Raw genomic sequence first — 57,671 nt, forward strand, 5'->3', positions numbered from 1 at the left:
TGCCCGAAGTCGTTACTCTAACCGTTCGCGGAGGAGGGCGCCGAAGGCAGTGCTAGTGACTGGGGTGAAGTCGTAACAAGGTAGCCGTACCGGAAGGTGTGGCTGGATCACCTCCTTTTAGGGAGACCTAACCTACTGAAGTTTGAAAGCAATCAGCAAATAGAACGCAGTAAGGTCATCTCGAAGGTCGTGCGAGGGGGAGAAACGGAAGTCACTTTCAAATTTAGGTTCGTGGAAATGGGCTATTAGCTCAGGTGGTTAGAGCGCACCCCTGATAAGGGTGAGGTCCCTGGTTCAAGTCCAGGATGGCCCACTTATCAACCGTTGGTAATCATCAATTGTTGATGTCAATGGGGGTATAGCTCAGTTGGTAGAGCGCCTGCTTTGCAAGCAGGATGTCAGCGGTTCGAGTCCGCTTACCTCCACCAAGACCCCGAAAAATAATGAAACGAATTTAGCATCAACACCATAGCTTGGAAAGCAAGTATTAGATGTTGTTGAATGCTGAAAGAGATTTCAGCAAAGCACCTTGAAAACTGTACAAAATAATATTAGATAGTCGAAATTGCTAGGTAGGAAAGTACGAAAAGTACAAACAATCCAAAATAGCCAGTCTGACCTTAAAAAGGTCAAGCTACAAAGGGCTAACGGTGGATACCTAGGCACACAGAGGCGAAGAAGGACGTGGTTACCGACGATACACTCCGGGGAGCTGGAAGCGAGCATTGAGCCGGAGATTTCCGAATGGGGCAACCCTTAATACAGCCATCTGAATATATAGGATGGTATGAGCCAACTCAGCGAATTGAAACATCTTAGTAGCTGAAGGAAGAGAAAGAAAAATCGATTCCCTTAGTAGCGGCGAGCGAAGCGGGAAGAGCCTAAACCAACTGCTTAGGTGGTTGGGGTTGTGGGACAGTAATGTGGACTATAGAGATTAGATGAAGTAGTTGAAAGCTACACCAGAGAAGGTGAAAGTCCTGTAATCGAAAATCAAAGTAGCCTAACTGTATCCCGAGTAGGCCGGAGCACGTGAAATTCCGGTTGAATCAGCGAGGACCACCTCGTAAGGCTAAATACTACTGTGTGACCGATAGTGTAAAAGTACCGCGAGGGAAAGGTGAAAAGAACCCCGGGAGGGGAGTGAAATAGAACATGAAACCGTTAGCCTACAAGCAATGGGAGGACGATTCAACGTCTGACCGTGTGCCTGTTGAAGAATGAGCCGGCGACTTACAGGCTGTGGCAGGTTAAGGTGAAAAGCCGAAGCCAAAGTGAAAACGAGTCTGAATAGGGCGTTAGTCACAGTTTGTAGACCCGAACCCGGGTGATCTAACCATGGCCAGGATGAAGCTTGGGTAATACCAAGTGGAGGTCCGAACCGACTTCTGTTGAAAAAGGAGCGGATGAGCTGTGGTTAGGGGTGAAATGCCAATCGAACCCGGAGCTAGCTGGTTCTCCCCGAAATGTGTTTAGGCGCAGCGGTTGATAAAGCTTATACAGGGGTAAAGCACTGTTTCGCTGCGGGCTGCGAGAGCGGTACCAAAGTGAGACAAACTAAGAATACTGTATAAAAAGCAACCAGTAAGACGGTGGGGGATAAGCTTCATCGTCGAGAGGGAAACAGCCCAGACCGCCAGCTAAGGTCCCAAAATACTTGCTAAGTGATAAAGGAGGTGGGAGTGCATAGACAACCAGGAGGTTTGCCTAGAAGCAGCAATCCTTGAAAGAGTGCGTAATAGCTCACTGGTCAAGCGCTCCTGCGCCGAAAATGAACGGGGCTAAGCAAGTTACCGAAGCTGCGGGATAATATCTATCGATACTATCGGTAGGGGAGCGTTCTATATGGTGTGAAGCATTAGCGGCAAGCAGGTGTGGACTGTATAGAAGTGAGAATGTCGGCTTAAGTAGCGAAAATATGTGTGAGAATCACATACCCCGAAACCCCAAGGGTTCCTCCGGAAGGCTCGTCCGCGGAGGGTTAGTCGGGACCTAAGGCGAGGCCGAAAGGCGTAGTCGATGGACATGAGGTTAATATTCCTCAACTCTTATGTGGGAGCACAACTATGACGCATGAAAGATAGCTACACCCTGAATGGATTGGGAGGAAACCACGGTTTCCGCGTAGTTAAGGATAGTGCCTAGAAAAGCTAGTTGTGTGTTGAAAGCATAGGACCCGTACCCGAAACCGACACAGGTGGGGTGGTAGAGTATACCGAGGGGCGCGAGGTAACTCTCTCTAAGGAACTCGGCAAAATTGCTCCGTAACTTTGGGATAAGGAGTGCCAGCGAGAGCTGGTCGCAGTGAAGAGGCCCAGGCGACTGTTTACCAAAAACACAGGTCTCTGCCAACTCGTAAGAGGATGTATAGGGGCTGACGCCTGCCCAGTGCCGGAAGGTTAAGGAAGTTGGTTAGCTTCGGCGAAGCTGACGACTGAAGCCCCGGTGAACGGCGGCCGTAACTATAACGGTCCTAAGGTAGCGAAATTCCTTGTCGGGTAAGTTCCGACCCGCACGAAAGGCGTAACGATCTGGGCACTGTCTCGGAGAGAGGCTCGGCGAAATAGGATTGTCTGTGAAGATACGGACTACCTGCACCTGGACAGAAAGACCCTATGAAGCTTTACTGTAGCTTGGTATTGGGTTCGGGCTTTGTTTGCGCAGGATAGGTGGGAGACGTTGAGATTACCCTTGTGGGGGTAATGGAGTCAATGGTGAGATACCACTCTAACAAGGCTAGAATTCTAACTTTAAACCGTGAATCCGGTGAAAGGACAGTATCAGGTGGGCAGTTTGACTGGGGCGGTCGCCTCCTAAATGATAACGGAGGCGCACAAAGGTTTCCTCAGGCTGGTTGGAAATCAGCCATTGAGTGCAAAAGCATAAGGAAGCTTGACTGCGAGACTTACAAGTCAAGCAGGGACGAAAGTCGGTTTTAGTGATCCGACGGCGCTGCGTGGAAGGGCCGTCGCTCAACGGATAAAAGTTACTCTAGGGATAACAGGCTGATCTCCCCCAAGAGTTCACATCGACGGGGAGGTTTGGCACCTCGATGTCGGCTCATCGCAACCTGGGGCTGAAGTAGGTCCCAAGGGTTGGGCTGTTCGCCCATTAAAGCGGTACGTGAGCTGGGTTCAGAACGTCGTGAGACAGTTCGGTCCATATCCGGTGCAGGCGCAAGAGCATTGAGAGGATTCTTCCTTAGTACGAGAGGACCGGGAAGGACGCACCGCTGGTGTACCTGTTATCGTGCCAACGGTAAACGCAGGGTAGCCAAGTGCGGAGCGGATAACCGCTGAAAGCATCTAAGTGGGAAGCCCACCTCAAGATGAGTGCTCTCATGGAGTTAATCCAGTAAGGTCACGGGAAGAACACCCGTTAATAGGCATTAGGTGGAAGCGTGGCAACATGTGAAGCCGAGATGTCCTAACAGACCGAGGGCTTGTCCTTGATGGTTAGACGAAAGATTTCGATAAACTAATAGAGATTTTGTACAGTCTTGAGGGTGTGAATACACACCACTGCTTGGTGTTTCTAGCATAGTGGAACCACACTGATTCCATCCCGAACTCAGATGTGAAACGCTATAGCGGCGACGATACCTGTGGGGTAGCCTGCCGGGAAAATAGTCCAATGCCAAGCTTCTCTCTTATTTAAAACTGAATACCTTATTCTTCTTCTTTATTTTTGAATAACTCTTCTGTCTTCCGCAGGAGAGTTATTCGTTTATGTAGGCCAACAAATCCCCCTTTGTGAGAGGGACGATGCCTTAGTCCAGTTTAAAGTAGTGAGCTTAAAATCATTCCTATGAGTAAAATAAAGCCAATTATGACGTTTTCTTCAAAAAGCTTGTTATAAATTTTGCGAGAGAGATTCGGTTTACGAACTTTCAGGTATTGTTTGAGCCAAAGACCAACGGCGATCGCCCAACTAATTACATAGACGAACAAGTTGATATCTAAAGCTTTTCCAAGAAAAATTAGACAAAGAGCTGTAAGAATAAAAAAAATCCCGATCGCTTCCGGGGCAAATTTACCAAAAAAAATAGCACTGGAATTAATGCCAATTTTTAAATCATCCTCCTGATCAGAAAGGGCATAAATAGTATCAAAACCTAAAGTCCAAAAAATAGTCGCGCCCCACAAAAGCCAAGTTGCTTGTGTTAAATTTTGGGTGACAGCACTCCAACTAATCAGAACCGCAAAGCCCCAAGCGATCGCCAAAATAAGCTGAGGAATTGGGAAAAATCGCTTAGCTAAAGGGTAAACAATAATGACTGGGACAGCAGCCACACAAAGCCAAAAACTGAGGGGATTTGTCCAGGGATTGAAATAAAACGCGAGACCAGCAGAAGAAAAGAAGAAGGCGATCGCCGTCACAATCCCCACTTTGACTGTCAGTGCTTTAGAGGCAAGGGGACGTATTTTGGTTCGCTCTACTTGGGGATCAATATCACGATCCCAGAGGTCATTGACTACGCAACCGGCTGCGCTGGTCGTAATCGCCCCAAGGATAACGACTAAAACCAGTTTCCAATCGGGGCGTGCCTCCGCCGCAAGGAACACGGCCCAGAGAGCAGGAATGATTAAGATTAAACGTCCCGCTGGTTTGTCCCAACGGAGTAAATAGACAATTTTTTTCCAGGTGGGGTCAGAAACCATAGGATTTTAGGGAAGAGATGTCAGAAACAGTGAGTAAATTGGAGGTAATCCTTAATAATAGAGAAGTCAGCAAAGATGACAGACATTAACCATGGCTACTTCCGTCTATCAGCTTAAAACGAATTCCACCCAATTTGCGAACGTCAAGCAAGGGGAAGACTGCACCCTCGCGGCAATCGACATTGGCACAAACTCCATCCATATGGTGATTGTGAAAATCCAGCCGAGTCTACCTGCTTTTACTATCGTGGCACGGGAAAAAGATACAGTGCGCTTGGGTCACCGCGATCGCCTCACGGGGAATTTAACAGAAGTTGCCATGGAGCGTTCCCTTGCTGCCCTCCGTCGTTGCCAGGATCTGGCCATCAGTTTTCAAGTCGATTCTCTAGTGGCCGTGGCGACAAGTGCCGTCCGTGAAGCGCCCAACGGCCCAGAGTTTCTCCAACGCATTAAGACAGAATTAGGTTTAGAAGTCGATCTCATTTCTGGCCAAGAAGAAGCACGCCGCATTTATCTCGGCGTTTTGTCTGCGGTTGATTTTAATCAACAACCCCATGTGTTGATTGATATTGGCGGTGGTTCGACAGAAATTAGCCTCGTTGAAAGCCATGAAGCTCGTTTTTTGAGTAGTACCAAAGTGGGAGCGGTACGTCTGACCCAGGATTTTGTTAGTACTGACCCGATCAATGACCGTGAATTTACGGCCCTACAGGCTTATATTCGCGGCATGTTAGAACGGCCCATTGAAGAATTACAAGAGCATCTTTGCCCGGAAGAACAGGTGCAAATGATTGGTACTTCGGGTACTGTTGAAACCTTGGCAGCAATGCATGCAATGGCTGATCTAGGGACAATCCCGAATCCACTCCATGGGTATTCTCTTTCTCGACAGGATATCGGGAAATTGATCCAAGAGATGCGCATTTTAGACTGTCATGGGCGGTCTGATTTGCCGGGGATGTCTGATCGACGGGCCGAAATTATCCTCGCTGGCGCGATGATTCTCCATGAAGCGATGGAGCTGTTGGGATTAAAAAAAATCACCCTCTGTGAGCGGGCCTTACGGGAAGGGGTAATTGTGGATTGGATGCTCTCCCATGGTTTGATTGAAAGTCGCCTGCAATATCAGAGCTCCATTCGGGAACGGAGTGTGATGGCGATCGCCAAAAAATATCGAGTTGATCTAATCGCCAGCGAAAGAACAGCCGTATTTTCCCTGAGCTTATTTGACCAACTCCAGGGTTATCTGCACCAGTGGGATACTGAAGCACGGGAGTTATTATGGTCAGCGGCAATCTTGCATAATTGTGGCCTCTATGTCAGCCATGCGGCCCACCACAAACATTCTTATTATTTGATTCGTAATGCTGAACTGCTTGGTTTTAATGAAACTCAGCTAGAGATCGTTGCCAATTTAGCCCGCTATCACCGCAAGAGTAAACCCAAAAAGAAACATGAAAATTACCAAAATTTAATCCAGAAAGAACACCGACAAATGGTTAGTGAACTGAGCGCCATGATGCGCCTTGCCGTTGCTCTCGATCGGCGCCAAGTGGGGGCGATCGCCAATATTGCCTGCAACTTTAATCCTAAGCAGCGAGAATTAACCCTAAAGCTGACCCCAACCCATGCAGATGACCCCTGTGAATTGGAATTGTGGAGCTTAGGCTACAACAAAGATATCTTCGAAGAAGAATTTGCTGTGACTGTAACCGCTCAGCTATGCCCCTAAACTCTTAAAATAGTAAAGCCCAGTTAATCTTTTCTTAAATCGCTAGATTCTGAGCTGTGGCGATCGCCCCTGTGACTAGCTCAGATCCCCCCTTACTGCTAACCTTTTAGAGAAGATTTCGTTTATTTGACTACACCGTAAGAGAACAATTGTGGTTCTGAGTACTCCCAAAGCCGATTTAACCTCTGTCCCCTTTCCAACCCACCATGCCGCAAAATGGCCGGGTTTAATTAACGCATATCGTCAGTATCTCCCTGTCACCGATAGCACCCCCGTAGTCACCCTCTATGAAGGAAATACGCCCCTAATCCCAATCCCCAGTATTGCCGCAGAAATTGGTAAAGGGGTGCAGGTTTATGCAAAATACGACGGGCTGAACCCCACCGGGAGCTTCAAGGACCGGGGGATGACCCTGGCAATCACCAAGGCCAAAGAAGCGGGCGCGGAGGCAGTGATTTGTGCCAGTACCGGAAACACATCAGCGGCGGCGGCAGCCTATGCCAGACGGGCTGGATTGCGAGCATTTGTGCTCATTCCCGATGGCTATGTAGCCCTGGGTAAACTGGCCCAAGCGCTTTTATACGGTGCGGAAGTAATCGCCATTGAAGGGAATTTTGACAACGCCCTGAGCATTGTGCGGCAAATGTCAGAAAATTATCCGGTAACCCTTGTAAACTCCGTGAATCCCTATCGCCTCCAGGGTCAAAAAACAGCAGCCTTCGAGGTGGTAGATGCCCTCGGTGAAGCCCCCGATTGGCTCTGTATCCCCGTGGGGAATGCTGGGAATATCTCCGCCTATTGGATGGGTTTTTGTGAGTATCACGAGTTGAATAAATGCAGTAAGTTACCCCGAATGATGGGTTTCCAGGCAGCAGGTTCTGCACCATTTATTCAAGGTGGACCTGTACATAACCCTGAAACTCTCGCCACTGCGATTCGGATCGGTAACCCCGTGAACTGGGATAAGGCCCATGGGGTCCAGGCGGCCAGCCAAGGGGCGTTTAATGCTGTCACAGACCAAGAAATCATTGAAGCCTACCGTAAGCTTGGTGCTAACGAAGGAATTTTCTGTGAGCCGGCCAGTGCTGCTTCGGTAGCGGGTCTTTTGAAGGTGAAAGATCAAGTGCCAGCCGGGGCAAAAATCGTCTGTGTTTTAACCGGGAATGGTTTAAAAGATCCCGATGCAGCGATCGCCCACAGTGTATCTAAGGGGCAAACGGGCATTCCTGCCAATATGGAAGCAGTGGCTAAGGCCATGGGATTTTAGGTAGAACGCCATTAAATATCACTAACTTAAACCAAGAAGCGCCTAAATCTCCTGGGATTTAGGTTCTTTTGTTTAAATGTTCAAAATTTATCTACTATGCTCGTTTTAACCGCCGCTCAACTTGGACAACTCATTACCCAAGCCCAGAACAGTTATCCCGAAGAATGCTGCGGTCTATTACTTGGGCATGGTAAGACAGTAGAGCAGATCTGGCCTACGGCAAACAGTTGGACCCTGGAATTCAGCCAAGCGATGCCGGAACTCCTGCCCTCAGAGCCTCAGTCCCAGTCGCGCCGTGATCATTTTGCGATCGCCCCTCGGGAAATCCTCCAGGCCCAAAAATTTGCCCGCACCGCAGGATTAGCGATTATTGGCATTTACCATTCGCACCCTGACCATCCCGCAGTCCCCTCTGAATATGACCGGGCGATCGCCTGGGATATTTACTCCTACCTCATTCTTTCTGTAGAAAATCGTCGAGTGACCGCTTACCACAGTTGGACGCTTGATGGCGCTCGGCAATTCCAAGAAGAAACGCTGCAAATTCAGCCAAGTCAATCTCGAACTCTCTAAAATTGAAATTATTCTGCCCCATAAGGTTTATATGATGCGGTATCAACGCTGGTGGCGCTTACCAATGCTCACCTTTTTTTTTATTGGCGTCCGGCTTGGGATCAATCGAATTAATCCATCCCCCAGTCCACCGCCACCACCCCAAGAATTTATCAGTCAGCAGGAAGCCGACTCTACCCTGCCAATCCGTAACAATCCCAGCACCGAAACCATTGAGCGGCAAATCCACGAAAAAATTAACACCTACCGAAATAGCTTGGGTCTTAAACCCCTGACCCTCGACTATCGCATCACCAATGAGTCTCGCCTATACAGTGCAAAAATGGCCTCAGGGGAAGCAACGTTTTCCCACGATGGTTTTGAAAATAGAGCTGCTAGTTTAGAAAAACAAGCTTTAAAATATGCCAGTGTTGCAGAAAATCTAGCACTCATTCAAGGTTATGACGATCTTGCCACCGTCGCGGTTGAAGGCTGGATTGATAGCCCCGGCCACCACAAAAATATCATTGGTGACTTTGATTTGACGGGCATCGGCGTAGTTCAAAACCAAGAGGGAGCTTATTACTTCACACAACTTTTCTTAAAGCGCCTTTGAATTTGGGCTGCCATCTACTGTTGATGGTTAGACAATGTTGCCACTGGCTTCCCTAGGTTGTGTTTCTAGGGAATCAGGACTATCTGGGGTTTGAATCTCCGCTGTGGTTTGGACTGCGTTGAGCTCAAACCAAAAAGTCGTACCGATACCCACTTCGCTAATGAGATGAATTCGGCTGTGGTGTTTATCGATAATATTTTTGACAATGGACAGACCAAGCCCCGTTCCTTCTAAGGTGTGCACACGGTTTTCTACCCGGAAGAAACGGTCAAAAATGGCCTCTTGGTCTTCTGGATCGATGCCGATGCCTGTATCGGATATTTCAATGCGCACATGCTCGGGGTCATGGGGAACTTGGTACGCTCTGACGCTCACTTGGCCGCCAGCACGGGTGAATTTGAGTGCGTTCCCCACCAGATTTGTGAGGACTTGCAATAAGAGATCGTAGTGTCCCAGCACCATAGGTAGATTGACGTCGAGCTCATGGGTCAGGGTAATTTCTTTATCGCGGGCGTTGAGCTGGTGGGTGCGTAGGGTTTGTTCGATGGGCTGACTGATGTCTACTTCATCGAGGCGATACACTCGAGAAGATTCGAGGCGTGATAAATCTAGTACATCATTGACTAAGCGGGTCAGGCGATCGGTTTCGTTGTTGGCTGTTTCGAGGAAATCTTGCCGCTGCTGTTCGGTGAGATCGTCTCCATATTCATGGAGTGTCTCAATAAAAGATTTGATATTAAATAGGGGAGTCCGTAATTCGTGAGAAACGTTACTGATGAATTGACTTTTGGCCTTATTTAATTCTGCTTCTTTCGTAATATCTTGGACGGTGATTGCGATGCCTCGAATGTTGGTTTTATTTTTGTCTAAAACTTCGGTGAGAAGAATCCGGACCGTTGTGGCTTCGGCGCTGTTATCGACCATGTCTTCGAGGCTAATTTTAAATTCGTTGCCCCGCATGGTTTCTTCTGCGTCTCTTTTGACGGCATGGTGTTCTACCAGAAAATCGGAGTCTAGGTTTTCGCCGATCGCCATCTGGTGGAGAGGACGGGTAATTTGAGTTGTGACGGAGGCGGGTAGATGATGGAGAACGCTTTCACTGATAATTGGTTTCTCGTCCCAGTGGAAAATTTTGCGGGCGGTGGGATTGGCCAAGATAATTTTTAGGTCGGTGTCCAGGAGAATCGCGCCATCGGCGATCGTGGTGACGAGGGTTTCAAGTTTGGCTTTTTCGGAGGTGAGTTCTTCGATATTTTGTTCTTCGTAGCTAGCGAGACGCTCGGCCATTTCGTTGAAGTTGACGATGAGCTCGCCGAGTTCACCGCCGAAGGGGAGGTCGATGCGTTGCTCAAAATTTCCGGCGGCAATGTTCTTGACACCGTCCAGAAGCTCTTTGATCGGCCGCGTGATGGTAAGGGCGTTGAAGACGCCACCGAGGATCACCATTACCCAGATAAAGACAAATACGGCTAGGGTAACGTCTCGCGTTAGGTTAGAGGAGGCAACCACGGTGGCGTTGGGGTTAATGCCCACAACTAAGATGCCGAGATACTCGTCGCTTTGGTAGAGGGGGACGAAAACATCGGTAATTTCACCGTTTGGGGTGAGATGTTGTTTGGCGATCGGCAAAAAGCTTTGGGCGTTGTATTCGTCGGGGGGGGTAATGCGTCGCTCGATGGTGAGACTGTTTTTTACTTCGGCTTCTGAGTAGGGGATGCCATAGACTATTTTGCCGTCTGGGTCGGCATAGATGAGATAACGAACGTTTTCGGTGCTGTTATAAAAACGGTTGGTAAAGAGTGCAAGGTCGGAGAGGTTGTGATCGGCCACCAAGGGGGCAACGTTTGCTGCAAGGAGGAGGCCGAGGTCACTACCAAAGCGAGTATCGTTCGAACGGGCATCTTGCTGGATTGAATTCACTGCCCAAAAGGTAAAACCACTCATCAACAGGGATACGGCCAGGGTCGCGGCGGCCATGAGCTTGGTCTGTAGCGTAAATTCTGACCACCAGCGGGAAAGGATATTACGAAGTTTGGTGATGAGGGTTAGCAAGGTGTTTTCGGGGGTGAACGAACCGGATCAAGTTTGCTTTATTAAATACAATGTAACGTTTTGTTGCAAGCTATGCCTTTTTGAGGCGATGGCCAATGTCGCGACGGTAGTACATTCCTGGGAATTGTACTTGGGGAACGGCCTGGTAAACGTTGGCGATCGCCCGATCAAAATTTTCGCCGCGGCAGACAATCCCAAGGACACGGCCACCATCGGTTAACAAAGTATCTCCCTCTAATTTAGTCCCTGCATGAAAAACCGTCGCCCCCAGAGCTTCGGCTTCTTGGAGCCCCGTGATTACTTTGCCTTTTTCGTAGGTGCCGGGATATCCAGCAGAGGCTGCCACGACACAGACTGCACTCCCTGCATACCACTTGAGCGGTGGCAGGGTAGCGAGGGTTTGGTTGATGCAGGCGAGCATCAGTTCATCTAGGGGCGTTTCCAGGAGGGGCAGAATTGCTTGGGTTTCTGGATCCCCAAAGCGACAGTTAAATTCCAGCACTTTTACCACACCACTAGGACTCACCATCAGACCCGCATAGAGAATGCCCCGATAGTCAATGCCTCGCTTTTGCAGGGTTTTGAGGGTGGCTTCGAGCACATCGGTTTGTACCTGGGCCATAATTTCAGGGGTGGCGATTGGGGTGGGTGCGTAGACCCCCATGCCGCCGGTATTTTCGCCAGTGTCCCCTTCGCCAATTTGTTTATGGTCTTGGGAAGGCAGGAGGGGGCGGATCGTTTTGCCGTCGGTTAATGCCAGCACGGATACTTCTTGACCGACGAGGAATTCTTCTACCACCAGGGTTTTGTAGCCTTCTGCCCAGAGGCGATCGACAGCATTTAAGGCCTCTTCTAAGGTTTCAGCGACAATCACTCCTTTCCCGGCAGCGAGGCTATCGGCCTTGACAACGATGGGGGCTCCCTGGCTTTCGATATAGTCTTTCGCTGCTTGGGGGTCGGTGAAGGTGCCAGAGGCGGCGGTGGGAACCCCCGCTTCGATCATCAGTTCCTTGGCCCAGGCTTTGCTGGCTTCGATGATTGCCCCGTCTTTTTGCGGGCCAAATACGGGAATATTTTGTTCATTTAAAAAATCTGCGAGGCCGAGGGAAAGGGGCACTTCGGGGCCGACGGCAACGAAATCAATGTGATGGTCACGGCAGGCTTGGGCAATACCAGCGAAGTCATCCACGGCGATCGGGAGATTTTGACAATTTTCCAAGAGAGCTGTGCCGCCATTACCGGGGGTGCAAACGATTTTTTCGACATTGGGAGATTGGAGTAATTTCCAGGCGATCGCATGTTCCCGGCCACCGTTGCCCACCACAAGTACATTCATTGTTGCTAATTCAACCTTTTTTAATTGATCAATCTTCTATTCTATCGGAAGAGTTTCACTCCTTGGGCATTATGATAAGGTTCAGACCCTCAAAGGAAAACGTTAAGATGAGCTGTCGGGAAATATTGGCTGGGTAAACCTTGTGGGTAGCGATCAAAGTATTTTCAAAGAAATTCTTGAAAAACGCCTTTTGCCAGGCTTGAGTGTCTGTATTTGTGCGATCGCCACAGTCATTATTTGGCGAGAATTTCGTCGTATTAATTGGGGCTTAGTCTGGGAAAGTCTCAATAATTTATCTATGGTTCAATTAGGAATCGCTTGCTTTTTTATACTATGTAGTTATGGGGCGATCTCCAATTATGATCTCTTAGCTTTTCGATATATCAAAAAAAGATTATCTCCCTGGAAAATTGCCTTTGCTGGTTTGATTACCTATGCTATCAGTCCAAATGTAGGATTTGCTTTTCTCTCAGGGAGTATGTTGCGCTATCGACTCTATCGCCAGTGGCACATTTCAAACATAGAAATTGCTCAGATTATTGCTTTTACGAACCTTAATCTCTGGGTTGGTTTATTACCAGTGAGTGGTTTGATTTTTGCTCTTTTTGAGTTTTCTTTACCCACCGCCATCGAGTTGCCTTTTTTCTCTCACTCGTTACAAGGATTTGGGATTTTTTGTTTAGGCATGAGCAGTTTATATGCTTTGGGCACAGTGATGCTGACCAAGCCACTACGATGGCACAATTATCATTTTCAATTCCCTTCCCTCGGGATTTCTCTACAACAGATTTTAATCTTTAGTTTAGATTGGGGTTTTGCGGCCTTAGCGCTCCATGGCTTACTGGATGCGCCGATCGCCTATCCTGCTTTTTTTGGCATTTATGTTCTGGCGATGGTGGCTGGTTTGATCAGCACGATTCCAGGCGGTTTGGGGATTTTCGAGACGGTGATGCTTTTTTTTCTCCAGTCGACCCAAACGGAAGAAGTAATCTTGGCGACTTTGATTGTATTCCGTGTCTTGTACTATCTGCTGCCATTCTCAATCGCCGTGACAGCTTTGTTGTGGTTTGAGTACTGGCAGACCACAAAAACCAATTAATATCAGGCTTGCCGAGATTAAAAATAGTTAATGATTGTGGTGGGTATTTTGCCGGAGCCACTGGGCAAACGTTTCGATGGCAGCAGCTTGGGAGGCTTGGGTCCCTGCGAGGTCTGAAAACGTCTGGATAACGTCTTGTTCTGGGGCAATGAGTTCAAAGCCATTGATCGCTAAAAAAGTATAGACAGCAATTAAAGAAACTTGTTTGTTGCCGTCAAGAAAACAATGGTTTTTGATGAGACCATAGCCATAAACAGCGGCTAATTGACAAAGATCTGGGGACTCTGTGTAATGAAAAAGATTTTTTGCTTTGTTGAGGCTAGAGATAATTAATCCAGGATTCAAGATCCCTGACTGGCCCCCAAAAATAGCGATGATTTCCTTATGTATTTCATAGATATCTGCCCCATTGAGCCAAGTGGGTTCTTTCATTGTGCAAGTTCTGCGAGAGCCTGTTGATATTTTTTGATGCCGCGCTGGGCAATCTTCATTTTTTGTTCTAGGTTGAGGTCAGCGCTAGGGGCTTGTTGATATTTTATGAGGAGTTCTTCTAGGGCGATCGCCAATAGTTCTTCGAGTGATAAGCCAAGGCTTTGGGCCACAGTTGTTGCTTTTTCTGCGAGGCGATCGGGTAATGAAATGTGCTGAGACATGGTAAACCCTGTGATGAATGTCAAAACTGATGATTTTATTCTAGGTGGGCCTCCGTTGAAAAATTGGTGGTTATTCTGAGCTAAACGTTAAACCCGTATACTGTTCAAGCTCCCTAGGAGAAATTTTCCCGAGCCGAAAATCTGCACCAAGGGGGGTGTCCTGGGAAAAAATATAAGCCTCAGTGGTGTTGTTGTAGGTGATGATCCGCCAAAAATAGTCTGGGATTTGATGGGGCTCGTCGGCATTGGGGAGTTGCGTTTTTCGAGGCGATGTTGAGTCACGGGCATCGTAGGCAGTGCCGACAATAGTATGAACCTCGCCATAGCGCCTGACGAGGTCACGTTCATATTCTTCAAGGTCCTTCCACGCACCCCGGTTTAGGTCGGCTTTTTGGGGCGTGATATTGCTGAGATAGTTGGTTTTGTACCAGTTTCCCCCCCGAAAGGAAGCCAAGGGAGCAAGATGACCCCGGTCGTAGTTATGGGCTTGGTAAGCACCTCGATAGTCTTCTGGTTCTAGGGTGACGTCCCTATGGAGGTCTGGATCAGCAGCCCATTCGCGGTCTTGGTTGGAACTCCCCGTAATTGTTTCTCGGTCTAATCGGAAGGCCACCCAGTCGGCAAACTTGGTTTCAGGGTTTGCACTTAGGCAATAGATTGAACGGACAAGTAGGTCATTGGTGGCGGGGGTTCCCTGGGGAATGCCATTGGGGAGATGGGCCGGGCAGGCAGTAGCCGGATTTTGGGTTGCAGTGCTGCTGGGTGATTCTGCAGGATATTCTGTGGGGCGAAAAATCAGGAGGGCTGCACCGACCAATAGGCCGTAGGCCAATCGTCTACCAATGCGGGTTTTAAGGATATATTGAATCCGTTTTGTAATCATATTCATCGGCACTGCCCAAGGCCCCCTTCGTTGTCGGTTGAATACCCATAAACTAGGCGGTAATGCTATTTAAAAATTCATCGTCTAGGTCGTAGCCGAGGAGCTGGGCGATCGCCTTCACCCGTGATTGGGGTTGGATGTCAAATTCAGGGAGTACTTCACTGAGACAAAAGACTTTACCCATCACAAAAATTTCGAGGGCTTCAGGGTTGTATTGAATCCCTTCGGTGCGATGAAACTGATGGGGGACAAGCATTGCTGCATAGCGGCCTAGTTCGCCACTTTTCCAGTCGAGCAGAAAAGGAAACCAGGGAAAAACAGCATCAAGGCGTACAAACCAGAGACGAACTTCAGGAATTTCTGATAGCTCGCGGGGATCATTGCTTTCCCGGGGGAAATCGATGATTAACTGAAACTTTTGCTCATGATCAGCCAGGGCATTGTCCAACAGAATGGACTGTACCAAAATTTTGATGGGCTCTAGATTGAGACTGAGGATATCGCGGTGGGGAATTTTGAGCTCTGCCATGGTTGCATTGGTCAACAGTCTTCCCATTGTAAAGCTTGGAGATGGGTACTGAGATCGCCGAGACTCGTGAATTCGAGCGGGGAATCTCGCCAAGAACTGCCCTCTGCCGGACTTCTCGTTAAAATCCAGCGGGTGGGTTGTGCTTTGAGCTCTAAATGCAACGGGCAAGGACCCTGGACCACTTCAAACCCTAGGCGATTTAAGGCCCGCTCTGTCCAGGTGGCCACCAGTCCTTCTCCCTGAAACTGGATGGGCGATCGCCATTGGTGGTGTAATTGAAATTGGCCACTGGTTTGATCAAAACAGAAAATGTCACTACTAAAGGTACGCCCCAGATAACCCTGGAGAGCCAATTCTTCGGGCGTGCCGACCACAAGCGTTTGGTCGGGGGTAATGAGCCACAGCTGATCGGCGCAGCGCAGGGCTAAATCTAAGTCATGGGTAGACATCAATACTGTACGGCCCCGCTGGTGAGCCAGTGATCGCAGCAATTGCATCACTTCTACGCGCCGGGGTAAGTCTAGGTAGGCAGTGGGTTCATCGAGCAAAATTAGACTGGTTGCCTGGGCTAAGGCCCTAGCAATCATTGCCTTTTGTCGTTCACCGTCACTGATATTATTCAGGGGCTGATCCTGTAGGGCCGTTAAGCCTACGGCGGCGATCGCCTCCCGGACAATTTTTTGGTCCTCCGGCCCCAAGCGTCCCTGCCAATCGGTGTGGGGGTAACGTCCCAAAGCCACCAATTCCAGCACTGATATCCAGGCTAAATCGACCCGGTTTGTCAGTACCAAACTTAAGCGCTTCGCCCGCTGGGGCCCGTTGAGTTTGTCGAGGCGTTCCCCCTGGAGCCACACATTACCCTTCTGAGGCGTTTCTAAACCCGCCAAAATTCGGATTAGGGTCGATTTTCCGGCGCCGTTGGCCCCCACCAGGCAGACAAACTGTCCTTGGGCGATCGCCACATTGAGATTTTCTAAGAGGGGGCGTCGCCGATAACCCAGAGCTAAATTTTCTGTCACCAACAGGGGAAATGATGTCGGCGATCGCTGTCCCCTAAAAGTCAAATCGCTACCCCTCAGCTGAGGGTCGCTTGGGCTTTCACCCGGGAGCAGACCCAATCATGGGGGAGTGCCGAGGGCCAGCCCATCAACCGCGCTTCCGGGCAAATAGTCGTAATTGTTAACTGGCAGTCGAGGAGCTCAAAGCCCTGTTGCTGACATTGGGCAATGCTATGTTTGTTGATGGCCACATCTTCAAATTCAATGGTTTTATTGCACTGCACACAGACGAGGTGGTGGTGGTGGGCCTGGGACTGGTTTAATTCATAATGCTTGTGACCTTCTGCTAGTTCTAGTTCCCGTAAAATGCCCATGCGGGTCATCAACTTGACACTACGATATACCGTCGAAAGGCTAATGTTTTCCTGTTGGCTCAAGAGCTCTTGGTGTAAATCTTCCGCACTGAGATGCTCTCCCTTCGGTAAATTTAGGAATGTACCCAGAATTTTTTCCCGCTGGGGCGTTAGCCGCCAACCCTTAGCATTCAGTTCCGTCTTGAGGGCGCTCACATCGTAGGAAGGTACTAGCATTTTTTTCAACAAGTTCAGCTTATTGACAATCATAAACGCCCCATTCCAGTTTTGCAACAATCTGGGCTTATTGCGAATAAATGCCAATATTTATTTTTTTACTTCTGTCAAGAGGAAGTCTAAATCTAAATATTGTTCGATGTGATTGGCTAGGGTTTCTAAGATCATCTCCCGACATTCATGAAAATCGGCGATTCCGGTCGGCAGAGAGGTCAAACCGCGCTTGTGACGGAGGGTGTTGAGCCAGAAACGACGCCAGGGGCCATTGTTAAACAAGCCCTGTAGATAAATGGCCCAGATGCTCTGGTTTTGGTTGATAATGCCTAGATTGTTGGTTTTGAAAAGTTGTCGATAGCCGCTTTTGAGGTTGTAGTTAAGGAGCTCCCAGGGGAGAGGGCGACCTTTGAGGAGCAGAGTGGGCCAGGGGAAAAGCGAAATGATTTCCTCCTGGGGGAGGAAGACATTTGTTGCTTCTTGAATTTGACCTTCAAAGGGCATCAGGCCGAGGGCCCGTTGTCGTTTGCCGTTGGGTAGCCGGAGGTTTTGGCTACAGAGGGTTGCACCGTTACCAATGCCCAAAATCGTCCCCCCGGCCTGAAGATAGTCTTGGAGTTGTTGGGGATAGCTATATTTCTGGAGTTGCTCCAGGTCGGCGATCGCCTGATTGGTGGGCGGAATAATCACTGCGTCGGGGTAGCCTAAGGGTTCTGTGGGGTCGATAAATTCTAATTGGAGGGAGGGCTCGCTCCGTAGGGGATCAAACTCTAGATAGTCCTGAAAGTGAGGCAGTGTTAAAACTTGCACCCGCAGTTTATTTTGGGGCAGATTCTCATCGGTTTTTTGAAATGTTAAAGCACTGCTGGGGGAAAAGGCTAAATCCCTGAGGGGCGGCAAATAACCCAAAACAGGACGCTGGATCTGCGCTGTGATCCATTGGGTGACCTGGTCAGCAGCGGGGCGATCGCCTTGCCACTGATTCAGCACAATGCCTCGAATCAGTTGGCGATTTTCTGGAGAAAGCCGTTGCCACAGACCCCAGAGTTGATTGAGTTCTCCTTCGTTTTTGCAATCTAGCAATAGGATACCGACTGTGGAGGGCTGTAGATTTTTTAACAATTCGAAGTTTTGGTCACTGTCGGCATCAATGGGGTAGTAGAGGCCGTGGCGATAGGTATCACACAGCAAAATATCGTAATCTTGTTGAAGTTGCCCCAAGCATTCTCGAATTAAGGGGCGCGTAATTTCGTAATAGTTTTGGTAATAATCTGTCCGGCTAACGGTGCCAATGCCTCGGCCCTGGATGAGCAGTTGAAAGCTTGCTTGGGATTGGTCGGCGGGGTGATGAGCTTTAAGCAGTACCGGATTTAGTCCTGTGGTCGGCGGAATTTGAGCGGCCCAGGCCTGCCACGCAGCTGACTGGCTAATTTCTGCGAGGCTATTGATCCGATAGCTCTCCTGGGTGATTTCCGTTTGACTTTGGAAGGGGGCGACTCGCCACCCTGAACGCGCTAGGGAGCGGCCCAAGGCGATGGTCAGCCACGATTTACCAGACCGACGACTAGGGCTAAAAATGGCGATCGCCCGCATGGTATTGCCTCACACTAAACCAAAGATCGAAATGCTCCAGACCTAGATTGTACCCCTAGACCGAGAAACGACTAAGCCAGCGCTGAAGCCAATTTTGCGATCGCCTCCACCAAGAGAGTTGGATCCCTTGGGGATCTTTTTCCCACTGGGCTAATACTTGGCGGCCGAGGGGCGTCAACCGGAAACTATCAGTGAGTCCTTGGCCATCTACCTCTCGCCGCAAAAGGCCCACCTGAATTAGCCACATCATCAGATCTTCCACGGCTACCTCAGAAAGCGATCGCCTACTATAGCCAGCTTTGATGCCCTGTTCCCCCGCGATTTCCCCAAGGGCGACCCGTTGATCCTTCATGGCGGCCAATAGTTGCCACTGGAACGGACTACAGGCAAATGCCACCGCTGCCCGCTGGATCGTCCCTGGGGCATACTGAATCGGTTTGGGTGCAAAGGTTTGGGTCATGGCACGAAAAAAACAAAATATGAATGTCTGAAGTCGTTTCTTCAAGAAAATTGTAGCCCCTAGAACAGCCCGGTGCCGGGGAAAGAAAATGATTCCTATCAGATTTGACTAGGGAAGCGATCGCCATAAATCTCACAAAACCCCAGTATTTTCTTTGCGAGATACATCGTTTTATTGACTTTTGTTTTCTTCCCCAGGAAGGTGAAAATCATTTGCGAAAATGGCACTGACTGGCATTACCTTTGCTGCTCAATGCTATTACTTTTTGGGAGTAGAAATACTTATGAAACTTGCCTATTGGATGTATGCAGGCCCGGCCCACATCGGCACTTTACGCATTGCCAGTTCCTTCAAAAATGTCCATGCGATTATGCACGCTCCCTTAGGTGATGACTATTTCAATGTGATGCGCTCAATGCTAGAGCGGGAACGCAATTTTACCCCTGTTACCACCAGTGTCGTTGATCGCAATGTCCTGGCGCGGGGCTCCCAGGAAAAGGTCGTTGATAACATTGTCCGCAAAGACCAAGAAGAAGCCCCCGATCTGATTGTCCTGACCCCCACCTGCACCTCGAGCATTCTCCAGGAAGATCTGGAAAATTTTGTCAGCCGCGCCCAGCTCGAAGCAAAAGGGGATGTGATCCTTGCCGACGTGAACCACTACCGTTTCAATGAACTCCAGGCAGGCGATCGCACCCTCCAGCAAATCGTCAAATTCTATTTAGATAAAGCCCAAAAACAGGGAGACCTCGCCACCGAAAAAACGGCACAACCATCGGTGAATATTCTCGGCATTTCTACCCTCGGATTCCATAACAACCATGACATCCGCGAATTAAAAACCCTGATGGCAGATCTCGGTATCACCATCAATTTAGTTGTACCAGACAAAGCCTCGGTTCATGATTTGAAAAAATTGCCCCAAGCTTGGTTTAATCTCGTGCCTTACCGAGAGTTGGGCTTGGCTACGGCGCAATATCTTGCACAAACATTTGACCAGCCCTACGTGGATATTACCCCCATGGGTGTGGTGGAAACGGCCCGCTGTATCCGTGCCATCCAAGCGATTGTGAACAGCCGGAGAGTAACAGCAGATTACGACGCTTTTATCGAGGAACAAACCCTCCATGTGTCCCAGGCGGCCTGGTTTAGCCGTTCCATCGACTGTCAAAATTTAACCGGCAAAAGGGCGATTGTCTTTGGAGATAATACCCACGCCGCCGCCATGACCAAAATTCTCGCGCGGGAAATGGGGATCCATGTGGTCCTCGCAGGCACCTACTGCAAATATGATGCGGACTGGTTTCGCCAGGAAGTGAGTGAATATTGTGATGACATCTTAATTAGCGAAGACCATGGGGAAATTGCCGATGCGATCGCCCGTTTGGAACCTGCTGCTATTTTCGGGACGCAAATGGAGCGCCATGTGGGTAAACGGCTAAACATTCCCTGTGGTGTCATTGCAGCACCGATTCATATCCAAAATTTCCCCATCGGTTATCGGCCTTTCTTGGGCTACGAAGGCACCAATCAAATCGCAGATTTGGTCTACAACTCTTTCACCCTAGGCATGGAAGATCATCTGCTCGAAATTTTTGGGGGCCACGATACCAAAGAAGTGATCACCACAACCATGTCCGCAGGGTCCGACCTCAACTGGACCACAGAAGCCCAGGGACAACTCCAGAAAATTCCTGGCTTTGTGCGGGGCAAGGTGAAGCGCAACACCGAAAAATACGCCCGCAACCAGGGGTTCAATGAAATCTCCCTAGAAGTGCTCTATGCGGCGAAGGAGTCTGTCGGCGCTTAAGGTCTGCGAAAATCTGCGCTAAAGTGAAAAGCCGATTTGTGATTGGTGGATCTCGCCCATGGTTAAAGTTGTCTTTTTCGGTACGCCCCAATTTGCGGTGCCCCATTTGGAAGCGCTCCTGGCCCATCCAGACATTGAGGTGCTAGGGGTCGTCACCCAACCGGATAAGCGCCGGGGCCGGGGTAGTCAGCTGATCCCCTCAGCGGTTAAAAAAGTGGCGATCGCCCACAATTTACCCGTATGGCAACCGAAGCGAATTAAGAAAGACCCTGAAACTTTAGCGATGCTCGAAAACCTGCAGGCCGATGTGTTTGCGGTGGTCGCCTATGGCCAGTTGCTGTCGTCGCAAATTCTCCAGATGCCCCGACTCGGTTGCGTCAATGGCCATGGTTCCCTGCTGCCAAAATATCGTGGGGCCGCGCCGATCCAATGGAGTTTAGTCGATGGGGAAACGGTGACAGGAATGACCACCATGCTCATGGATGAGGGGATGGATACTGGGGCCATGCTTTTAAAATCAGAAATTCCTCTGGATCTGTGGATAAATGCCCAAGATTTAGCGGTGCAAATGGCCCGTTCTGGGGCGGCCTTACTCACAGAAACTTTAATCAAATTGGCCCGAGGAAGTATCGTCCCCACTCCCCAAGATCCAGATCAAGCTACCTATGCACCTTTAATTAAAAAAGAAGATTTTTCCTTAGATTGGCAGAAAGGGGCGATCGCCTTACATAATCAAGTGCGCGGTTTTTATCCCAACTGTGTCACCACCTGCCGCGATAAACCATTAAAAGCCCTCGAAACTGTCCCCATTGTGCCGGAATGTTTCGACCAGTATCCGCCAGAATATGAACCCCTCAAGCCATTGATTGGGAGTACAGGCAAAGTTGGAGAAATTGTAGCGATCGCCAAAAAGTTTGGCCCCGTGATCCAGACAGGAGATGGTCTCTTACTTCTAAAACAGGTGCAACCCAGCGGCAAAAAGCCCCAATCCGGCTGGGATGTGGTGAATGGGCTGCGCTTGGATATTGGTGAGTCGTTGCTTTCTTGAGAAACTACCCCATAAAAGAAAGCCCAAGGTACATACCCTGGGCTTTTTGAGTTAAATCAATTTTCTCAGTTTAGGGACGAGAATTTTGGCTCATTCCCTGCATTTGAGCTGTTCTCACGGTGATGTTGCTTGTCTGCTCACCCCGCTGCACTTCTAATCTCAAATTGGCATTGACACCACTGCCTTCAACCTTGGCTTGGAGTTGTTGGGCGTTGGCGATCGCCTCACCATCAATTTTCGTGACTACATCGCCACGCCGTAAACCGGCACTCTCTGCCGGGCTACCAGGAACAACCCCTAGTACCAAAACGCCTTGAATTTCTGGGAGAGTGACCGGAGAATTCGGATCAGCATTGTTTTCACGGGCCAAGTCTGGGGTGAGGCTGACCATGCGAATCCCGATGAAGGGGTGGGGTACCTGTTGACCAGCGGCCAGGGTCGGTTCTAGCTCTTTCGCTTTGTTGATGGGAATTGCAAAACCAATCCCCATGGCATCTCGACGAATGGCTGTATTGATCCCAATTACTTCCCCCGCCGCATTCAGGAGAGGGCCACCGGAGTTACCCGGGTTGATCGCCGCGTCCGTTTGTAAAAAATCCACCCGTTTGTCTGGGATACCCGCCTGGGCCGAGGGACGTTCGAGGGTGCTGATAATCCCTAAGGTCACAGTATTGTTTAGACCGACTGGATTCCCGACGGCGATCGCCCAATCGCCGACTTCTACCCCGCCAGAATCACCGAGGGGGGCAACGGGGATTGATTCATTGCGGGGGTCGATTTTCACAACGGCCAGATCCGTTACCTCATCGGCCCCTTTCACTTCCCCTTCAAAACTGCGGCCATCTTTGAACGTAACCGTTACCCGGTCGGCACCACTGACGACGTGGGCATTGGTGAGGATCACCCCAGAGCGGTCGGTGATAAAACCAGAGCCTTGGCCCGTCACAACTTGACGTTGCTCACTGGGGAATTGCATTCCGAAGCGATCGCCAAAAAACTCCCGGAAGAAAGGATCATTCATAAACGGATCTTGGAAACGCTGCACCACAGTTCTTTCTGTATCGATGCGCACCACCGCTGGCCCAGTCCGAGCTACCGCATCGGCCACAAAGTTTCGACCCGCCGTCATGGGCACAGGCACTGCGGCCACCTCTAGGGGGGGGGTTGTATCCGCTAGGGGTTGATTGAGGGTTTGGCTAGAGCCCTGGATCGCCCCAAAAGTAATCGCACAACCCACACAGAGCGCAACGATGTGGGTCGTAAATCGCTGGATAAATTTTGATCGTCTCATAGCAACTTTTGTATTCAATCTATAATCGGGTTCGGGATGCTCGCGACCGCCGGCTATGGGCCCGGAAAAATGCCACCGCAAGGTTTTAAGACTAATTTTAGCAACTACCATTGCCCCATTGAAGTGAGGATTTTTCGCCACAGATCAATGTCACAGTCAAATTATTGACGTTGGCATTTCCGACTTTGTTCAAGATACCGGACAAAATTTTCAAGGGAATTTCAAAAATAGTCGCACCAGGCCCAAAGAGTCTAAACGATGATAGACATAGAAAATAACACGCTCATTTATTTGTAATCTAGAGAGGCTGAATTTCTGAACTCGTTACCATTTTTGTTATGATGACTGCACCTTATAACTAGAATTTCTTTTTTCTTTTCGTCATAATTTAGCTGATTTTAGACTAGAAAAAAGTTCAACAAAAATAAATCCCATCATTACTTTAAGATCGTCAAAATCATTTGAATTTGTCTTGAATGACAATATTTTTTGCCACTTTTAAAGCACAATCAATTCTTTAGTTTATTTCCTCAAATATGCGCGTTTTACTCACGAATGATGATGGCATCGATGCCCCCGGGATTGCGGCATTAGCAAAGGCGATCGCCCCCCAAGTGACCACCATGGTGACGGTCGCTCCCCAAACTCAAATGTCTGAATGCGGTCATCGCTTTACCATGTACGCCCCGATTTCTGTAGAACAACGGGCAGATAGTGCCTACGCAGTAGCAGGAACCCCTGCAGACTGCACCCGTTTGGGCCTGACTCAATTCGCGCCCGATGTGGATTGGGTGCTGTCTGGGGTCAATGCCGGGGGCAATCTCGGTGTCGATATTTATACCTCTGGAACTGTCGCCGCAGTCCGGGAAGCGACCATTCTTGGTAAGCGGGCGATCGCCTTTTCCCACTTTATCCAACGCCCCCTAGAAATTGACTGGGAGCTGGTGGCACATTGGACAGAAAAACTATTCACAACATTACAGACCCAACCCTTGCCAGCAAAGCATTTTTGGAATGTGAACTTCCCTCACCTCATGGCCGCATCAGACCCTGAAATCGTTTTTTGTGAGCGGAGCACCGACCCGATGCAGGTCATCTATGAAGCGCGCGCCCAGCACTTTCACTATATTGGCTCTTACCCTGACCGTCCCCGAGCTACTGGTACCGATGTGGATGTTTGCTTCTCCGGAAATATTGCCGTGACTCAAATTGCCCTGTAGATTACCTACTTCCCACCGGTGCTACCGAAGCAATTCTTCCTGACCGTGGCCCTTGTTCAAAGGAATAAATGGGTGTTGCCGAGCTGTCCCCCTTTTCCCTAAGCTTAGACAGTAAGCCTCTATGCTGACGCCATATTTTTTAGAAAACTTTTTACCAATTTATCCCTTTTATTAAAGCCCTATGTCCCACTCTACCGACGCCCAAACTTTGGCCCGCTGGATGGCTGGAGAATTTTCTAATGAAGCCCAAGCCCTCGCTAATCCACCCCTCTGGGCTCACATCAAAGTCTGTATGCGCCCCTTACCCAACTCATTTTTTGATGGCTATGGCCTCTACCTTGAGCAAGCTTATAGCTCTGACACCAGCGCCCCCTATCGCCTGCGTTTGTTCCACATCAAACCCGTCGGTGACCACCTAGAACTGATCCACTACAAGCCCCAAGAAGCGGTCAAAAGTAAATATATCGGTGCGGCCCGCAATCCCGGGATGATGCAACAGTTTGCCATGGCAGATTTAGAGCCCATGCCTGGCTGCGACATGATTGTCACTTGGAGCGGCACAAGCTTTAAGGGGACAGTCCAAGAGGGCAAAGGCTGCCGCGTGGTGCGCTATAACAAAGAAAGCTATCTCGACAACAGCTTTGAAATTACTGACAATGCCCTGATTAGTATTGACCGGGGTCGTGATCCTGTCACTGACCAAATTCTTTGGGGTTCCCTCGCTGGGGCCTTTGAATTTGAAAAAATCAATAATTTTTCTGGGGAAGTCCAACCCCACTAACCCCTTAAAATAACATTCATCACAATCAGGAGAACAATAGAAATTATGGCGGCTAAACTCAAGAAAGGAAGCCTTGTGCGGGTGAGCAAGGAGCAGTTCACCAATAGTCTCGAAGCCCAAGCGAGTGACTCTCGTTTACCCGCCTACTTTCTGGAAAGTAAAGGGGAAATTCTTGACCTCAATGATGAGTATGCCCTAGTGCGCTTCTATACGCCGACCCCAAGCGTTTGGCTCCGCCTTGACCAACTCGAAGCTGTCTAAAATTTTGGAACCTGCCCATGTGTGCGATCGCCGCCCCTAATATTTCCCATAAAGCGCCCCAGGTGGCGGTGATCGGCGCAGGTAAGGTAGGGAGTACCCTTGCCCAACGTCTCATCGAAAAAGATCTCGCCCAGGTGGTCCTTCTCGACATTGTGGAGGGACTCCCCCAAGGTCTTGCCCTAGATTTGGCCCAGGCCCAAGGGTTAGAAAAGCACCATAAAACAATCCTGGGCACAAATCACTATGACGACACCGTGGGCTCAGACATTGTGGTGATTGCGGCCGGGTTACCCCGCAAGCCCGGCATGAGCCGAGAAGATCTGCTCCATTACAATGCCAAAATTGTCGCCCATGCCGCTAAGGAAGCCATAAAACGCAACCCCCAAGCTTTATTTATTGTTGTAACCAACCCCCTCGACGTGATGACTTACCTTGCTTGGACTGTGACGGGATTGCCTCCAGAACGAATTATGGGGATGGGGGGCGTTTTAGATTCGGCTCGTCTACGCACTTTCATCGCCCGCGAGTTGGGGGTCGGCACTGGGGATATTTCGACCCTAGTCCTCGGGGGCCACGGTGATCTGATGGTGCCGCTGCCGCGATATTGCACAGTCAGCGGTATTCCATTGCCAGAGCTGCTGGACGAAACCCGCATTCAAGCACTCATCGAACGCACAAAAAACGGCGGGGCCGAAATTGTCAAACTGCTTCAGATGGGGAGCGCCTTTTATGCCCCTGCTTCAGCGGTGTGTTATATGGTGGAAGTGCTTCTGCAGGATCAGGCCCATCTGTTACCGGCGTCGGTCTATCTCCAGGGCCAGTATGGGTTAACAGATCTGTTTCTGGGGGTTCCTTGTCGCCTTGGGGCCGGCGGGGTAGAGTCGGTTGTGGAATTACCTCTGACGGCATCGGAATTCGCCCAGCTCCAACAGTCAGCCCAGGCGGTACGGGAGGGAATTGACCAAGTTTTAGCGAAATTACAGGTTTAACAATTCCGGTGGCGGTACTGCGGGTTGAGTATTGGGTGATCCCCCTGGCAAATTTGGAACAGTCCCCCAATTTTTGGCCTCTCCTCGACCATGGAGAACAGGCGCGGGCACTGGGCTTTAAGTTCCCTGAGTTGCAACAGCGTTTTGTGCTGGCCCGGGGAGTGTTGCGGCAAATTCTCGGCGTTTATCTCCAGCGAGATCCAAAGGCGATCGCCTTCCACTATGGCGACCATGGCAAACCCTTTGTACCGGGCATAAGCTTTAATTTGGCCCACACCCAAACCCTGGCGCTCTGTGCTGTGGCGCCAGATTGTCCCCAGGGAAATTTGGGGGTGGATATCGAGGCCAAAAAACGCCGTAATCAAGTTTTAGGATTGGTGAAGCGTTTTTTTACCGCAGCGGAATTTGATTTTTTGCAGCAATTGCCAGAAACGGCGCGGCAAAAAGCTTTTTTGCAACTCTGGACCGCCAAAGAAGCTTATCTTAAGGGGCTGGGTCTGGGTTTACAGGGGGGACTCGACCGGGTACAAGTGCAGTTAACCCCGACGCCACAGCTCATCACACTGGACGAACAGCCCTGGTCATTGCATCTTTTTGAGCCGGATCTAGATCATTTTGGGGCGATCGCCATCGACCAAACTGATTGTCAGTTTACGAACCGGGGCAGGTGGATGATATAAGATGGGGCAGCCTAGGGGCTTTTTCTCTTTATTCAAGCTATTTTTCTCAATATCTATAAAATTTCTAAAAAGTAAATAAACTATGGTCGGCTATCTCGTCTATCTCACCATCTCAGCGGCAACCTATGGCATTTTTTGTCTGGGTCTAAATTTGCAATGGGGCTTTACAGGGCTGATTAACTTTGGCCATGTGGCTTTTCTGGCGATCGGCGCTTACACCACCGTGCTGCTATCTAACCAGGGGGTTCCCCTATTGCTCGCCCTTGCTGCCGGGGCCGGGGGCGCGGCCTGTCTCGGTCTGTTCATCGGCATTTCGACCCTGCGGCTCCGGGAAGATTATTTGGCGATCGTCACTATTGGGGTGTCTGAATTGGTACGCTTAATCGCCCTCAATGAAGAGTGGTTAACCCAAGGTTCCTTCGGAATTCAGCGTTACCCCCTCCCCCTCGGCACATTTCGACCTAATCCCGTCGAAAAATTTGGTTTGATTCTTTGTTTGGTGGCGATTGGGGTCTTTGCGGCGTGGCAACTGTGGCGGGGACTACGGTGGCATTGGAAGCAGCTCAAGAAACAAGGTAAATCTGGCACCGAGGCGATCGCCTGGGGGGTGATTGGTGGGGGAATTATCACTAGTTTGTTTATAAATAGCTTGATTGCCCTCCAAAATTACAACTTCAAGGCGGGTTTAATGCTGCTATCGATCCTGGCTTTGGCGCTGGTGTATGCGGGCTTAGAATATCTGGTGCAATCCCCCTGGGGCCGGATTCTCAAAGCGATTCGCGAAGATGAAGAAATCCCCCGTGCCCTCGGGAAAAATGTGTTTTGGTATAAGTTACAGGCCTTTATGCTTGGTGGGGCGATCGCCGGCGGGGCGGGTTCTTTCTACGCCTGGCAGTTGACCAATGTGTACCCTTCAAATTTCGACCCGTTGGTGACCTTTAACGCCTGGACGATCATCGTGCTTGGTGGGGCGGGGAGCAATCCTGGGACTCTGCTCGGCTCCTTGATTTTCTTTGGCTATGATTCCCTCACGCGGTTTGTGCTGCCCCAGTTGAACCTTGTGGATGATACTCGTCTGGGGGCATTGCGGATTATGGTGATCGGTATCATTTTAATGGTCTTGATGGTCTGGCGGCCCCAGGGCATTTTGGGGAACAAAGATGAGCTGACCCTCGGTAAATAAACAAGCAGCAATTTTTCAGTAATTTAACCCAGTTTGCGATTCCCCAAGCACTTCCTACGCTACCCTATGGAGGTGCTTTTTATATTGCTTCAATCCCAGTGATCTGCCATGTCCACCGTTAGCTTACTCGCGGCCCAAACTTACGAAATTCAAGCGTTACGCCAATCTTTAGAAACGCTATTGGAACCCCTGGGGGGCATGGCGGCATTCGTTAAACCAGGCGATCGCGTGTTGCTGAAGCCGAATATGCTCACCGGGGCCAGGCCCAGCAAGGAATGCATTACCCGCAAGGAAATCGTTTATTGCGTCGCCCAACTGGTGCTAGAGGCCGGCGGGAAACCTTTTATCGGTGATAGTCCCGCCTTTGGGTCAGCCCAGGGGGTGGCAAAGAATAATGGTTATCTGCCCCTACTAGAAGAATTAGGGATTCCCTTGGTGGAATTCCATGGCAAGCGCTACAGCACCGAAGGGGACAATTACCAAAATCTGCGCCTCTCGAAGGAAGCAATGGAAGCGGATGTGGTGATCAATTTGCCCAAGGTAAAATCCCACGTGCAACTGACCTTGACCCTGGGCGTGAAAAATCTATTTGGCTGTGTACCCGGAAAAATGAAGGCCTGGTGGCACATGGAAGCGGGCAAGGATCCCCAACAGTTCGCGACGATGCTCATTGAAACCGCCCAGGCGATCGCCCCCGATTTGACGATTCTCGATGGCATCATTGGCCATGAAGGAAACGGCCCCAGCGGTGGCGAACCGAAGCAATTGGGTGTATTGGGCGCGGCGGCAGATGTTTTTGCCCTAGACCGGGCAATGGTGGATATTTTGGGTGTTGAACCAGCATTAGTGCCCACCGTCGCGAAATCTATGGAACTGGGACTGTGCGGTGACCTGGCCAAAATTCACTTTCCCCTGGCGACACCGAAACAGTTGGCGATCGCCGACTGGAAACTCCCCGAAGCCCTGATGCCCATCGATTTCGCCCTGCCCCGCATCCTCAAATCCACCTTCCGGCATTTCTATATCCGCTTTATCAAGGAGCCCATGGCCTCCTACAGCGGCAAATAGACAAAAAAAAGTCCCAGAAGGTTAAAAGCACTACATTTAACCAATGATCCCCGCGCTAGGTTAGCAGTACCCTCCGATTGCTTATCAAGCTAGACCGTCCTGACCCAGCGGCGGTTTTTTTATGGCCGGGTTTACAGAGATAACCGCCCCACCCACCTCTGGAAATTAAGGCACAATAGAACAAATTGCACGCCCCCATTTCCCTAGGCCCCATGAGTCACCATCCCCACATCGTCATTATCGGCGGCGGTTTTGCCGGATTGTATACAGCGCTTCGTCTCCTGCAATTTCCCTGGGAAGCCTCCCATCGCCCGGACATCACCCTCATCGACCGGCAGGATCATTTTGTTTTTAGCCCCCTGCTCTATGAACTCATTACCGAGGAAATGCAGCCCTGGGAAGTGGCCCCCACCTACGCCGAATTACTCCGCCATGGCCCGGTGAAATTCCTCCAGACCCAGGTACAAACGATCAATCCAGCCGAAAAACAGGTGATTTGTGGCGATCGCCAAATTGCCTACGACTATCTCGTGATTGCGGCGGGGGGCACGACGAAAATTCTCGATATCCCTGGGGTCAAAGAACACGCGATTCCTTTTAAAACCCTCAACGATGCCCTACGCCTCAAGGAAAAACTACGGGCCTTAGAAACCAGCGAGGCGGAAAAAATTCGGGTGGCCATCGTCGGCGGTGGCTACAGCGGCGTGGAATTGGCCTGTAAGCTGGCAGACCGCTTAGGCGATCGCGGCCGGTTGCGGATTATTGATCGCGGTGAAACCATCCTCAAAAATGCCCCTAAGTTCAACCAAGAGGCCGCCCAAAAAGCCCTCGAAGAACGGGGTATCTGGATTGACTACGAAACGGAAGTCACCGAGCTCACCGCCGATAGTCTCAGCCTGCGCTACAAAGGGGAAGTCGACACGATTCCCGTTGAACTGGTGCTCTGGACGGGAGGCACGGCGATCGCCCCTTGGATTCGGGAGTTAACTCTTCCCCATGCTGATAATGGAAAACTGCAAGTTAATTCCCAGTTGCAAATTAGCGATCAGCCTGAAATTTTTGCCCTCGGTGATGTGGCCCAGGGCACCGATGATCTGCCGATGACAGCCCAAGTTGCCATTCAACAGGCCGATGTTTGTGCCTGGAATTTGCGGGGCCTCATCGCTAATAAACCATTGCTGCCATTTAACTTCTTTAACCTCGGTGAAATGCTTACCCTCGGTGAGGACAATGCCACCCTCAGCGGTCTGGGCATCGAACTGGAAGGAAATCTCGCCCATCTGGCCCGCCGCCTGGTGTACCTCTACCGTTTACCCACCTGGGAGCATCAGGTGCAGGTGGGTCTGAACTGGCTCGTGCAACCCCTCGCAAAATTATTGGCGCAGTCCGCAAAATAAAGCAACAACATTAAAAAGTTATGGAAACACAGCCGAAGGTTATTTTTTTCGATGCGGTGGGCACTCTTTTTGGGGTAAAAAATGGGGTCGGGGCAGCCTATGCCAAAATTGCTGATCGCCACGGGGTCATTACGGATCCAGACCGCTTGGAGCAAGGTTTTCGTCGTGCTTTCAAACAGAAACCAGCCCCCGCATTTCCTGGCATTGAAGCTGCTTTGATCCCCAAAGCAGAATTTCTCTGGTGGGAGGCGATCGCCCAAGAGACATTTACTAGCGTCGGCGTGATGGAACAGTTTGAAGATTTTCGCGTTTTCTTTACAGATTTGTACCAGTATTTTGCGACGGCAGAGCCCTGGTTTGTCTTCCCAGAAACCCTCACCTCGGTGCAGGCTTGGCATGCCCAGGGGATTGAATTAGGACTCATCTCTAACTTTGACTCTCGTTTATTGTCGGTGTTAGAAGCTCTGGATTTAGCGCAATATTTCCAGAGTGTCACGATTTCATCCCTGACGGGGGCGGCGAAACCAGATCCGAAAATTTTCCAAGCAGCCCTTGCTAAACATGGTTATCAGCCAGCGGAAGCGCTCCACATCGGTGACAGTCGCCTTGAAGACTATGAAGCGGCAAAACGTCTTGGGATGCAAGCTCAGCTCATCGAACGAGATCAGCCTTTTCCCTATAGCCGTCAACCTTAACCTCCCTCTAGCTCTCCCTGAGGGGGGCACCCTCCGCCTTCGGCACCTCCCTCAAGGGAGGATCTTTCTAGTTCCCCTCCAGTGGAGGGGTTAGGAGAGGATTAGTAGGTTTGCCAGACCCGGGGGATGGTGGGGGGTTGATCGGTGTAGAGCGATCGCCAATTTTGCCAGAGCTGCATAAACCACCGTTTTGCCTCTGTGCTGGAGTGACCCCGGTAGCGACAAAGGACCCCTTTAGGGAGCTGAGTGATTCCCCCCAAGCCCTGCTGAATCATCGTCATCGTTTGCCGTAATTCATGGACTTGGGCTTCCCCGATTTCAACCCCGACCAAGGCTAGACTGCCGACAACAGCTTGATTATTTAAGCCATTCCAAGCGGCGAACATTTCAGGAGACCCAGGTAGCCATTGGCGATCGCCCCAGAGTAATTCTGCCCCTTGCCAAATTTCTGTGGCCCCCCGCCAGTTGCCAGCGGTGAATTTTTCCCCCCGGGCGGTGCGCCCAAAACGGAGAATTTCCCAGCCACACCACACCGCCCCCGGCCCCAGATCGATCCGCAAGCTCTGGTGATATTCTGCCCCCTCGAAGACGATCATCTCCTGGGGAAAATATTCCAAAATACTGCCCGGTGCTTGTCGAATGACCCCATCCTGCTGCGCTGTTTCCCCATTGGTGCGGTAAATTTTGTTCGCCGCCGCCGTTGTGAAGAAAACATGACTTTCTGGTTTTAGGTCAAGGTCTAAGGAAAGGCGATCGCCCCCAACAACACCGCCCGCCGTGTGCAGTAAAACAGTATGACAAACGCGATCACTCTCCGGATAAAAGGGCCGCTGAATCCGAAAAGGAGCCTGGGTGAAACACCTTTGCATTTCTGTTTTACCTTGGTGTGCCCCATAGATGAGACTTAATTTGCCATGCCATGGTTGAACTGGGCTGAGCGCTTGTGGTGGCTGTTGCATCCGTCAAAAAAATCCTCGGCGACGCCTTTAGAATTGCGTTTTATTCTCTAACGATTCTATGGATCCTAGGAAAAATCTAGGCGATCGCCACATATTTTGTTCCTAAAACAATGGAGCACCTAAGCCCCAAAAATCCTAATCAAAGTTCCATCCCCGTACAGTTGCCGCTCATCCATAGATGCTTTATCGTTGGAAAAAATTTCCATTTCCACAAATCCCCCGTTTTGCCAAGAAACCTAAGGAGTCTTTATGTATATTGTCCAGATTGCTTCGGAATGCGCCCCCGTCGCGAAGGTAGGTGGACTTGGAGATGTGGTTTATGGGCTCAGCCGTGAGCTGAGTCTACGGGGCCATTGCGTTGAAATCATCCTGCCCAAATACGACTGTCTCCGCTACGACCATATTTGGGGGATGCACGAAGCCTACAAAGATCTGTGGGTTCCCTGGTTTGGAGGCGCGATTCACTGCACCGTTTATTACGGCTGGGTTCATGGTCAGCAGTGTTTCTTTATTGAACCCCACTCCGGTGATAACTTTTTCAATCGGGGCTTTTTCTACGGGGCGACAGATGACCACATGCGTTTTGCCTTCTTTAGTAAAGCAGCCCTTGAGTTTCTCCAAAAATCTAATAAACGCCCAGATGTAATCCACTGCCACGACTGGCAAACAGGCCTTGTGCCAGTCATGCTCTTTGAAATGTATAAGTGGCACGGCCTCTGGAATCAGCGGATTTGTTACACGATTCATAACTTCAAACACCAGGGAATCGCTGGGGCTGACGTTCTCTGGGCGACAGGTCTAAATAACGAAGGTTATTATTTTCACTATGATCGCCTCCGGGACAACTTCAACCCCTTTGCGCTCAACTTCATGAAGGGGGGGATTGTTTATGCCAACGCCGTTACTACCGTTTCCCCCCACCATGCTTGGGAAGCCCACTACACTGATATCGGTTGCGGCCTCAGTCATACCCTCCATCTCCACCAGGATAAATTCAAGGGGATTCTCAATGGGATCGACTACAGCATCTGGAACCCGGAGGTAGACCACAATATCGAGATGCAATACGGCTGGGATAGCCTCGAAAATAAAGCGAAAAATAAAAAAGTTCTGCGCGATCGCCTCCTACTTGAAGACAACGACAGGCCGCTGATCGCCTACATTGGTCGCCTCGACGATCAAAAAGGTGTCCACCTTGTCCACCACGCCATGTACTATGCCCTCAACCGGGGGGCCCAATTTGTACTCCTGGGGTCAGCCACCGAAGGCTCGATTAATTCTTGGTTTTGGCACGAAAAATTCCACCTCAATGACAATCCCAACTGCCACATCGAATTAGGCTTTAATGCAGAGCTGTCTCACATGATCTATGCGGGGGCTGACATGTTGGTAGTCCCCAGTAACTATGAACCCTGTGGCCTCACCCAGCTGATCGGTCTCAAGTATGGTGTCGTGCCCATTGTGCGTGGTGTCGGTGGTCTGGTGAGTACTGTTTTTGACCGCGACCATGATGATACGCACCCCCCCCAAGCGCGTAATGGCTATGTCTTTTATCAAACAGACCAGCATGCCCTAGAATCGGCCATGGAACGGGCGATCGGGCTTTACACGGTATATCCCGAAGAATTTAGAAAACTCCAAATTCAGGGGATGCAATATGACTACTCTTGGAATAATCCGGGCAGCGAGTACCTCGAACTCTACGAATTTATCCGCGCTTAGCATCATTAGGACTAGATGGATCAAGTCTGGGGCGTCAACTGTTCAGACTGAAACAATAGCAACCAACAATCTCCAGGGAACTCGTTACCATGGTAGGCAAGTTTTTTAGTTGCCTGTGCCTATGGATGCTTTTAGTCCCTATCCCCCCGCATGGATCAAGAATGCCAGCCATGCTCTGAGTTTTCACTGTCCCAGTTGTGAGGCGTTACCCCATGATGCCCAGCGAGCTTGGTTAAACCGTTATGCCCCTGTGACAGATGCTCTCCACCGACGGCGCTGGCAGGAATTTTATGAATGTCGATGTGGCACAGTATGGTGGGCCTGGAGCAGTGATCGGCCCCCTTCCCCCTACCAAAAAGATGACCAAGGCGATCGCGATGAGTTCCGCCGGGGCTTATTTTAAGGGGGTGTTGTTATCGTTGGGGGGCTCTGGGCTTTGGCAATTCTGAAAAAAAGCGGGGGTCTGGGGGGCGATCGCCCCTTGGTTGGTGCGGCATTCTCCCTTTCCTTTTGGCGCATCATCCCGGACAATAAAGCTCTCTAAAATATCTAACGCAGTACTTAGAACCCCATTACTGCGTTAGATAGGCCAGATAAAATCACTAAAATTGGGACATTCATGGTCAAAGCAATCGAACAGGTCCGCCGTGATTTAACCGCGATTAGTGAGCGAGTGAACGTTGTACGTGAGGCGATCGCCGTTGTCTACAACGACTATCTCAATTGTCTCGGCGAAAGTCTCAAGCGCCACCTCATTTTAGCCAGCTACCAGCTTTGTACCCAGGTTTATCCCCAGAAATTCTTAGAATTACCTCACAATCAACGTCAGGCACTCCAGCAGGATTTGCGGCAACTGGCCACTGGGCTCCAGGTTCAGTTGCCAGCATTGCTCAGCGACCTTCCAGATGACCCAGAAGAGTCAGACCCCGAGCCAGAAGTGGTAGCGGAATTTTTTATGGATGAGGGAGAGGAGGAAGACCTCGATCAAGAACTTTTTGAGGTTTTTGAAAGTCTTGATCAGGCGATCGCCGCAGACCGAGCTGCCCCCAAAGCAGAACAAACACAATCACCCGACCAGACGGCAGACGAAAATCATGAGCCCCGGCGGGAACTGTCCCAATTGGCCGAACGAATCGCCGATAGCCTTGCGGAAATGATGCAAGCGCCCCAGACAGAAGCTCCCACCGATGAAAATAGCCCTGATTACTGGTTGGAGTGGTGTAAAACCATCGAAAAACGCCTCCGCCATACCCTGAACTGCGCTTCCCAGGCTGTTAATCGTCGTCTCCAGGCCGCCCAAATTCTCCCGGAGAATATTCCCTCGACAGTGCTCGATATGGCAATCCAAGCGGATAATCACCAACAGAGTGGCCAGTTGCCCAGTCACTTGGTAAATGTCATGATCGAGGCAGAATTAGGCCAAAAAAAGAAAAAACGCCGCACTCGCCTCACTGCCATCCATCTCAAGGTTTCGGAGGTGGAGTTTAGTGAACCGACGGTATCTGCCCAGCGGCGACGGCTCCGGGAACAGGTGATCAAGCTCCGTGACCTGCGCCAGGATTACCAGAGGGCAAAACGAAATTTGGCGATCGCCGAGGCCGAGGCCGCTTGGCGGGCCAGTTGGTATGAAGGTTAAGCACTCAGCAATTTCCAGGTCAGTTCCTCCCCAGCCCAGAGGGGGATCAGGCTAGAGTCGGGGTAGGGCAATGCAGTGGGAATGCGCCAAGACTGTTTTACGAGGGTAATTTGTTCGGTATTGCGGGGCAGTTGGTAAAAATCTGGCCCATAAAAGCTAGCAAATCCTTCAAGTTTATCGAGGGCCCCTGCTGTCTCAAAGACCGTCGCGTACAGTTCTAGGGCATGGAGCGCCGAATAACACCCTGCACAACCACAGTCACTTTCCTTGCGATCGCGGCCATGGGGAGCACTGTCAGTGCCAAGGAAAAATTTTGGGTTGCCGGAGGTGGCCGCCTCAATCAGGGCTTGGCGGTGGGTTTCTCGCTTGAGGACCGGTAGACAGTAAAAGTGGGGCCGAATTCCCCCCTGAAAAATGCTGTTGCGATTAAATAATAGATGTTGTGGTGTAATCGTTGCCGCCACCTTTTCATCGCTGGCCAGGACAAACTGCACGGCGTCGGCGGTGGTGATGTGTTCTAGGACAATGCGCAATTTTGGATAGCGGGCCTTCAGGGGAATCAGATACTGCTCAATAAAAACCTTTTCTCGGTCAAAGATATCTACATGGCGATCGGTGACTTCCCCATGGAGCAATAGGGGCAGATCCGCCATGGCCATCGCCTCAAAAACCCTGTCACATTTGCGGATATCGGTCACCCCAAAATCAGAATTGGTCGTTGCCCCGGCGGGATAATATTTCACTGCTTTCACAAAACCCGATGCCTTTGCGGCGTAAATCTCCTCCGGCTGGGTGTTGTCTGTTAAGTAAAGGGTCATCAATGGCTCAAAGGTTTGGCCAGGGGGAATCGCCGCCATAATGCGATCGCGGTAGGCCGCCGCCTCGGCCACGGTGCGCACTGGGGGTTTGAGGTTTGGCATGGCGATCGCCCGGGCAAATTGACGGACGGTATCGGGGAGAACAGCTTTCAAGGCATCTCCATCGCGGAGGTGCAGATGCCAATCATCGGGGCGGGTGAGGGTGAGTTTTTCCATGGTTTCGTAATCTCAAGAGAGGCCGTAGTTTAAGGTCAATTGCCTAGGACCTAGATTTTAAGGGACGGGGTAACCAGCGCTGGAGTAACTCCGGGGTGACCAGTCCCTGGGGATAAAAAATGGTGCCCAGCAGCAGCAGCGAGCCAAACAAAATTAACCGGGCATCTCCTAGTCCCCGCAGTACTTCTGGCAGAGCGGTAAGGACAATTCCCCCGAGGATCGGCCCGATAAAGGTGCGACTGCCCCCCACCAGCACAAAGGCCAGGTAGGTAATGCTGCTATCAAAGGTTCCCTGGCGGGCGTTCCAGGTGTTGAGAAAATGGGCGGCGATCGCCCCGACGATACCCGCCAAAATTGCCCCCAACACAAAGGCTAAAACCTTATAACGAGTCGGGTTAATCCCCATCGCGCCGGCGGCCAGTTCATCTTCTCGGATCGCTTTAAAGGCCCGGCCCACCTGGGTATTTTCTAGGCGCCAGATCACAAGTCCTACCAGAAGCAACAAAGGCCCCACCACCCAGAGATACCCTAGGGGACTCCCGAAGGGTTGGGGGATGCCAAAAATGCCGATCGCCCCGCCAGTAATAGTTAAATTCAAGGACAAAACCCGCACCACCTCCACCAGGGCAATGGTGGCGATCGCCAAATAAATCCCCCGCAATCGCAGCACGGGGACACCAATAATCAGAGCCACAATCCCCGATGCCAAACCCGCCAAGAGCATTTCCCCCAGGAGCCAAGGCACCGGAAACATAACCCCTGTTACGGGAATAATTTGCGTGGACAAGATCGCCGTAATGTAGCCGCCCAGGGCATAGAATCCCGGTGTCGCCAGGGACAATTGCCCCGTCATCAGCGGCAGATAGACAGAGATTCCCAGCATTGCCCCCAATAGGGTAGAGACAATTAACGAACCATAGGTACTGAAAAAAACGGCCATCTCACACCTTTTGAATATTTTTTTGACCAAAGAGCCCCTGGGGACGCACGAGGAGCATCCCAAAGAGCAAGGCAAAGGCGATCGCCTCCCGGTAGCCCGACATTGCCCCTGGAATAAACGCCTCGGCAATGCCAATAATTAAACCGCCAGCGACGGCCCCCGGAATGTTCCCCAGGCCGCCTAAGACAATCACTCCCAGCCCCTTGAGGCCATAGCCAATGCCGAAGTATGGCCCCGCAATGCTGACACTGGAACCGACTAGTGTCCCAGCCAAACCCGCCAAGGCACCGCTGATAAAAAACGTCACCCGCACGACCTGTTCTGTGTTGATCCCCAACAGACTTGCTGTGGTGCGATCCTCCGCCACCGCCTGGATCGCTTTGCCAAATTTTGTTTGGGTCATGCCATAGGTCAACAGGGCCACAATCACCGCCGCGACCCCAAAAATAATCACCTGCACTGTGCGGATCGGGATCGGGCGATCGCCAGAGCCAAAATTAATCGCCGCTGGTAGGTTGCCGTAAATATTGCTCGGAAAAGTATAGAGCTCCGCCCCAGCCAACAGTTGAATCAAATTTACAAGCACCACCGCCGCCCCCAGACTCGACACCAAGCTAAGGAGGGGATCCGCGCCCCGTTGACGCAGGGGGCGAAAGGCAAGCCACTCTAAAAGCACAGAAACCCCCCCCGCAAGGCTACAACTGATGATGAGAGCCAGCCAGAAAGGTAAAGAAAAAGGCAATTGCATCTGAGCCAAGAGGCCGTTAAAACTAAAACGTCCCCCCACCAATAGATAGGTAAAGTAAGCACCGAGGGTAAAGATTGCTCCATGAGCAAAGTTAATAATGCCGAGAATTGAAAAGACGAGGGTATACCCTAGGGCAAAGATCGCATAGACACTCCCAATCGAAAGACCATTGAGAAGTTGCTGGAGGAACAGGTTAAGATCCATGGTGTTAGGCGAAAAGTGGCAAAAGCGTCTCTCAATAGTAATACCACCGAAGAAAAAGTCTTACCCCGTTCTTCGGTCCCCTAAATCGAGTACCCTTGAGCCAGTAATGGCGATCGCCAAAAGTCCCTGTACAGAGCATGATTTGGATCCCAATAGCCATCGGTTGTGGCACCGCTGCCGTCATCTGTTTCGTTTGGCAACAACGTCAGCAGCAACAGGTGCGAAAAATGCTTTATTCCTACAGCGAGCACCCTGGCGATGAGCTGCTTTTTACACCGCTCTCCTCTATCCGTCGAGAACTCAAGAGCCTCTATGAAGAAAAAAAGAAACTCCAAGCCGAATTAGACCAGTGGTATCGTGTGGTGGAATATGCCCCCTTTGGCTATCTGCGGGTTGATATGGACAATCAATTGATCCTATGTAACCCAAAGGCACGCCAGCTGCTTTGTCTTAACCGCTGGCAAGAGGGGCAAATCCGCCTCCTCCTAGAATTAGTCCGCTCCTACGAACTAGACCAACTCATTGAAGCGACCCGTAAATCGGGGGTGGCCCAAAGTCGGGAATGGGAATTTTTTCCGAGCCATGACGCCCAGACCCTGACCGATGGACCAAACCAACCAGTACACCTGCGGGGAACTACTGTGCCCCTCAGTCGGGGTGATGTGGCGGTTTTTCTCGAAAATCAAGAACCGATCCACATCCTCAAGCGTTCCCAAGAAAAGCTGCTGGCAGATCTGACCCATGAACTGCGCACGCCCCTGACCTCTATGCGCCTCTTGGCTGAAACCCTCGAACAGCGTTTGACGGGTCGAGAGCTCAAATGGGCCGGCCAAATCCTTAAGGAAATTAATCGCTTATTTTATCTGGTGCAGGACTGGTTAGAGCTGAGTCATTTGGAGTCTCATCCCCACCAGGTATTGAGTTATCAAACCTTTGATCTCGTGAAATTGATCGCCGAAGCTTGGGAAACTCTAATGCCCCTCGCCCAACAAAAACAAGTCACCCTCCAATATCAAGGGCCGGAGTCTCTAAAAATGACCGCCGATGGCGATCGCCTAACCCAGGTTTTTCTGAACCTGTTTGACAATGGCATTAAATACAACCCTGCGGGGGAAGCGATCATTGTGAATCTCGTGCTGCTAGGGGCAGACCCAGAGCGAGTAACGGTGGAGGTGATTGACCAGGGGATTGGCTTTCATCCCGATGATTTACCGTTCATTTTTGAGCGGTTGTACCGGGGTGACCAGGCAAGGACGAGACAGGGAAATAGCGGTGATTTGCGCCAGGGAAGTGGCTTGGGATTGGCAATTGTCCAAGAAATCATTGCGGCCCACGGGGGAGAGATCACAGCCCGTAACCACCCGAAATACCACGGTGGCTGCTTGACTTTTACCTTGCCCCTCCAGCTCCCTAGCGAGGATCTTGATGCTTAAGTTTTTCCCAGAAGATTGTGAGTAGGTAGACCACAATCAAAAAGTAAATTTGTGCTGGCATTTTTTGCTCCTCCACTACCTGGGTGGGGCGATCGCCTTTTGTGCTGCCCAGAGACCGAAAACTACGCCAAAAAGTTTCTGGGTCAGGATAATGGGCGGTGGCTGGTTATTTTTTTATGCCATAGGGGGGATGATGATTCTGTTCCCTATGACCCAAATCGTCTAGTGGGTGAAGTTTAAAGATTGTCAATGCTGTGGCCTGGGCTGCCAGGATTACTGTTTGCGGGCACACCACTGATCACTAATTGGGTGATCGCGATTGGGATGGGCGCTCGATTGTTCCTTGGACTCGAGTGCTATTGAGGGTCAAGCCTAGGGCCTGGGACGCCCGAATATTTCCTTCAATGACTGCACCATGGGTGATTAAGGTTCCCATGGGTTGGACGGTGATGTTTCCTTTGACAACGGTTTGACGCAGGGTGCAGGTCGCCCCGGAGGGGACTTCGAGGTTACCGATGGCGATCGCCCCGAGGTTCCCCTTACATTGAATAGTCTGCGCCAGGGCTAGACTCGGCTTAAACCCATTTAACCCAAGGGTTAGGGTCAGCCCCAAGCCGAGGTAGACGAAGCGTAGCGGATTGTGATGAGAACCCATAAAAAATGGCCTAGATAAGGGGGGAAATGGGAGGAGTCCAGACTTTATTGCTCTAACTCTAAAATGCTTTTTGGAAATAAAGGGAGCTTAAATATTTTGTGAGAACTTTTTCATGGAATGTGGCCCAGGCGATCGCTACACAGGTCAATTAACAGCGGAATATTGGGGCGACGCTCTGGGATGCGCGCACTGATCGCGATGTGACGCAGAAGAGTTAGGGTTGTATAAATATCGATTGCTTCCCCCATGGGCTGAGAGTCCCCTGGGTGATGCTGACAAAAGGCAACTTTTAAGGCCCGTTCGCGGTTCGCCAGGGTCACCGGGTTTCCATAGGTGCGTAGACTTTGCTCGGTGATGTGGGCAATAAAATTCCCGAGATCCACCGCCGGATTGCCCAGGCAGTAGAGGTCGAGATCGACTAACCAGAGACGATCGCCATCGACAAGAATTTGATCGGCATAAAAATCCCGGTGAATGGTCGTGGTTGGCAAAGACAGTTTTTCGAGGGTTTTTCCCAGCTGCTCACTGTGACGTAAGAAATCTAACACTAAGCTTTGCCATTGGGGTTGTTGCTGGGCAAAGATCTGGAGGCAATCGCCAAGGATCCGGAGTTCATCGGCAAGGGTATGTTGGCGCGTAGTGGGTACGGGATGGCAATGAATTTTGTGGCTCAGAGCGGCAACTTTCGCCATCAAGGGTAAACCCCGATCCGTCGGGAGGAGGGCCGTTAAAGGCTCTCCAGGTACGTGACGCTGCAGCCACATCCGCCAAGGTTCGACAACGCCGAGGGGTTCTGGCACGGCAAAATGATTGCCCAGGCGATCGCCAAAGGCCTTTTCCCAGAGAGCTCGTTGGCAATGGTAACTATTGCGGTCAGTGCCTTTGGCGCGAATTTTCCCAAGGATTTGTATATTTCCCGTGCTGGTTTCGAGGTGATAGGCAATCAAAGCCCGTCGCCCTGGTTTATGCCGCACTAGGTGCGCTTGGGTTACCCCCTGGAGATGGGGAAAAAGGGCTTTAAACTCTATTTGGGCGGCTCGGCAATCAAGGGCTGTGGCCAGCCAGGGCATAGTGGGGTCGGCGATCATTGCACTTGTCATGGCAACAATGTGAGTTTGGCTGCACCTTGGGCGATCGCCAAAATATCTTCGGCGATGTGCTCCCAGGTGTGCCGCTCGAGCACAAAGGTGCGAGCCGCCTGGCCTAATTTGTAACGCTGCTCAGGCGATCGCCATAGTTGTTCTAGGGCTTGGGCTAAGGCCTGGGGCTCCCCCGGTGGACACAAAATGCCAGTCACGCCATGGTCAATAATGTCCGTCAGTTGCCCAATGGCGCTGGCAACCACTGGCAACCCCGCAGCCATGTATTCCATGACCTTGAGGGGAGAAAAATAAAAGGTTTCGCTGGCAGGATAGGGGGCCACAGCCACATCCATTTGCCCAAGCCAATAAGACACGGCTTCTGGATCAACGGCCCCTGTCCATTGCACCTGGGAGGTTAAATGTCGTCGGGCGATCGCCTCTTCGAGGACGGCCCTTTGGGGACCATCGCCTACGATCAACAGTCGTGCTTCCGGTACGTTTTGGTGGAGCTGCATCAAGCCATCGACCAAAATATCAAGACCATGCCAGGGCTTGAGAGAACCGACGAAACCGATGGTAAATTGATCTGTGGTGGTCTGCCGTCGTACGTCCTGGGGGAAGCGTTTGGGGTTCACTCCATTGGGCATTACAAATAGGCGATCGCCCTGCACCCACTGGGCTAAATAAGCTTTGACCCCCGCCGATACCGCGATTAAAGCCGTCGCTCCTTGAAATGCTTGGGTGGCCACCTGTTGTGCCAAATCAGTATGAATCAAATCCCGGTGGGTAGCCTGTTCTTCGATGAGCGGAGCATTGACCTCTAAAATGCCCGGAATACCTAGCTGCTGGGCTGTGGTCATCCCCCCCATAGACCAGAGAGAATAGCGCTCATAGATAAAATCATAGGGAGCCAAGGCGAATAGAAGATCCTGTAGATCAGCGTTGAGGGCCAGGAGCCTTTTTTCTCGGGTGGCCAGATCGCCCTTGGGTACTGCGGGCAGTTGGTGCACCACCAGGTCAGTGAGGTCGACTGGGGGTGCCCCCCCAAGGCGAGCGGCGATCAGGATGACCGTTGCTCCCTGGCTACGGAAGGCCCGGATCATCTCCTGTACGTGGATCGATGCCCCTTTGCAACCAAAAACAGGAATACCTGGATCTGCGCAAATATAGATGATTTTCATCGGTAGAGAACCTCCTGGGACAGGCTTGAAGTGAGCGATCGCCCGCACCTTAGAATGGAAATCGTTGTTGGCATCGAGAAACAAGACCATTGAGCGGCCATAGATATCACGCCAAAGACCTCCCTAGGATGCTTGGGCAGTAAAGCTGGGGGCCGCCAATACATGACTTAGGGCGAGGGGAAGCCGTTGGGTGGCCTGGAGATTGAGAGTAAAATCCGTGGGAGGTACTGAGGGAGTACCCTGGAGCCAAGTGGTTAAATTTTTAGTATTGACTTGGTTCGGGTGAAGCACGTCGACAAGTCCCAATTGCTTCAGGCGATTGGCCCGGAGCCATTGTTCCTGACGGGGGGTAATGCGGGGAATAATGAGAGCTTGTTTGCGGAAGGACAGAATTTCGCAGGTGGTGTTGTAGCCCCCCATGGTAATCACCCGTTCAGCGGCGGCCATTAGCACCGTTGGCTCTGGGTGGTAGGGCAAAATGATGAGATTGGGGTTGTGTTGGGCGATCGCCTGGAGCTTCTTACAAACCGGTGCCGGCATAAATGGCCCCGTTAACAGCACCCCTGGTAGTTGAGCGCTAAAGGGCATTTGGGCGAAGGCGATCGCTAGGGCCGCGCCATCTTGACCGCCGCCGACGGCCCCTAATACAAATCGCTCGGGTAAGGCCAACTGGTGGAGATTTTTGCGCCAGGGCTGGGCCTTCTTGCGTAGGCGATCGCGTTGGTCGAAATAGCCCAGGGGCTGCATTTTAGCGATGATATCTGGGGCAAAATGGTACTCTCGGCGCAGATCATAGACCTGGGGATCTCCGTAGATCCAGACCGCATCATAATAACGGCGAATGGCCGTCTCATTGTCCGCCCGTTGCCAATCCCGCCGCACGGCTTCCGGTTGGTCGAGCACATCCCGTAAACCCAGCACGCAGCGTATCCGGGGATGTTTTTGAATGTAGGCCAAGCTGAGGTCTAATTCCCGCTCTACTCCCCGGGGCACATTGTCCACAATAAAAACATCGGGCTGAAACTGTTCGATCGCCGTCAAAATCAACTGCGATCGCCAAGCAATAATTTTGCCCAATGGTAGATATAGATGGCGTGACTTGTAGGAACCATCTGCCTGTTTTTTGAGAGCTGGTAAATTGAGATAATCGATGCCGGCAGCGGCTAAGGTTTCATTGCCTTGACCCGTTCCTGTAATCACTAGAATTTCGACAGGTAAGGCCGAATCTTGAAGTGTTTGGGCAATAAGTAAATTTCGTCGCTTATGACCAAGGCCCATGGTGTCGTGGGAATAGAGCGCGATCCGGTACCGAGATTTCTGCCCCTGGGGAGAAGGGCGAGAGGCTCGTGGACTTTTGATGGATGATTTTTTAGGCGATCGCCGTTGAGTCTTCCGTTGTTCCTGGGCTGATTGCATGGACGCGTACCTCTTCGCTTGGGGTTAGCCTGCGATCGGTTATCAAACAACATTTATCAGGCTATCTAACCTAGGATGCTCTGCTTCCCTAAGCCTCCGGTGAGGATTGTATGAGAAAGCCTTCATCAAAAAAGTGAAGATTCATTCGCCATTGTAGAGGATCTCATCCACCGCAGCCTGGAGGTGTTACCCATGCTTCGTTACAAAAAAAATCAAAAAACAATTTTTCTTATTCAGATCTTATGCCAATTCCAACAAAGCTTAAAGGTTCACTGCTTTTTGTTATTTCCTATCAAGAAAAATCGAAATCTCTTTAAAATTAAAAGTATCAACACCTGTGCTAATCAGTCGATTTTAAGAGGCTGGCTTTAAAAAATTACCACCACTATTTAACAAGGAAAAAATTGTTAAATGCTCCTCAAAATATCCTTAATATTTACCCTGTTTGAGCACCGCTCTTCAACGAAAACCATCAATAGCGACAAACCCTAGACCTCCACCGTAGGATATCTATGATGATTACCACGATCGCGACCCTAGATGCTAACGAAGCTGTGGCAAAAGTCGCCTACAAGCTCAATGAAGTCATCGCCATCTACCCCATTACTCCCGCTTCACCGATGGGCGAATGGGCGGACGCATGGGCAGCCCAAGGGTATAAAAATCTCTGGGGAACTGTGCCAAGTATTATCGAAATGCAGAGCGAAGGCGGTGCGGCGGGGGCTGTCCATGGGGCATTGCAAACGGGTTCCCTCACCACGACCTTTACTGCTTCCCAAGGGTTGATGTTGATGCTCCCGAACCTCTACAAAATTGCGGGGGAATTAACCTGTGCGGTAATCCATGTGGCGGCGCGATCGCTGGCGGCGCAGGGATTATCGATTTTTGGGGATCATGCTGATGTGATGGCGGCACGTTCCACAGGATTTGCGCTCCTCTGTTCCGCTTCGGTACAGGAGGCACAGGATTTAGCGTTAATTGCCCATGCCGCAACCCTGAAAAGTCGGATTCCTTTCCTTCACTTTTTTGATGGGTTCCGCACCTCCCACGAGATTCAAAAAATTGAATTACTGGACGATGGGGTCTTACGGGAATTAATCGATGATGAGGCGATTTTTGCCCACCGTGCCAGAGCCTTAACCCCCGATCGCCCAGTGATGCGGGGTACGGCTCAAAACCCCGATGTGTATTTTCAAGCGCGGGAATCAGTGAATCCATTCTATGAAAAATGTCCGGCGATCGTACAGGAGATGATGGATCGCTTTGGGGCATTAACAGGACGGGCTTATCAACTCTTTGAATACCACGGCGCACCCGATGCAACTCGTGTATTGATGTTGATGGGTTCCGGTTGTGAAACAGTCCATGAAACGGTGGATTATCTTAATGCCCAAGGGGAAAAAGTTGGGGTGGTTAAAGTTCGTTTATATCGCCCCCTTGATGTCTCTGCTTTAGTGGCGGCTTTACCTAAAACCGTTGAAAAAATTGCCGTTTTAGATCGCACCAAAGAACCAGGGGCTGGGGGCGAACCGCTGTATTTAGATGTCGTTTCTGCCTTGATGGAAGCTTGGGAAGGCACAATGCCAAAGGTTGTGGGGGGACGCTATGGCTTGTCGTCTAAAGAGTTTAATCCGGCGATGGTGAAGGGGATTTTTGATGAATTAAAGCAAGAAAAACCCAAGAATCATTTCACCATTGGGATCGACGATGATGTCACCCATATGTCCCTTGCCTATGATCCTGAATTTTCTACCGAACCGGATAATGTTGTGCGAGCGATGTTCTATGGTTTGGGTGCGGATGGCACAGTGGGCGCGAATAAAAATTCCATCAAAATTATTGGGGAAGAAACGGATAATTATGCCCAAGGTTATTTTGTTTATGACTCGAAAAAATCGGGGGCGGCGACAGTTTCTCACCTACGTTTTGGTCCGAATTTAATTCGCTCCACCTATCTAATTAGTCAAGCAAATTTTATCGGTTGTCATCAATGGAATTTCCTCGAAAAATTTGATGTTCTCAAGGATGCAAAAAATGGGGCAACGTTCCTCTTAAATAGTCCCTATGCAGCGGATCAAGTGTGGCATGAATTACCCATTGAAGTCCAAGATCAAATTGTTCGGAAAAATCTTAAACTCTATGTAATTAATGCTAATAAAGTTGCCCGTGAAAGTGGCATGGCGGGGCGCATTAATACGGTGATGCAAACCTGTTTCTTCGCGCTGTCTGGGGTGCTACCTAAAGATGAGGCGCACTCGCCAGAGGCGAGATCCACATGGTGGATCGCCAAAATTAAGGAAGCGATCACGAAGAGTTACAGCAAGAAAGGGGCAGATATTGTCACCATGAATATGCAGGCGGTGGATAATACCCTTGCGAACTTGTTTGAAGTCAAGATTGGAGAGGTCAATAGTTCCATTCGGAAGCCTCCCGCCGTGTCCCCCGATGCACCGGATTTCATGAAAAATGTGCAAATTCCGATGCTGATCAAAGAGGGCGATCGCCTACCTGTGAGTGTGTTGCCCTGTGACGGAACCTATCCGACAGGTACTTCTAAATGGGAAAAACGGAACATTGCCGAGTCGATTCCGGTGTGGGATCCCGATGTTTGTATCCAGTGTGGCAAATGCGTCATGGTTTGTCCCCATGCGACTATTCGTGCCAAAGTTTATGAGCCAAATCTGTTAGGAAATGCGCCCGAAACATTCAAAGCAATTGATGCGAAGGATAAGAGTTTTGCGGGTCAAAAATTCACAATTCAAGTGGCTCCAGAAGACTGTACTGGCTGTGGCATTTGTGTTGATGTTTGCCCTGCAAAAAATAAGGCGCAACCGTCCCTCAAAGCAATTAATATGGCGGAGCAATTACCGCTGCGGGAACAGGAAAGAACGAATTGGGACTATTTCCTCAGTTTGCCTTTGCCCGAACGCCGTGAATTGAAACTCAATCAAATCCGTGAGCAACAACTCCAAGAGCCGCTCTTTGAATTCTCTGGAGCCTGTGCAGGGTGTGGGGAAACGCCCTACATCAAACTGATCTCCCAATTATTTGGCGATCACACGGTGATTGCCAATGCGACGGGTTGTTCCTCTATTTATGGCGGCAATTTACCCACAACGCCCTACACTACTAATGCAGAAGGAAGAGGCATTGCATGGTCGAATTCTCTCTTTGAAGATAATGCCGAATTTGGTTTAGGCTTCCGTCTTTCTATTGATAAACAAGCCCAATTTGCGACGGAATTACTCCAACGTTTAAGCGGCGAGATTGGTGATAATTTAGTCGGTGAAATTATTAACGCTCGCCAAGCTAATGAAGCCGATATTTGGGAACAACGGCAACGGGTGCGGGAACTGAAAAATAAACTCGCAAATCTCCATTCTCCCGATGCAAAACAGTTAGAAACCCTCGCCGATTATCTTGTGAAAAAATCCGTTTGGATCGTCGGAGGAGACGGTTGGGCGTATGACATTGGGTTCGGCGGTTTGGATCACGTCATCGCAGGGGGCAAAAACGTCAATATCTTGGTCATGGACACCGAAGTCTATTCCAACACAGGCGGACAATCCTCCAAAGCCACACCCCGCGCCGCCGTCGCCAAATTCGCAGCAGGGGGCAAACCCGCCTCGAAGAAAGATCTCGGTTTAATCGCCATGACCTACGGCAACGTGTACGTAGCATCCGTGGCAATGGGAGCCAGAGACGAACATACATTACGCGCTTTCCTCGAAGCCGAAGCCTACGATGGACCTTCCTTGATCATCGCCTACAGCCACTGCATCGCCCACGGCATTAACATGACCACCGCCATGACGCACCAAAAAGAATTGGTGGAAAGCGGTCGTTGGTTGCTCTATCGGTACAATCCCGACCTCAGAGCCGAGGGTAAAAATCCCCTGCAACTGGATAGCCGATCGCCAAAAGGTAGCGTTGAAAACTCGATGTACAAAGAAAATCGCTTCAAGATGTTAACCATGACGAAACCTAAAGAGGCGAAGGCACTACTCAAACAAGCCCAAGAAGATGTCGATACCCGTTGGCAGATGTACGAATATTTGGCAAAACGTACTGAAGAATAAATTCCCCTAGTCCCCAGAAACTCCCTCTTCATTTAGGGGGGGGTGGGGCTTCCTAAACCTTTTAACATCACTGGAGAAATATCATGGATTTGACAACAAACTATCTGGGTTTAACCTTGCGATCGCCTTTGATTGTTGGTGCTGCTGCTCCCCTCACTGAAGAACTCGATAATCTCAAAAAAATGGAAGATGCTGGAGCCGGGGCGATCGTTCTTCATTCCTTATTTGAAGAACAAATCCGTAAGGAAAAGCTCGAACTACATCACCATTTTACCTACGGCACTAACGCCTTCGCAGAAGCCTTAGATTATTTTCCGGAAAATGCCTCTAACGTCTTCCATGTGGGCGTAGAAACCTATTTAGAGCATATCCAGACCGCCAAATCCATGGTGAGAACTCCGATTATTGCCAGCCTCAATGGTTCCCATGAAGGGGAATGGGAACACACCGCTCAACTGATGGAACAGGCCGGGGCCGATGCAATCGAATTAAATATTTACACCGTTCCCACGGATATACATAAGGGTGGCTCGGAGGTGGAATATGAATACATTAAGATTGTGCGCACCGTCAAAGAAAACCTGAATATTCCCGTGGCAGTAAAATTGAGTCCATTTTTTAGCAATATGGCTAATATGGCCAAGCGCCTTGTAGAAAATGGTGCTGATGGTTTGGTGTTTTTTAATCGTTTCTATCAGCCAGATATCGACATCGAAAATCTTAAAGTCACCCCTGATTTGATCCTCAGCAGTTCCCTTGATATGCGTTTGCCCATGCGCTGGATTGCAATTCTCTATGGACGGCTTGATGTAGACTTTGCTGCCACTAGTGGGATCCAAAAAGGCACCGATGCGATCAAAATGTTAATGGCTGGTGCAACAGTCACAGCTCTAGTTGCCACTTTGTTACGCCATGGGATTGGTCACATTGCAACGATAGAACAGGAGATGATTCAGTGGTTGGAAGAGCATGAGTATCTTTCCCTTGAACAACTACGGGGTAGCATGAGTCAGATCAATTGTCCCGATGAGAGTGAGTACGAACGGGCACAATACATGCGTGCGATCCAATCCTATCACCCAGATACCAGTATTCTTTAGGGACATTTTGTAAAAGTCTCCTAAAAGAATTATCATTTGCAATCAAGAAAACTTCTTTTTTAAAAGTCTTAATAAAAAAAGCAACTCTTGGATTTTTGTCAATCCAAAACGTCTTGGAGGGTTTTTTTGTGACGATTGATCTCAAGCCTGACAATTGTCTTATAATTCTGACGTAAAAGTTTGAATTTTTTAAACCCATGAAAAAAAATCCTTAGCTTGCTTCTCCTTGCGGGCCTAGCTTCATCAGCTTTTCCTGCTCCAGTAGAATCAATGGATCTTTTATCCTGTGATGATTTGGCATTTGTTGCCGATGACTTGGCCTACATTAGCGACGGTATGGCAGAAGGAGTTCCTATCGAAGAAGGAGATGAATTAGATTCTGCTTTAGCTGATGTGGTTGACGCGCTTTATTCTGTGGCAGAATCTGAAGAAAATGAAATTCTGTATGATGCTGCTCTCAGCCTTGACTATGCTTGGGAAGAGATGGATCGTGACGCTTTTGTAGATGCTTTAGATGTCGCTGTTTATGAATTTGATAGCATCTATATTGCTGAATGTAGTGAATAATATTCATGTCTTGATGGACTAATTTATAGGGCAACGAATTCTACTGAATTTATCTATTTATTAGTTTATTGAACAGAACAATCTTTTCCTTTAAGGAAATTTTTCCCCATGGTTTTAATCGCGATGGGGATTTTTCTTTTTGTCGCATTGTTTTATGAAAAAGAACCTATCTGCCTATTTTTTCAGAGCATGGGCGATCGCCCGGAGAGCGCGTTTATCAGACAACATCCAAGGATGGAAGGGAATCGGTAACTGAATTTCTGCGCCGATGGGAAGCTTTGTGCTGTCTGCCGGGAGAATCATCAGGTCAAAGGGCGTCCAAAGACAGGTTACTTTTATGTGCCCTAAGGCGATCTCCACATCCTGATTCAGATCCTGGAGTAATTCGCTATTAGGGCGCATCTGACGAATGCCTGGTAGGGGGAGGCTGTAGGCCGAAATCGTTCCTTGATTAGGGGCTGAAACACTCACATAACGCTCTACCCGTACATTGCCTCCTAGGCGTTGCAGATAGTAGCGGGTGACGATACCCCCCATACTAAAACCGACTAAATCTAATCTTTGTTCCGGTGCAAAGGTGTCATGAACATAATCTTGTACCTGCTGGGCCAAGTAGGGCAACGGTTGTCGGCCATCATTCGGTTTCAAGTCGATCGCATGCACTGTGCGGCCCCGGTTTTCTAAATATTGCCTCAGGGGATTAAAAACCCGTTGTCGGTCTAAAAAGCCGTGGATCAGCAGCACTGGATTAGGGAAAAAATCAGGGTTCATTGAAAAAATCTGAGAATCTTTTACAATTTTATTAAGAACCTTTACAAAATTTGGTTATGGCTCACCCTAGCTTGGCGGAACTTTCCCAGAAACTTGAAAGCGAAAACTCCAAAGATCGCATGTTGGCATTAGCTCAGTTACGGGATGTGGCGCCCCTAGAAGCAATGCCATTGATCAAAAAAGTGCTGGATGACGAAGTCCTACAAATTCGTTCGATGGCGGTTTTTGCCCTGGGCATTAAACAGACAGAAGAATCTTACCCCCTATTAATTCGGCTATTGGAAACAGACGGTGACTATGGGATTCGAGCCGATGCAGCGGGAGCTTTAGGTTATCTCCAGGATGAGCGGGCCTTAAAACCGCTGCTACGGGCTTTTTATGAAGATACATCTTGGCTGGTGCGCTTTAGTGCGGCGGTGTCTTTGGGGAATTTGGGGCGCCCGGAAGCAAAAGATGCCCTCGTTCAAGCTTTAGGGAGTGGTGAGGCGATCTTAGAACAGGCGGCGATCGCCGCCCTTGGTGAAATTGGTGCAGTGGATACAGTCGATCGCCTAGTTGAGTTTGTATCCTCTGACAATTGGCTGGTGCGGCAACGGTTAGCAGAAGCCCTTGGCGCCTTGCCCTGTGAAAAAAGCTTGGCGGCAGTGAAGTTTCTGACCAAAGATGACCATCCCCAGGTGCAAGAGGCGGCCCAATTTAGTTTGCAAAAACTCGAAGTCGAAGCCTAGTGGTCCCCCACAAAACAGTTCTACTGACTTCTTTTCGGCCGTGGCTGGTGCACCATGTTTCTAATGCTTCAGATGACCTGTTGGCCCGCCTAGAAGCAGCTAATTTAGATTTTGCGGACTTTGTTTTTCTCCGTCAGTTGCCTGTGGAAACGGCGATCGCCAGTGAAAAAACAATCCAGGCGATCGCCCAATACCAGCCTGACCTTGTGGTGTGCTGTGGCATGGCCGAAACGCGCGATCGCCTGACGGTAGAATCCCAAGCTTTTGACAACAATCGATCCTACCAAACCAGCCTTGATCTAGCTAAGTTAACCGCATCCCTCCGGTTTACAGAGGTGAGTAACGATGCCGGAAAATTTGTCTGCGAAGGCTTATATTTTCGGGTGTTGCAATACTTAAAAACATGGCGACCCCAGGCCGCTGGTTTATTTTTGCATGTGCCCCTCATCACCCCAGAAAATGAAATTTTCATCTGGCAAGATACGATCGCAATGCTCCGTTGGTTAACGCAGATTGAGTCGCACAAATCAGGTTATGACCACTGACCCAGCTAAGAAATTAAAGCGGCTCCGCGCCCTAAGTCAATGGCTCGATAGTGCTGTGGCGATCCCTGGGACAAAATATAAAGTTGGCTTTGATCCGCTCATTAGTCTCATCCCAGGCATCGGCGATTACGTGGGTCTGATCCTGGCCAGTTATGTGATCTTTGAATCAGCAAAATTGGGGGCAAAGCAAGAAACCCTGGTCAAAATGGCCTTAAATATCTTGGTGGATAGTGCGGTGGGTACTGTTCCCCTCGCGGGGGATATTTTTGATGTGGCCTGGAAAGCGAACGAAGCCAATCTCAAACTGCTCGAACAGGATTTACCTGAAATGTACAGTGACCTTGCTCCTGGAGAAAAAGCCCCTATTAGTTGGCTCCCTTTGGTCTTAATTTTTGGGGCGATCGCCTTAATTTTGTTGCTCAGTAGTTTTTTGGCGATTTGGTTGTTGCGGGCGATATTTGCGGTGATCGCCCCATAGATTTAGCCGCCCCAAAACTCAGGCAATGATACCCACTGCCTGAGAACCAGACCCCCAGTGAGCTGTTGGCACAGGCCAGGCCGCAAGGTCTAGGTTGCGAACGAAAATTTCATCAATGGGAAGCATTTCCCCCGTGGCCGTGAGGAATTTGTGATCTGGAGTCGCTCGAATCACCGCCCCTGTTTCCAGTTCGTATTCATACAACAGGCGATCGCCCCGCCGATGCCACTGCTCCACGGGTTGCGCATAGATAAAGCCCTGGGGGTCAAGGCTATACACATGGCACAGTAACTCTTGGTCAACGATCGTCCGAATCGGCAGCACCCCATATTCCACCGTCACCACGGGGGTATCCCCGGCGAGGCAGTATTCGGCGAACTTCACCATCTGGTCAAATAAATCCCGGGCGATCGCCTCCGAAACACCATTTTCCCCAGCTCCTTTAACGAATTTGGCCTCGTGTTTTTTCATCTCATCGATTTTCTTTTTCCCCATGGCCCGCCGCAGCAGATCCGCTTCCCCGAGGGAATAGCCCGCCAAATCCTGGGCCATTTTCATAATTTGCTCCTGGTAAACCAAGACCCCGTAGGTTTCATTCAAAATGGGTTTGAGCATCTCGTGCTGATACTCAATTTTTTGGCGGCCATGTTTCCGGTCAATAAAAATCGGAATCAGCCCCGCATCGAGTGGCCCCGGTCGATAGAGCGCCAGGATCGACGAAATATCTTCAATGCCCGACGGTTTGAGGTCCTGGACAATTTTTTTCATGCCGTCCGACTCCAACTGGAAAATCCCCTCCAGCAGACCATCTTCAAATAATTTGTGGGTGTGCTGGATATCTTCCGGTAGCTTTTTGGCCGTGCCCTTCGCAATAATTTCCAGAGCTTTACGTTCGTCCAAGGGGAGCTGATCCAAGTCCAGATCCACCTGGCGATATTCCCGCACCAAATCAGCGGTTTTTTTGATGGTGGTGAGATTTTTCAGGCCCAAAAAGTCCATCTTCAAGAGCCCCATTGCCTCCACATCTTCCATGTAGTACTGGGTGATCACCGCTCCCTCGTTATTGCGCTGGAGGGGAACCGCCTCATCTAAAGGAGTTGAAGAAATCACCACGCCAGCGGCATGGACCCCAAAGGTTTTGTTGGTGCCTTCGATGCGAATCGCCATATCCACCCAGCGGCGCACCTGGGGATCGGTTTCGTAGCGCCGTTTAAACTCAGGCTCTGGGGTGTCATCGGAGATCATCACCTGGAGTTTGGCGGGTTTCCCCCGGGCCACAGGGATCATTTTTGCCATTTGGTCTGCTTCTCCGTAGGGAATATCCAGCACCCGGGCCACATCTTTGAGCACGGCTTTGGAGGTCATCCGGTTAAAGGTGATAATTTGCGCCACCCGGTCTTCGCCATATTTTTCGGTGACGTATTTGATCATTTCGTCCCGCCGCTGGATGCAAAAATCTGTATCCACATCGGGCATGGACTTCCGTTCGGGGTTAAGGAAGCGCTCAAATAAAAGGCTGTGGTGAATTGGATCAATATTGGTAATCCCTAGGGCATAGGCCACTAGAGAACCCGCCGCCGAACCGCGCCCCGGCCCCACGGGAATGTCATTGTCCCGGGCATATTTAATGTAGTCCCACACCACGAGGAAGTAGGTGGCAAAGCCCATCTGCTGCATCATTTGCAGCTCGTATTCCAAGCGCTCTTTGTAGGTGGGATCGACCTCGGCGCGGGTTTTGCATTTGAGGCGATCGAGCAAGCCGCCCCAGGTGACTTCGATGAGATAACTGTCGGCGGTGTAGCCTTCGGGGACGGGATAGTCGGGAATGCGCGGTTCCCCCAGGATTTTGTAGGGTTCGACCTTTGCGGCGACTTCGAGGGTGTTGGCGATCGCCTGGTCGATAATGGCCGGATCCAGATGGTCTTGGAAAAGTCGGCGCATTTCATCGGCGGATTTGAGATATTCAGTGCCGCTGTAGCGGAGGCGTTTATCTTCGGTGATCAGTTTAGCCGTCTGGATACACAACAGGGCATCGTGGGCTTCCACGTCATAGCAGGAAATGAAGTGGGAATCGTTGGTGGCGATAATTTTAATATCCAGTTCCTGGGCAATTTTGACGATCTCGGTGTTGACGATGCGGTCTTCCTGGGAGCCGTGGTCTTGGATTTCGAGGTAATAATCGTCGCCGAGGAGGTCTTTGTACCACTTCGCCACTTCCCGTGCCCGTTTATATTCCCCTTTCAGGATGCATTGGGGCACTTCACCACCAAGGCAGGCACTGGTCATGATCAGCCCTTCGTGGTGCTTCTCGATCAGTTCTTTATTGATGCAGGGGCGGGCGAAAATTCCCTTGCCCTGGAACCCTTTGAGGTGGGAAATGGTGGTGAGTTTAACGAGATTTTTATAACCTTGGGTATTCTTCGCGAGAACAACTTGGTGGTATTTCTTCAGGCGCTTGCTTTTATCTTCAATGTCACCGTTGATCACGTACATTTCATTGCCGATGATCGGTTTGATACGCTTATTGCGGCAGGTTTTTAACAGCTCGATCGCCCCATACATTACCCCGTGATCTGTTAAGGCGATCGCCGGCATTTCCAGTTCCTCTGCCCGTTGGATCAACGGTTTAATCTGGGATGCCCCATCGAGCAAACTGTAATCACTGTGGATGTGTAAACCGACGAAGGACATAGTTTGAAGGTCACTGTTATGGGGATAGCCAGTCTATTCTAAGCCATCCCCAAGGTCCCGAACACCAGCTTCTGGCCAGTGGCAAGGGCCTATAATCAAAGCGGCCAAGGCATCGTAATGGCACCTATGTACCGACGGTAAGCCGATATTGCAGACTGAGTAGGCTAAGCCACAGGGCAGGATATTTTTCGGCAAGCCAAGTTTCTGATTTTTCGAGCCATTGGGGAAACCAGCCCATCAACAACAAACTCAACACCGCATCGAAGCTAAAGGCCACATAAGCGCCTACCCAACGCATAAAATCTCTCGCCCCGGCCATCTGCCAAATCCAGACAATCAGAGCTGGATTTTGTTGGGCCGCAATGAGAGCCAGTTTATTAAACATCAGCCAGTTGGTGCGGTCTTTAATGAAAGTTTCGGCTACCACGGGGGGAGAATCTGCCAATAGCCCAAAAAAAGTATTGAGCATGGCGTTAATACGCTGGGGTGGCAAATAGGTGTGGGTCGGCACCATCATGCCCTTAGAAAAAAGCCAGGTGACAGCAATATTGCTCTGGTAGGCGCGGATTTGACTGAGATTTTGCTGACTGAGTAAATCTTTCTTGAGGGCAATATCCAGGAGCCGGGTTAGACGACCTAGGTTCCGCACGAGGGAACCAAACCCCGTAAACACCAGGGGCGATTGCAATGAAGCCGCATCACCGATCGCCAACAAGCGGTCAAAGGCCACTTGGCGATCGCCTGCTCCCACATTGAAATAACCCGGGATATAGCCGAAAGTCGGCTTCACAAAGGTCAACTCGTCCATGTCACAGCGGCGATACTCCGGCAAAATCGAGAAAAAGTCCTCATACATCTCTAACAGAGAGCCGGGATTATCCGGGTGCACCTCGTGGTAATGGAATAGATAAATCGTGCGCTCATCCCCCTCGAGTGGGAACAGCTCCCAAATCAACTGCCGCCCCCGGGAAATATCCCCATGGGCATTAAGCACATCGCCATAGGTGGGATCCCAAACCCGATCATCAATTCCTTTGACGACGGCCCCAACTGTTGGACAGACACTATCAAAGGGGCGACCCTTATTGAGCTGGGCGGCGATCGGTGAAGCTGTTCCCATGGCATCAATGATCAGTCGCGTTTGAACGGCTTTTTCTTCCCCTGTGGTCAATTTTTTAGTGGACAGCTGCACCCGCTCCCGACCAATATCGGCCCGGAGAAATTCCGTTTGATCCCAAATTTCACCGCCCGCTGCCAAGAGTTTTTCGCCACATTTTTGAATCAAGAGATCGGAGAGAATGGCGATATTGAGAACTGTCGGCGTGTGAAGCACATTCGCTTTGAGGTGGGGGGGGTTATTGCCATCGAAGAACTTATTGAAACCGTCTTTGTATTCCCGGCCAATGAGGGCTTCGATTTCCTCTGCATCAAATAGCCCTAGGTCAATCAAACTCTGGAGCTCACTGCGGGAAATATTCCACTCCCGGTTCATCCGGCCAAAGGGGAGCCGCTCAATGAGCAGCACTTTGTAGCCCAGCCGGGCCATCACTGCCCCGTGGATGACCCCCAAAGCCCCACCGACATAGACCAGGTCATATTGGGGAAGGTTGGGATTGAGGGGCTGATTTTTTTCAAAAATAACCTGTTGGGGTTCCTGGGGGTTTTGCACTGTTTCCCGCCAGCGCTTTTCCCACCAATAGGCCCGCTGCAAGTCAAATTCTCCCTGGGGAAATTTCTGGAAATATTCAACAGTTTTTGGGTAATCGGCGGCCAGGGCTTCAAAGATAGACTGACCTGGGGCGATCGCCGGGGGCGCTGGGTAGCGGATGGGGAAGGCGGCGCGGATATCGGTTTCAAGCTGGCGACAAAGACGCTGCTGTCCCGAAAAACCTCGGTCCCAAGCGAATACCTTAAGATAGGTGGTGCGCTGCACGTTCCATGTAAAAATCGCAAGCTCGGCATTATTGTCTTGTAGCCGAAGCCCCGTCGGTGTTGGGTGTTTTTGTCCACGGACGGGTTGCCAGTCCGTTTGGAGCCAATGGCAAACCTTGTCGGTATCGGGAGTGGGGACTTCGAGATAAAGCAGTTCTTCCATGGAAATTGTCATCTTTGAGGTGTATGCCGCTCTGGTGGTCTATCATAGCTGCTTTGCTAGCCCTGGGGGAAAGCGCTCGAGTCTGCGCCCATCCAAGAAAGTTTGTAAAATTTCTTATAAAAACTTAATCTTGCTAAAATAAGAACCGTAGTTAATCCACACCAGGAGG

49 protein-coding genes, 2 tRNA genes and 3 rRNA genes (1 of these 54 cut by a window edge) are annotated in these 57,671 nt (G+C 50.3%); 31 read left to right on the forward strand and 23 right to left on the reverse strand.

From position 1 onward, the window contains the following. From ACZ45B_RS06680 to rrf, 5 genes are all read left to right on the forward strand, one after another. Positions 1 to 118, forward strand: a 16S ribosomal RNA gene (locus ACZ45B_RS06680); it begins 1,373 nt to the left of the window's first position. Positions 119 to 239: 121 nt separating this feature from the next. Beyond that, positions 240 to 313 (forward strand) — tRNA-Ile (locus ACZ45B_RS06685). A 39-nt stretch (positions 314 to 352) separates the two neighbouring features. Continuing rightward, positions 353 to 428: transfer RNA gene (locus ACZ45B_RS06690), tRNA-Ala, on the forward strand. Between the two features lie 199 nt (positions 429 to 627). After that, a 23S ribosomal RNA gene (locus ACZ45B_RS06695) occupies positions 628 to 3,450 on the forward strand. A gap of 74 nt (positions 3,451 to 3,524) precedes the next feature. Beyond that, a 5S ribosomal RNA gene (gene rrf / locus ACZ45B_RS06700) occupies positions 3,525 to 3,642 on the forward strand. The 16S, 23S and 5S rRNA genes sit together here with 2 tRNA genes alongside, the layout of an rRNA operon. Positions 3,643 to 3,779: 137 nt before the next feature. Here the strand turns inward: rrf and ACZ45B_RS06705 are convergent. Continuing rightward, positions 3,780 to 4,661 carry a 4-hydroxybenzoate solanesyltransferase gene (locus ACZ45B_RS06705; RefSeq protein WP_024545654.1) on the reverse strand — a complete coding sequence of 294 codons (882 nt, stop codon included), beginning with the start codon at positions 4,659 to 4,661 and terminating at the stop codon, positions 3,780 to 3,782. Positions 4,662 to 4,752: 91 nt separating this feature from the next. Here ACZ45B_RS06705 and ACZ45B_RS06710 point away from each other — a divergent pair, with 91 nt between their 5' ends. The 4 genes from ACZ45B_RS06710 to ACZ45B_RS06725 all read left to right on the forward strand — a co-directional run bounded on the left by ACZ45B_RS06710 (position 4,753) and on the right by ACZ45B_RS06725 (position 8,828). Next, the gene (locus tag ACZ45B_RS06710; protein WP_024545653.1) at positions 4,753 to 6,393 is read left to right on the forward strand and encodes a Ppx/GppA phosphatase family protein; all 1,641 of its coding nucleotides are present in this window, start codon (positions 4,753 to 4,755) and stop codon (positions 6,391 to 6,393) included. A 157-nt stretch (positions 6,394 to 6,550) separates the two neighbouring features. Continuing rightward, positions 6,551 to 7,660, forward strand: coding sequence for a threonine synthase (thrC, locus tag ACZ45B_RS06715; RefSeq protein WP_236612433.1), 1,110 nt, complete (start codon positions 6,551 to 6,553; stop codon positions 7,658 to 7,660). Positions 7,661 to 7,756: 96 nt separating this feature from the next. Continuing rightward, complete coding sequence (locus ACZ45B_RS06720; protein WP_024545651.1) at positions 7,757 to 8,233, forward strand: M67 family metallopeptidase; 477 nt, start codon at positions 7,757 to 7,759, stop codon at positions 8,231 to 8,233. Then, positions 8,169 to 8,828 carry a CAP domain-containing protein gene (locus tag ACZ45B_RS06725; protein WP_464675019.1) on the forward strand — a complete coding sequence of 220 codons (660 nt, stop codon included), beginning with the start codon at positions 8,169 to 8,171 and terminating at the stop codon, positions 8,826 to 8,828. Before ACZ45B_RS06720 ends, ACZ45B_RS06725 begins: the two co-directional genes overlap by 65 nt. Positions 8,829 to 8,855: 27 nt before the next feature. On the opposite strand, the gene nblS is transcribed toward ACZ45B_RS06725, so the two are convergent. Next, positions 8,856 to 10,880: a two-component system sensor histidine kinase NblS gene (gene nblS / locus ACZ45B_RS06730; protein WP_024545649.1), complete on the reverse strand. Its 2,025-nt coding sequence runs from the start codon at positions 10,878 to 10,880 to the stop codon at positions 8,856 to 8,858. A 70-nt stretch (positions 10,881 to 10,950) separates the two neighbouring features. Next, the gene (gene purD / locus ACZ45B_RS06735) at positions 10,951 to 12,216 is read right to left on the reverse strand and encodes a phosphoribosylamine--glycine ligase (protein ID WP_024545648.1); all 1,266 of its coding nucleotides are present in this window, start codon (positions 12,214 to 12,216) and stop codon (positions 10,951 to 10,953) included. 142 nt (positions 12,217 to 12,358) lie between these two features. Here purD and ACZ45B_RS06740 point away from each other — a divergent pair, with 142 nt between their 5' ends. Next, complete coding sequence (locus ACZ45B_RS06740; protein WP_051352918.1) at positions 12,359 to 13,315, forward strand: putative bifunctional lysylphosphatidylglycerol flippase/synthetase; 957 nt, start codon at positions 12,359 to 12,361, stop codon at positions 13,313 to 13,315. A 27-nt stretch (positions 13,316 to 13,342) separates the two neighbouring features. On the opposite strand, the gene ACZ45B_RS06745 is transcribed toward ACZ45B_RS06740, so the two are convergent. The 8 genes from ACZ45B_RS06745 to ACZ45B_RS06780 all read right to left on the reverse strand — a co-directional run bounded on the left by ACZ45B_RS06745 (position 13,343) and on the right by ACZ45B_RS06780 (position 19,015). Beyond that, on the reverse strand, positions 13,343 to 13,747 hold the full coding sequence (locus ACZ45B_RS06745) for a type II toxin-antitoxin system death-on-curing family toxin (protein WP_024545646.1): 405 nt from the start codon (positions 13,745 to 13,747) through the stop codon (positions 13,343 to 13,345). Continuing rightward, positions 13,744 to 13,968: a hypothetical protein gene (locus tag ACZ45B_RS06750; protein WP_024545645.1), complete on the reverse strand. Its 225-nt coding sequence runs from the start codon at positions 13,966 to 13,968 to the stop codon at positions 13,744 to 13,746. Before ACZ45B_RS06750 ends, ACZ45B_RS06745 begins: the two co-directional genes overlap by 4 nt. A 70-nt stretch (positions 13,969 to 14,038) precedes the next feature. After that, positions 14,039 to 14,857 carry a DNA/RNA non-specific endonuclease gene (locus ACZ45B_RS06755; protein ID WP_024545644.1) on the reverse strand — a complete coding sequence of 273 codons (819 nt, stop codon included), beginning with the start codon at positions 14,855 to 14,857 and terminating at the stop codon, positions 14,039 to 14,041. A gap of 46 nt (positions 14,858 to 14,903) precedes the next feature. Further along, entirely contained in the window at positions 14,904 to 15,407 is a 504-nt protein-coding gene (locus ACZ45B_RS06760; RefSeq protein WP_236612432.1) for a CRR6 family NdhI maturation factor, read from the reverse strand. Continuing rightward, entirely contained in the window at positions 15,392 to 16,444 is a 1,053-nt protein-coding gene (locus ACZ45B_RS06765) for an ABC transporter ATP-binding protein (RefSeq protein WP_024545642.1), read from the reverse strand. The genes ACZ45B_RS06760 and ACZ45B_RS06765 overlap by 16 nt, the downstream gene beginning before the upstream one ends. Positions 16,445 to 16,455: 11 nt before the next feature. After that, positions 16,456 to 16,968 (reverse strand): Fur family transcriptional regulator, encoded by a 513-nt coding sequence (locus ACZ45B_RS06770; RefSeq protein WP_024545641.1) that lies wholly within the window; start codon positions 16,966 to 16,968, stop codon positions 16,456 to 16,458. A gap of 90 nt (positions 16,969 to 17,058) precedes the next feature. Next, entirely contained in the window at positions 17,059 to 18,555 is a 1,497-nt protein-coding gene (locus ACZ45B_RS06775) for a nucleotide-binding protein (protein WP_024545640.1), read from the reverse strand. Between the two features lie 55 nt (positions 18,556 to 18,610). After that, positions 18,611 to 19,015, reverse strand: coding sequence for an Npun_F0494 family protein (locus ACZ45B_RS06780; RefSeq protein WP_024545639.1), 405 nt, complete (start codon positions 19,013 to 19,015; stop codon positions 18,611 to 18,613). A 283-nt stretch (positions 19,016 to 19,298) separates the two neighbouring features. Here ACZ45B_RS06780 and bchB point away from each other — a divergent pair, with 283 nt between their 5' ends. Both bchB and fmt read left to right on the forward strand, forming a co-directional pair. Continuing rightward, positions 19,299 to 20,825 (forward strand): ferredoxin:protochlorophyllide reductase (ATP-dependent) subunit B, encoded by a 1,527-nt coding sequence (bchB, locus tag ACZ45B_RS06785; protein ID WP_024545638.1) that lies wholly within the window; start codon positions 19,299 to 19,301, stop codon positions 20,823 to 20,825. Between the two features lie 58 nt (positions 20,826 to 20,883). Then, a complete protein-coding gene (gene fmt / locus ACZ45B_RS06790) occupies positions 20,884 to 21,873 on the forward strand; it encodes a methionyl-tRNA formyltransferase (RefSeq protein ID WP_024545637.1) in 990 nt (329 codons plus the stop codon). A 70-nt stretch (positions 21,874 to 21,943) separates the two neighbouring features. Here fmt and ACZ45B_RS06795 read toward each other — a convergent pair whose 3' ends face one another. Further along, positions 21,944 to 23,164 carry an HhoA/HhoB/HtrA family serine endopeptidase gene (locus ACZ45B_RS06795; RefSeq protein ID WP_024545636.1) on the reverse strand — a complete coding sequence of 407 codons (1,221 nt, stop codon included), beginning with the start codon at positions 23,162 to 23,164 and terminating at the stop codon, positions 21,944 to 21,946. A gap of 536 nt (positions 23,165 to 23,700) precedes the next feature. Between ACZ45B_RS06795 and surE the strand changes: the two genes are divergently transcribed. The 9 genes from surE (at position 23,701) to ACZ45B_RS06840 (ending at position 31,438) form a co-directional block, all read left to right on the forward strand. After that, positions 23,701 to 24,384 carry a 5'/3'-nucleotidase SurE gene (surE, locus tag ACZ45B_RS06800; RefSeq protein ID WP_024545635.1) on the forward strand — a complete coding sequence of 228 codons (684 nt, stop codon included), beginning with the start codon at positions 23,701 to 23,703 and terminating at the stop codon, positions 24,382 to 24,384. Between the two features lie 181 nt (positions 24,385 to 24,565). Next, positions 24,566 to 25,165 (forward strand): chromophore lyase CpcT/CpeT, encoded by a 600-nt coding sequence (locus ACZ45B_RS06805; RefSeq protein ID WP_024545634.1) that lies wholly within the window; start codon positions 24,566 to 24,568, stop codon positions 25,163 to 25,165. A gap of 45 nt (positions 25,166 to 25,210) precedes the next feature. Beyond that, positions 25,211 to 25,426: an NAD(P)H-quinone oxidoreductase subunit O gene (gene ndhO, locus ACZ45B_RS06810; RefSeq protein WP_024545633.1), complete on the forward strand. Its 216-nt coding sequence runs from the start codon at positions 25,211 to 25,213 to the stop codon at positions 25,424 to 25,426. Positions 25,427 to 25,443: 17 nt separating this feature from the next. Next, complete coding sequence (gene mdh, locus ACZ45B_RS06815; protein WP_024545632.1) at positions 25,444 to 26,415, forward strand: malate dehydrogenase; 972 nt, start codon at positions 25,444 to 25,446, stop codon at positions 26,413 to 26,415. A gap of 8 nt (positions 26,416 to 26,423) precedes the next feature. Continuing rightward, positions 26,424 to 27,095, forward strand: a complete 672-nt coding sequence (locus tag ACZ45B_RS06820) for a 4'-phosphopantetheinyl transferase family protein (RefSeq protein ID WP_024545631.1) — start codon at positions 26,424 to 26,426, stop codon at positions 27,093 to 27,095. Positions 27,096 to 27,177: 82 nt separating this feature from the next. After that, positions 27,178 to 28,278: a branched-chain amino acid ABC transporter permease gene (locus ACZ45B_RS06825; protein ID WP_024545630.1), complete on the forward strand. Its 1,101-nt coding sequence runs from the start codon at positions 27,178 to 27,180 to the stop codon at positions 28,276 to 28,278. Between the two features lie 108 nt (positions 28,279 to 28,386). Continuing rightward, positions 28,387 to 29,346 (forward strand): Npun_F2552 family protein, encoded by a 960-nt coding sequence (locus ACZ45B_RS06830; RefSeq protein WP_024545629.1) that lies wholly within the window; start codon positions 28,387 to 28,389, stop codon positions 29,344 to 29,346. Between the two features lie 212 nt (positions 29,347 to 29,558). Beyond that, on the forward strand, positions 29,559 to 30,743 hold the full coding sequence (locus ACZ45B_RS06835; RefSeq protein WP_024545628.1) for an NAD(P)/FAD-dependent oxidoreductase: 1,185 nt from the start codon (positions 29,559 to 29,561) through the stop codon (positions 30,741 to 30,743). A gap of 20 nt (positions 30,744 to 30,763) precedes the next feature. After that, entirely contained in the window at positions 30,764 to 31,438 is a 675-nt protein-coding gene (locus ACZ45B_RS06840; RefSeq protein ID WP_024545627.1) for an HAD-IA family hydrolase, read from the forward strand. A 101-nt stretch (positions 31,439 to 31,539) separates the two neighbouring features. Here the strand turns inward: ACZ45B_RS06840 and ACZ45B_RS06845 are convergent, their stop codons facing one another. Then, positions 31,540 to 32,397: an urease accessory protein UreD gene (locus tag ACZ45B_RS06845; protein WP_464675020.1), complete on the reverse strand. Its 858-nt coding sequence runs from the start codon at positions 32,395 to 32,397 to the stop codon at positions 31,540 to 31,542. Between the two features lie 249 nt (positions 32,398 to 32,646). Here ACZ45B_RS06845 and glgA point away from each other — a divergent pair, with 249 nt between their 5' ends. From glgA to ACZ45B_RS06860, 3 genes are all read left to right on the forward strand, one after another. Then, entirely contained in the window at positions 32,647 to 34,119 is a 1,473-nt protein-coding gene (glgA, locus tag ACZ45B_RS06850) for a glycogen synthase GlgA (RefSeq protein WP_024545626.1), read from the forward strand. Between the two features lie 121 nt (positions 34,120 to 34,240). Next, positions 34,241 to 34,522 carry a hypothetical protein gene (locus ACZ45B_RS06855; protein WP_024545625.1) on the forward strand — a complete coding sequence of 94 codons (282 nt, stop codon included), beginning with the start codon at positions 34,241 to 34,243 and terminating at the stop codon, positions 34,520 to 34,522. 216 nt (positions 34,523 to 34,738) lie between these two features. After that, a complete protein-coding gene (locus ACZ45B_RS06860) occupies positions 34,739 to 35,755 on the forward strand; it encodes a hypothetical protein (protein WP_464675021.1) in 1,017 nt (338 codons plus the stop codon). Here ACZ45B_RS06860 and pyrC read toward each other — a convergent pair. Genes pyrC through ACZ45B_RS06875 form a run of 3 tightly spaced genes read right to left on the reverse strand, consistent with a single transcriptional unit; the run spans position 35,752 to position 38,681 of the window. After that, a complete protein-coding gene (gene pyrC / locus ACZ45B_RS06865; RefSeq protein ID WP_024545623.1) occupies positions 35,752 to 36,789 on the reverse strand; it encodes a dihydroorotase in 1,038 nt (345 codons plus the stop codon). The genes ACZ45B_RS06860 and pyrC overlap by 4 nt on opposite strands. Positions 36,790 to 36,832: 43 nt before the next feature. Beyond that, complete coding sequence (locus ACZ45B_RS06870; protein ID WP_024545622.1) at positions 36,833 to 37,729, reverse strand: branched-chain amino acid ABC transporter permease; 897 nt, start codon at positions 37,727 to 37,729, stop codon at positions 36,833 to 36,835. A 1-nt stretch (position 37,730) separates the two neighbouring features. Further along, positions 37,731 to 38,681 (reverse strand): branched-chain amino acid ABC transporter permease, encoded by a 951-nt coding sequence (locus ACZ45B_RS06875; protein ID WP_024545621.1) that lies wholly within the window; start codon positions 38,679 to 38,681, stop codon positions 37,731 to 37,733. 137 nt (positions 38,682 to 38,818) lie between these two features. Here ACZ45B_RS06875 and ACZ45B_RS06880 point away from each other — a divergent pair, with 137 nt between their 5' ends. Next, the gene (locus ACZ45B_RS06880) at positions 38,819 to 40,114 is read left to right on the forward strand and encodes a PAS domain-containing sensor histidine kinase (RefSeq protein WP_024545620.1); all 1,296 of its coding nucleotides are present in this window, start codon (positions 38,819 to 38,821) and stop codon (positions 40,112 to 40,114) included. 301 nt (positions 40,115 to 40,415) lie between these two features. On the opposite strand, the gene ACZ45B_RS06885 is transcribed toward ACZ45B_RS06880, so the two are convergent. From ACZ45B_RS06885 to ACZ45B_RS06900, 4 genes are all read right to left on the reverse strand, one after another. Then, positions 40,416 to 40,769, reverse strand: a complete 354-nt coding sequence (locus ACZ45B_RS06885) for a hypothetical protein (RefSeq protein WP_024545619.1) — start codon at positions 40,767 to 40,769, stop codon at positions 40,416 to 40,418. Positions 40,770 to 40,879: 110 nt separating this feature from the next. Continuing rightward, positions 40,880 to 41,869: a phosphotransferase gene (locus ACZ45B_RS06890; protein ID WP_024545618.1), complete on the reverse strand. Its 990-nt coding sequence runs from the start codon at positions 41,867 to 41,869 to the stop codon at positions 40,880 to 40,882. Continuing rightward, positions 41,866 to 43,122: a glycosyltransferase family 4 protein gene (locus ACZ45B_RS06895; protein ID WP_236612431.1), complete on the reverse strand. Its 1,257-nt coding sequence runs from the start codon at positions 43,120 to 43,122 to the stop codon at positions 41,866 to 41,868. The genes ACZ45B_RS06890 and ACZ45B_RS06895 overlap by 4 nt, the downstream gene beginning before the upstream one ends. A gap of 33 nt (positions 43,123 to 43,155) precedes the next feature. Further along, complete coding sequence (locus ACZ45B_RS06900; RefSeq protein WP_024545616.1) at positions 43,156 to 44,448, reverse strand: glycosyltransferase family protein; 1,293 nt, start codon at positions 44,446 to 44,448, stop codon at positions 43,156 to 43,158. Between the two features lie 512 nt (positions 44,449 to 44,960). Here ACZ45B_RS06900 and nifJ point away from each other — a divergent pair. From nifJ to ACZ45B_RS06915, 3 genes are all read left to right on the forward strand, one after another. Further along, on the forward strand, positions 44,961 to 48,527 hold the full coding sequence (gene nifJ / locus ACZ45B_RS06905) for a pyruvate:ferredoxin (flavodoxin) oxidoreductase (RefSeq protein WP_024545615.1): 3,567 nt from the start codon (positions 44,961 to 44,963) through the stop codon (positions 48,525 to 48,527). 83 nt (positions 48,528 to 48,610) lie between these two features. Then, the gene (locus ACZ45B_RS06910) at positions 48,611 to 49,627 is read left to right on the forward strand and encodes a dihydroorotate dehydrogenase-like protein (protein ID WP_024545614.1); all 1,017 of its coding nucleotides are present in this window, start codon (positions 48,611 to 48,613) and stop codon (positions 49,625 to 49,627) included. 270 nt (positions 49,628 to 49,897) lie between these two features. Beyond that, on the forward strand, positions 49,898 to 50,194 hold the full coding sequence (locus tag ACZ45B_RS06915) for a hypothetical protein (RefSeq protein WP_024545613.1): 297 nt from the start codon (positions 49,898 to 49,900) through the stop codon (positions 50,192 to 50,194). 174 nt (positions 50,195 to 50,368) lie between these two features. On the opposite strand, the gene ACZ45B_RS06920 is transcribed toward ACZ45B_RS06915, so the two are convergent. Beyond that, the gene (locus ACZ45B_RS06920; RefSeq protein WP_024545612.1) at positions 50,369 to 50,965 is read right to left on the reverse strand and encodes an esterase/lipase family protein; all 597 of its coding nucleotides are present in this window, start codon (positions 50,963 to 50,965) and stop codon (positions 50,369 to 50,371) included. 56 nt (positions 50,966 to 51,021) lie between these two features. Between ACZ45B_RS06920 and ACZ45B_RS06925 the strand changes: the two genes are divergently transcribed. Genes ACZ45B_RS06925 through ACZ45B_RS06935 form a run of 3 tightly spaced genes read left to right on the forward strand, consistent with a single transcriptional unit; the run spans position 51,022 to position 52,716 of the window. Next, positions 51,022 to 51,693, forward strand: a complete 672-nt coding sequence (locus tag ACZ45B_RS06925) for a HEAT repeat domain-containing protein (protein ID WP_024545611.1) — start codon at positions 51,022 to 51,024, stop codon at positions 51,691 to 51,693. Continuing rightward, positions 51,693 to 52,238, forward strand: coding sequence for a pyroglutamyl-peptidase I family protein (locus tag ACZ45B_RS06930; protein WP_024545610.1), 546 nt, complete (start codon positions 51,693 to 51,695; stop codon positions 52,236 to 52,238). Before ACZ45B_RS06925 ends, ACZ45B_RS06930 begins: the two co-directional genes overlap by 1 nt. Beyond that, on the forward strand, positions 52,228 to 52,716 hold the full coding sequence (locus tag ACZ45B_RS06935) for a DUF4112 domain-containing protein (RefSeq protein ID WP_024545609.1): 489 nt from the start codon (positions 52,228 to 52,230) through the stop codon (positions 52,714 to 52,716). Before ACZ45B_RS06930 ends, ACZ45B_RS06935 begins: the two co-directional genes overlap by 11 nt. A gap of 18 nt (positions 52,717 to 52,734) precedes the next feature. Here ACZ45B_RS06935 and ACZ45B_RS06940 read toward each other — a convergent pair whose 3' ends face one another. Next, the gene (locus ACZ45B_RS06940) at positions 52,735 to 55,407 is read right to left on the reverse strand and encodes a trans-splicing intein-formed DNA polymerase III subunit alpha N-terminal partner DnaE-N (protein ID WP_024545608.1); all 2,673 of its coding nucleotides are present in this window, start codon (positions 55,405 to 55,407) and stop codon (positions 52,735 to 52,737) included. 124 nt (positions 55,408 to 55,531) lie between these two features. Next, positions 55,532 to 57,502 (reverse strand): NAD(P)/FAD-dependent oxidoreductase, encoded by a 1,971-nt coding sequence (locus tag ACZ45B_RS06945; RefSeq protein ID WP_024545607.1) that lies wholly within the window; start codon positions 57,500 to 57,502, stop codon positions 55,532 to 55,534. Between the last annotated feature and the right edge of the window lie 169 nt (positions 57,503 to 57,671).

The organism is Picosynechococcus sp. NKBG15041c, assembly GCF_055380235.1.

Bases quoted from the DNA above. Each gene is read 5' to 3' on its own strand.
- ACZ45B_RS06705 (WP_024545654.1), bottom strand. From the start codon at position 4,661: ATGGTTTCTGACCCCACCTGGAAAAAAATTGTCTATTTACTCCGTTGG.
- ACZ45B_RS06710 (WP_024545653.1), top strand. From the start codon at position 4,753: ATGGCTACTTCCGTCTATCAGCTTAAAACGAATTCCACCCAATTTGCG.
- ACZ45B_RS06720 (WP_024545651.1), top strand. From the start codon at position 7,757: ATGCTCGTTTTAACCGCCGCTCAACTTGGACAACTCATTACCCAAGCC.
- ACZ45B_RS06725 (WP_464675019.1), top strand. From the start codon at position 8,169: ATGGCGCTCGGCAATTCCAAGAAGAAACGCTGCAAATTCAGCCAAGTC.
- purD (WP_024545648.1), bottom strand. From the start codon at position 12,216: ATGAATGTACTTGTGGTGGGCAACGGTGGCCGGGAACATGCGATCGCC.
- ACZ45B_RS06745 (WP_024545646.1), bottom strand. From the start codon at position 13,747: ATGAAAGAACCCACTTGGCTCAATGGGGCAGATATCTATGAAATACAT.
- ACZ45B_RS06750 (WP_024545645.1), bottom strand. From the start codon at position 13,968: ATGTCTCAGCACATTTCATTACCCGATCGCCTCGCAGAAAAAGCAACA.
- ACZ45B_RS06755 (WP_024545644.1), bottom strand. From the start codon at position 14,857: ATGAATATGATTACAAAACGGATTCAATATATCCTTAAAACCCGCATT.
- ACZ45B_RS06760 (WP_236612432.1), bottom strand. From the start codon at position 15,407: ATGGGAAGACTGTTGACCAATGCAACCATGGCAGAGCTCAAAATTCCC.
- ACZ45B_RS06770 (WP_024545641.1), bottom strand. From the start codon at position 16,968: ATGCTAGTACCTTCCTACGATGTGAGCGCCCTCAAGACGGAACTGAAT.
- ACZ45B_RS06775 (WP_024545640.1), bottom strand. From the start codon at position 18,555: ATGCGGGCGATCGCCATTTTTAGCCCTAGTCGTCGGTCTGGTAAATCG.
- ACZ45B_RS06780 (WP_024545639.1), bottom strand. From the start codon at position 19,015: ATGACCCAAACCTTTGCACCCAAACCGATTCAGTATGCCCCAGGGACG.
- bchB (WP_024545638.1), top strand. From the start codon at position 19,299: ATGAAACTTGCCTATTGGATGTATGCAGGCCCGGCCCACATCGGCACT.
- fmt (WP_024545637.1), top strand. From the start codon at position 20,884: ATGGTTAAAGTTGTCTTTTTCGGTACGCCCCAATTTGCGGTGCCCCAT.
- ACZ45B_RS06795 (WP_024545636.1), bottom strand. From the start codon at position 23,164: ATGAGACGATCAAAATTTATCCAGCGATTTACGACCCACATCGTTGCG.
- surE (WP_024545635.1), top strand. From the start codon at position 23,701: ATGCGCGTTTTACTCACGAATGATGATGGCATCGATGCCCCCGGGATT.
- ACZ45B_RS06805 (WP_024545634.1), top strand. From the start codon at position 24,566: ATGTCCCACTCTACCGACGCCCAAACTTTGGCCCGCTGGATGGCTGGA.
- ndhO (WP_024545633.1), top strand. From the start codon at position 25,211: ATGGCGGCTAAACTCAAGAAAGGAAGCCTTGTGCGGGTGAGCAAGGAG.
- mdh (WP_024545632.1), top strand. From the start codon at position 25,444: ATGTGTGCGATCGCCGCCCCTAATATTTCCCATAAAGCGCCCCAGGTG.
- ACZ45B_RS06825 (WP_024545630.1), top strand. From the start codon at position 27,178: ATGGTCGGCTATCTCGTCTATCTCACCATCTCAGCGGCAACCTATGGC.
- ACZ45B_RS06830 (WP_024545629.1), top strand. From the start codon at position 28,387: ATGTCCACCGTTAGCTTACTCGCGGCCCAAACTTACGAAATTCAAGCG.
- ACZ45B_RS06835 (WP_024545628.1), top strand. From the start codon at position 29,559: ATGAGTCACCATCCCCACATCGTCATTATCGGCGGCGGTTTTGCCGGA.
- ACZ45B_RS06840 (WP_024545627.1), top strand. From the start codon at position 30,764: ATGGAAACACAGCCGAAGGTTATTTTTTTCGATGCGGTGGGCACTCTT.
- ACZ45B_RS06845 (WP_464675020.1), bottom strand. From the start codon at position 32,397: ATGCAACAGCCACCACAAGCGCTCAGCCCAGTTCAACCATGGCATGGC.
- glgA (WP_024545626.1), top strand. From the start codon at position 32,647: ATGTATATTGTCCAGATTGCTTCGGAATGCGCCCCCGTCGCGAAGGTA.
- ACZ45B_RS06855 (WP_024545625.1), top strand. From the start codon at position 34,241: ATGGATGCTTTTAGTCCCTATCCCCCCGCATGGATCAAGAATGCCAGC.
- ACZ45B_RS06860 (WP_464675021.1), top strand. From the start codon at position 34,739: ATGGTCAAAGCAATCGAACAGGTCCGCCGTGATTTAACCGCGATTAGT.
- pyrC (WP_024545623.1), bottom strand. From the start codon at position 36,789: ATGGAAAAACTCACCCTCACCCGCCCCGATGATTGGCATCTGCACCTC.
- ACZ45B_RS06870 (WP_024545622.1), bottom strand. From the start codon at position 37,729: ATGGCCGTTTTTTTCAGTACCTATGGTTCGTTAATTGTCTCTACCCTA.
- ACZ45B_RS06875 (WP_024545621.1), bottom strand. From the start codon at position 38,681: ATGGATCTTAACCTGTTCCTCCAGCAACTTCTCAATGGTCTTTCGATT.
- ACZ45B_RS06880 (WP_024545620.1), top strand. From the start codon at position 38,819: ATGATTTGGATCCCAATAGCCATCGGTTGTGGCACCGCTGCCGTCATC.
- ACZ45B_RS06885 (WP_024545619.1), bottom strand. From the start codon at position 40,769: ATGGGTTCTCATCACAATCCGCTACGCTTCGTCTACCTCGGCTTGGGG.
- ACZ45B_RS06890 (WP_024545618.1), bottom strand. From the start codon at position 41,869: ATGACAAGTGCAATGATCGCCGACCCCACTATGCCCTGGCTGGCCACA.
- ACZ45B_RS06895 (WP_236612431.1), bottom strand. From the start codon at position 43,122: ATGGTCTTGTTTCTCGATGCCAACAACGATTTCCATTCTAAGGTGCGG.
- ACZ45B_RS06900 (WP_024545616.1), bottom strand. From the start codon at position 44,448: ATGCAATCAGCCCAGGAACAACGGAAGACTCAACGGCGATCGCCTAAA.
- nifJ (WP_024545615.1), top strand. From the start codon at position 44,961: ATGATGATTACCACGATCGCGACCCTAGATGCTAACGAAGCTGTGGCA.
- ACZ45B_RS06910 (WP_024545614.1), top strand. From the start codon at position 48,611: ATGGATTTGACAACAAACTATCTGGGTTTAACCTTGCGATCGCCTTTG.
- ACZ45B_RS06915 (WP_024545613.1), top strand. From the start codon at position 49,898: ATGGATCTTTTATCCTGTGATGATTTGGCATTTGTTGCCGATGACTTG.
- ACZ45B_RS06920 (WP_024545612.1), bottom strand. From the start codon at position 50,965: ATGAACCCTGATTTTTTCCCTAATCCAGTGCTGCTGATCCACGGCTTT.
- ACZ45B_RS06925 (WP_024545611.1), top strand. From the start codon at position 51,022: ATGGCTCACCCTAGCTTGGCGGAACTTTCCCAGAAACTTGAAAGCGAA.
- ACZ45B_RS06935 (WP_024545609.1), top strand. From the start codon at position 52,228: ATGACCACTGACCCAGCTAAGAAATTAAAGCGGCTCCGCGCCCTAAGT.
- ACZ45B_RS06940 (WP_024545608.1), bottom strand. From the start codon at position 55,407: ATGTCCTTCGTCGGTTTACACATCCACAGTGATTACAGTTTGCTCGAT.
- ACZ45B_RS06945 (WP_024545607.1), bottom strand. From the start codon at position 57,502: ATGGAAGAACTGCTTTATCTCGAAGTCCCCACTCCCGATACCGACAAG.